Raw genomic sequence first — 42,920 nt, forward strand, 5'->3', positions numbered from 1 at the left:
CCACCCCCCCCACCCCCCACCCCCCCCCCCCCCCCCCCCCGCCCGCCCCGCCGCGCCCCCCCCCCCCCCCCCCCCGCTGGGGGGTGCCTCGCGCCGGGTCTCGGGCGAAGAAGCCCAATCCCCTGAATCGCTTGGCGCCATCTATTCAACGAACACCTTCACGCTTGCCGCGCGTCCTACGGCGTCGATGACGGTGAGCGTCGAATAGCCGGCGCCGTCGGGCAGCCAGGTCGCGGTGCGGCGGCGGTCGATGCCGACGAGCGGCTTGCCATTGGCCAGCCAGCGGAACGGCGCGCGGCCGCCTTGCAGTTTCAGCACCAGCGGCGAGGCCTCGGCGGAATTGGTGGCGAGATCGACGCGGGCGCCGTTGGGCGGGAAAATGATCATTGGCGCCGGTTCCGTCGGGCCTGCCTGCACCAGTCCGTCGGCGCCGGCGCCGAAGCGCGCCAATGTCACCGGCAGGTCTTCGCGCCTGGCCTTGACGACGCCGGCCGGCTGGCTGGGCAACGGGACGGCGGTGAGGCCTGAACGGACGAAGCCCTCGAACAGGATGGGGGCGGCCGAGACATAGCCGGACAGGCCTGGCACCGCACCGGCATCGGCGCGGCCGACCCACACACCCAGCACGTAGCGGCCGTCGAAGCCGACCGACCAGGCGTCGCGGTAGCCGTAGGACGTGCCGGTCTTGTAGGCGATGCCGCGCTGCAAGGCGCCCTCGGGCGGCTTCACGCCCGACAATATGTCGGTGATCTGCCAGTTCGCCTGGGCGTCGAGGATGGTGGCGGTGGTGCGCTCGGCATTGGCCGGCTCGGTGCCGTCATGCAGCGTGTTTGCCTTGCCGCCATTGGCGAGGCCGGTATAGAGCTGGACGAGATCGCGCAGCGTTACGCCGACGCCTCCGAGGCCGATGGCGAGGCCCGGCGCCTCGTTGACCGGTAGCACCGGGCTGACGCCGGCCTGGCGGAAGCGCGCCATCAGCCGTGCCGGGCCGACAGAGTCGAGCACGCGGATTGCCGGCACGTTGAGCGATAGCTGCAGCGCCTGGCGGATCGAGACATCCCCCTGATAGCCCATGTCGAAATTCTTCGGCCGGTAGCCGCCGAAATCGACCGGTCTGTCCTCGATCAGCATTTCCTGCGCCACCAGCCCCTGCTCGAAGGCGAGGCCATAGATGAACGGCTTAAGCGTAGAGCCGGGCGACCGCACGATCCTGGTCATGTCGATCCAGCCGGAACGGCTGGCGTCGAAGAAATCGGCAGAGCCGACTTCGCCGAGGATGTCACCGGTGCGGGCATCGGCCATCACCATGGCGACGGAGAGGCGCGGCCCAAGTTTGATCGCGGCATCGCGCGCCACCTGCTCCAGTCCTTGCTGGACGCTTTTGCGGATCGTCAGCTGCAGCGGCTTGCCGGGGACGGCCTTGGGCAGCATGGCGTAGGCGGCGTGTGGCGCCAGCGCCGGCAATTTGCGGCGCAGGCCCGAGACATCGTCTAGTGCGGCGCGCGCGGCTTCGCGCTCGCCGAGCAGGCCAGCTGATACCATGCGGGTCAGCACGCGGTCGCGGGCGGCATGAGCGATGGTGAGATTGCGGTCGGGACGGCGCTTTTCCGGCAATTGCGGCAAGGCGACGAGCAGGGCTGCTTCCGAGACGGTCAGCCGCTTCGGCTCTTTGCCGAAATAGGCGAGCGAGGCGGCACGCACGCCTTCGAGATTGCCGCCATAGGGCGCCAAGGTCAGGTAGCGTTCGAGGATCTCCTGCTTGGACAGGCGCCGCTCGATCTGGATGGCGCGCAGCATCTGCTTGATCTTCGAGCCGAGGCTGCGGTTTTCGCGTGGCTCGATCAGCCGGGCAAGCTGCATCGACAGGGTCGAGCCGCCGGAGACGATATGGCCGCTGGTGGCGAACTGGCCGGCGGCGCGCGCCAGCGCCAGCACATCGACGCCATCATGGTCCCAAAAGCGCTTGTCTTCATAGGTGACCAGCATGTCGACGAACTGCTTGTCGACCTGGTCGAGATGAGTGTCGAGCCGCCAGTAACCGTCCGGCGTGGCGAAGGCGCGCAACAGCTGGCCGTCGCGGTCCTGGACCTCGGTGGAGACGGTGAGCCTTCCGGGCAGCGGCGGCGGAAAAGCGCGGTCGAGTTCCCAGAGAGAAGCGGCAGCGATCGCCGCAAGGCCGACGAGGGAGGCGGCGGCGATGCCTGTTCGACGGAGAAATTTTCTGGAGAGCATGGTGGTGCCCTTCATCCGCCTGCCGGCTCCTTCTCTCCGCATAGCGGGGAGAAGGAGATGGTCGCGGACATCGGCGTGTTCATCTTCGTCAAGGCGCCTTACGGCGCCTTGATCTCCATCATGCCGGTGGCGGTGCGGGCCGAATATTGCGGCCGGTACATGTCCTCCACCGTGGCCGCCGGATGGGCGTAGGTGCCCGGCGTCACCGCACGCACGACATAGGCCAGCATGATGTTACGGTCGCCATCGCCATCATTGGGATTGAATGCCGCGACGAAACGGTCGTCGCGGAATTCGAGATGGGCGGCGTCGGTTTGCGCCAGCCAGGTGAAGTTCGACAGCTGGGCGCTGGAAACAAGGCCCGGATTGTCGATCTCGAAGCCGGCCGGCAACAGGTCGGTGATCAGCAGGCGCGAAGGCCAGCGGTTCTGCTCGTAAACCTTGAGCACGACCACGTAGCGTTCGTTCTGCGTCGCCTCGGTGACGTTGGCTTCGGTGCCATCGAGCTTGTAGTAGGTGCGGTCGATGGTGAAGCCGTCGCCGCCGGCCGGCAAGGGCTCTACCGGCGAGGCGACCGTGGTGACGACCGCCTGCAGCGGCGTGGCGCCGGTGTTGGCGATGGTCAGCGGGCTGTCGGCAATGTCGGTGCCGCTGAGGTGGTTGGAATATCCACCTGCATGCGGCGCGCCGTTGACCGACAGCGTGATAGAGTCGTTGCCCGACTTCAGCGCGCGGGCCGCCAGAAGCATCCAGGACTCGTCCTGCGTGCTGGTCCAGCGGGCATCGGCGCGTTCCCTTGCCACCAGCCGGATCAGCTCCGGCACGATGGTCGGCACCGGCTTCGATTCGGCGGCGAGCGCCAGGATCGCGGCGCCATCACGCAGCCGCGAGCCATAGTCGGACCGGTAGTAGTCGTATTCGGTGGTCGACTTGGCCAGCTGCAGCGCCGTCTGGAAGGTTGCTTCCGAACGCTGCGCGTCGCCGTAGAGCGCTAGGCTCGCCGCCAACTGGGCGACGGCCATCGGGCTCGAGAAGGCTTCGAGCTTGGTGTCGGCGTAGTAGCGCAGATCGCCGACCGAGGCCTTCTTGTTGCGGGCCAGAACATAGAGCGCGTAGGCGATTTCGCTGCCGCGATCCTGGACGTCCTGGTCGTAACCGACCGAGTTTTGCAGATTGCTCAGCGCCTGGCTCATCGCCAGCGCCGGCACGTCGTAGTTCTGCTCGCGCGCCCGGGTCAGGAAGTCGGTGACGTAAGAGTCAAGCCACAGATCGCCGGAGCCCGGACCCCACAGGCCGAAGCTGCCGGCCGAAGCCTGGTAGCTCAGCACCTTGTAGATGGCGGCCTGCACGCGGCCGTGCAGTTCGGGATCGCTTTGCATGCCAACGCCGGACGCCAGATCGTTGACGTAGAGAAGCGGCATGGCGCGGCTGGTGGTCTGCTCGGCGCAACCATAGGGGTAGCGGTCGAGCGTCATCAGCAGCGACGGCACGTCGAAGGCGGCAGCCTGCGAAACGCCGACACTGATCGAGGCGCCGTCGAGCAGGCTTGCCGCGAGCAGCTCCTTGTCGACGCGCAGCGAGCCGCCATTGCCCTTGAGGTCGACGACCAGACGGGTGGTGACCGGCAATTGCGCCGGACGCACCGGAACATACAGCGTCTGCTCGACGGCGGTGCCGTCGCCATGGGCGAGCTTGATGGTGATCGAGGCATTGCCCGCCGTCTGTGCAATCAGCGGCACGGTCAGCGTCTGGCGCTTGCCCTTGGCCAGCGTCAGCTTTTCGGGCAAGGGCTTGTCGCCGGTCGAGAGGTCGCCGGTCGTGGCGATCGACAGGGCATAGTCGCCCTCCGGACCGTCGGTGTCGGCGACATCGAGCCGCATGATCGCTGCATCTCCAGGCGCCAGGAAGCGGGGCAGGCCGGCGGTGATCACCACCGGATCGCGCACGATGACATCGGTCGTGGCATGGCCGACGGCCTCCTTGGTCCAGGCGACGGCCATGACGCGCACGGTGCCGTTGAACTGCGGGATGTCGAAGTCGATCCTCGCCTTGCCGTCGGCGTCGAGCTGGACCGGGCCGGAGAAGAAGGCGACCAGCTTTTCGGTCGGCGGACTGCCTTGCGGCTGCATCGAGGCGCCGTCGCCGCCGGTCCTGAGCTTGCCGGTGGTGCCGAGCGAGCCGTCGATGAGACGGCCATAGATGTCGCGGACTTCAAGCCCGAGCATGCGCTGGCCGAAATACCAGCCCTCCGGATCCGGCGCCTTGTAGTTGGTGAGGTTCAAAATGCCGACATCCACGGCAGCAACCGTCACATAGGCATTGCTGCCCGGTGCTACGCCGGCGACCGAAACCGGGATCGACAACTGCTGGCGCGGCATCGTCTTGTCCGGCGGCGTCAGGGTGACGGCGAGCTTTTTCGAGCCTGGGTCGACCGTCAGCCATTTTACGCCGATGGCGCGCGCCGGCATGCGGGTTTCCTGCGCATCGCCGGGCCGGAACAGGGTTGCGGTGATGTAGGCGCCGGCGCCCCAGTCGTCACCGACCGGGATATCGACCGTGCTGCCGCCGGCCGGCATGGTTGCCGTGACGGTCTTGAGCAGCTTGTCGGCGCCAATGGTGACCAGCAGTTCGCCGGCAAAATGCGGCGACACTTTCAGCTTGGCCACGTCGCCGACGGCATAGCTGTCCTTGTCGAGAGCGATCTCGAGCCCGTCAGGCGTTTCGGTGGAGGTCGAGGAGACATACCAGCCGGCGTCGAACTCATAGCTGGTCGCCGGGCCCTCGGGATCGGCAGTCTCGATCTCGAGCCGGTACTGGCCCCAGTCGACCGGCATCGTCACGGTCGCCTCGGCATCGGCGCTGAGATCGACCTGGCCGTTGGCGATCGACTTGGTGAAGGTGACCGGTTCGTAGTTCCACGAGTTGTTGTTGCGATACCACTGGTAATTGCGTTCGACCTTGACCAGCGACCACTGCGCGCCCTTCAGCGTCTCGCGCTTGCCGTCGGGATCGACCGCGATGAGGCTGAATTTGGCGGTGCCGCCCTGCGGCACCTCATTGTCGGCGAAATCGGGACGAATGCCGATCATGTGGCCTTGCGGGCGGATGCCGATGTTGAGCGAGCGCTCGATGGCGCGGCCGCCGGTTTCGCGCATGCGAACCGTGACCTTGGCGTCGACCAGCTTGGTGGTCGCGGGCAATTGGTCGACCGTGACCGGGAAGGTCGCCTTGCCGTCGTCGCCGACCACCGGCAGACCGGTGAACGGGGTGACCGAAGGCTCGGCCGACTGCTCGTCGGCAAGGCCGAACGAATAGCCGGCGAAACGGTCCCAGTCGCGCGCCGTCGACAGCGTCAGCTCGCCTTCGAGCGCGAGGCCGGCGGCCGGCGCGCCATAGAGGAAGCGGCCGTCAATGTCGATGGTCGCGGTTTCGCCCTGTGCGATCTCCTGCTTGTCGGACTTCATGTCGAACTCGATGCGATCCGGCACGAAGTCTTCGACCAGGAACATCTGGCTGGAAACGGCCGCCTGCTTGGGATCGGTATAGATCGACACCGTCCAGGTGCCGCGCATGGCGTTGGCTTCCAGCGGCAGGTCGACGGCATAGCCGCCGGCCGAGACGCCATCGGCAACGATGCGGCGGTTCTCGACGCCGTCGGGACGGGTGAAGATGAAGGTCAGCGGCAGGTTTTCCACCGCTTTGGAGGCGCCGTCGCGGGCAAGGGCTGCGACATGCACATCCTCGCCGGCGCGGTAGATGCCGCGTTCGGTCCAGGCATAGACATCGAGCGCGCCCGGTGCGGCGCGTCCGGCGACGCCGCGATCGGACAGATCGAAGCCGGCGCGGCCCATGTCGAGGAAGACGAAATCGTTGTCGCCCTGCTTGGCCATCAGAACGGCCGGCACCATGCCGCCGTCGCCGCGCGTCAGGCCGGGGTTGAAGACAGCATGGCCTTCGGCGTCCGACGTGGCTGTGCCGAGAATTTCATTGTTCCTGGCCAGCAGCGTCAGTTCGGCGCCGGCGATCGGCTTGGCGGTTCCGAGCGAGCGGGCAAAGACATTGAGGCCATCCTGGCCGGTATAGGTCGACAGGCCGATGTCGGAGACGACGAACCACTGCGTGGCAAGCGAATTGTAATTGTCCTCGTCATTTTCATTTACCGCTTGCGCGGTCAGCACGTAGACGCCGGGCTTGCGCTGCGGCAAGGCTTCGTCGACCGGGAACGAAGTCGTGACGTCCTTGTTGAGGTCGTTGGCGATATCGAGCTGCCCCTGCCAGACCGGCTCACCCATCTGGTCGGAAATGCTGGAGATATCATAGCCGTCGAGCTGCTTCAGGAACTGATAGCCGGACAGAAGCTGCGCGAGCGAACGATCGCCGATACGGTAGAGCTTCATCTGCGCGGTGTTCATGTTGACGGTGACGATGGGGATGCCACGGCGGGCGCCGGCGGGCAGCACGAAGCTGTCGCCGGTGAAGCGGGCGGACGGCGCGCGGTCCTGCACATAGATCGACAGTACGACCGGAGCGGCGGTGACCTCGCCAATGGCGGCCGGCAGACCGGCGCGGAAGGTCACTTCGTAATGTTGGCCGTGCTCCAGGCCTTCGACGCAGATCTGCTTGTCCTTGGCCTCGACGCCCTTGGGCGGCTGGTTGTCGACGGTGACGAACTGGGCGTAGTCGACGCCGGTCTTGACCAGCTCCTCGGAAAACTGCGCGCAAATGCGCGGCGCGCTGGTGTCGGCGTCGATCGAGTGATCGATGACGCGGAAGCCCTTGCGGGCCTTGAGATCCTCATATTCGGCCTTGACCGCCGGCGAACTGACCAGCGCGAGGCTGGCTTCATAAGCCTGCAGGGCTGGACGGTAGAGATCGCGGCGGTCGAGGCCGTTGCCGAGCAGCGCCAGCACTTCGGCGCGGGTCTTGGTGGTGCGCAGCAATTTGTAGGCGTTGATGGCGGCGGAGGTGCCTTTGACCGGCAGATTGTAGGATTCGGAGGTGCCGCTGGCCGGCTGTATGGCAAGCGTTTCACGCGCCAGACCGAGCCAAAGCTGGCCGTCGTCAGGCAGGACCGAGACCGCGGCCTCGTATTTGTTCATGGCCTGGCCATGGTCGCCGGTCAGTGCAGCCTGTTCGGCGGCGGCGCGGAGTGATTCCAGCCCGTCGGTCGGCTTGTCATAGGCCGGATCGGTCAGCTTGTTGCGGTATTGCTGGGCCTGGTCGGCCATCCAGTTGGGGAAGAAGGCGAGTTCCGGCGGGGCGCCGATATCGGGGTCGCCATCGACATTGACGACCTTGCCCGCGACCGCGCCGCTGAAGGGTTTCAACTGGTTATAGTCGGACTTTAGGAAGCACCATTTGGCCTTGTTGTTGTAAGTAAAGGCGCGGCAGGCGGGGTCGCCGAGGCATGTCGTCTTGCACTGATCGAGGCTGACATTCTGGTCCGATCTGAGATCGAAGCCGAAATAGTCGGAATTATTTGAGGTCACCACCCGGCGGGCTTCGGCCGCTTGCGCTACAGACCCCCAGGCGAAAATGAGAAGAATCAAGATCGACAGACCACGAGCCGCCGCGCGCATTGCCATAACACCCTCCAGACACTGCTACGTCCGCGGCATGTTCAAGCTTCAGTCAAGCTTGTCAACACGAGGACGGGCAGGTTTCCGCCCGCCAACGGTTCCCAAACCGGCCAATGACCGGTATGCCGATAGTTCATCCAGGGGAAAGGGATCACGCTTTCTTGCGAAAACGCAGAAGGTGTGAATTCCAAGCCCTGCCTATTTCAGACAATTGGATTGTGGCCCCTTTACGAGCGCTTCAAAACTTCATTCCAATTTTAGTTTTGTAACCTAGGTTGTCCTGATGCCGGCGTATGAAGCGCAGATGTCGAAGGTAAGTGCGCCACGGCGCACGCTTTCGCGCGCGCTGATTGTGGCGTTGGCGTGCTCGAGCGTGCTCGTTGCCGAATCGGGGTCGGCGGCCGCCTTCGAGCTGTTCGGCATCAAATTGTGGGGCTCTTCGAATGACGAGGACGCCGATATCGTCGACCCGCTGCGCTATGCGGTGACCATCGAAGCGCCCGATGCCGACAAGGACCTGATCAAGAAGCTCGAAAACGCCTCGTCGCTGAAATCCGACGAGGACCGCCCGGTTTCCGGCTCGCTCGGCCTTTTGGCAAAGGCGCGTAGCGACCGCGAACAGCTGGTCGCCGCGCTTTATGCCGACGCCCGCTATGAAGGCGTCGTCACCATCACCATCCAGGGCAAGGCGCTCGACGATTTGCCGCCCGATGCCGAATTCACTGGTCCGCAGCCGATCCCGGTGGTGGTCGGCATCGCCAGCGGGCCCAAATTCACACTCGGCAATATCAGGCTGGAGGGCGATGCCGCCGGGCTGGCGAGCGCCGATTTCGGCCTGATAGCCGGCGGCGATGCCGGCTCGGGCGCCGTGCTCAAGGCCGAGGCGCTGATCGTGCGGGCGCTGAAGCAGGAGGGCCGGCCGCTGGCCCGGATCACCGACAGGCAGGTCGTGGCCGAGCACACCACCTCGACGCTAGACGTGACGCTGACGGTGGCCGCCGGGCCGGTTGCCGGTTATGGCGACACCACCGTCGATGGCACCGAGAAGGTCGATCGCGAGTTCACCGAATATATGACCGGGCTGAAACGCGGCCGGCAATATTCGCCTGACGAGATCGACGATGCCCGCGACCGGCTGCTGAGGCTCGAAGTGTTCAACAGCGTGACGCTGAAGGAAGCCGACAGTCTTGACGCCGACGGCAACATTCCGATCGGCGTTCAGGTCAGCGAGCGCAAACCACGCTATTTCGGCGTCGGCGGCACTTTCTCCAACACCGAAGGGCTAGGCCTGGAAGGCTATTGGGGCCACCGAAATCTGTTCGGCCGGGCCGAAAAGCTGCGCATCGAGGGCAAGATCAGCGGCATCGGCAGCAACGATCTCAGCGAGCTCAACTACAATGCCGGCATCATGTTCGAGAAGCCGGGGGTGGTCGGGCCGGCCTCGAAATTCATCGCCAGCGTCAAGACCGTACTCGAACATCCCGACGCCTACGACCATTTTTCGGTCAAGGGCAGCACCGGCCTGTCCTATGAGATCGACAAGAAGCAGACGGTTTCGGCTGAAATCGCGCTCGACTACTCCAGGATCACCGACGCTTTCGGCAAGCACAAATACCTGATCGCCAGCATTCCGCTGCAATATGTCTACGACAACAGGGACAACCGGCTCAACCCGACCAGCGGCTTCAGGGTTCTGGCCTATGCCGAACCGAGTTACGACATTCTGAGCGGCGCCGCCTTCCTCAAGCTCAGGGGCGAGGGGTCGGCCTATCAGTCGCTCGACACGGCCTCGAAATTCGTGCTTGCCGAACGCGTCGCGCTGGGTTCGATCGTCGGCACCGGCCTTCAGAACGTTCCAGCCGACAGGCGCTTCTATTCCGGCGGTGGCGGCTCGGTGCGGGGCTATGCCTATCAGGGCATCGGACCGAAGGACATCGACAATCAGCCGATCGGCGGGCTTTCCTTCTTCGAAACATCGGTCGAAATGCGCATTGCGCTGACCGACACGATCGGCATCGTGCCGTTCGTCGACGCCGGCACTGTCTCGACCACAGCGACGCCGGACTTTTCCGACGTGAAGGTCGGCGCGGGCGTTGGCCTGCGCTACATCACGCCGTTCGGGCCGCTGCGCATCGACGCCGCCGTGCCGCTCAACCGCGACCGTGGCGACCCGCGTTTCGGCATCTATGCCGGGATCGGACAGGCGTTCTGACGATGAAGATTTTGAAACGCATCCTTCGCCTGTTTTTCTACACGCTGCTGATCGTGGCGGCGGCGGGCATCGGCGCGTTGATCGTGCTGACCAAGACCGAGCGCGGCCGCGAAAATCTCGCCGGCATCATCTCTGACATGGCCTCGTCAGGGGACAGCAAAGTCACGGTCAGCGGCATTAACGGTATCTGGTCCGGCGCGCTGACCGTCGACCATGTCGTGCTGGAAGACCGCGAGGGCGCCTGGCTGGTGGCCCGCAAGGTGGCCGTCGACTGGTCGCCGCTGGCGCTGTTGTCGAAGAATTTCAGCGCCGACCGCATAGCGGCCGAACGGATAGAACTGGCACGGCTGCCTGTGGCGAGCACCGAGCCGAGCAAGAGCGGGTCGACCGGCCTGCCGGTTTCGCTTGATATCAGAGCGATCGATTTGCCGGAGATCGCGCTCGGCCAGCAACTTGCCGGCAGCGGCATTGCCGAACTTGCGGCCAAGGGATCGGCCAAGGTCGATGCGTCGCCGCTGGCGATCCAGACGGTGCTCAACGTTACCCGCCATGACGGCAAGCAAGGCAATATCGACGCCAACATCCACTTCGCGCCGGATGAAAACAAGCTCGACCTCGATCTCAAGGCTTCCGAGCCGGCCGGCGGCATCATCGCCAACCTGCTCAAGCTACCCGGCGCGCCGCCGGTCAACATCGTCGTCTCGGGCACCGGGCCGCTGGCCAACTGGAGCGGCATCGGCACCTTCATGGTCGACGGTCAGATCGTTACCCAGCTCACCGGCCGGCACCAGCTCACCGACAAGGGCAACCGGATCGAGGCCAAGGGCGACGGTTCGTTCGAAGGCTTCCTGCCGGAACGGTTCAAGTCGCTGTTTGCCGGCAAGACCAGTTTCGACCTCGCCGGCACCGCGACCGCAGCCGGCGGCGTCGACATCGAGCGCGCTGCGATCGAGAGCGACGCAGTTCATGGCACCGCTGCCGGCATGGTCGACCCCAAGGGCGCCAGTGACCTTTCGGTCGAACTCGTGGCCAAAGCCAAGCCGGTCACGGTCAATGTCGGTACCCAGGCGCAGCCGATCATGGTGGCCATCAACAATGTGACCGCGCGCGCCTTCGGTGACGGCAAGGCGCCGATGATCGATGCCGGCGCTTCGCTCGTCTCGGTGGTTGCGGGCGGTTCTCAGGTGAACAATCTCGATGCGCGGATCCATTCCGACGGTTTCGACATCGAGAACCGCAGCGGCCCGGTCAGCGTGTCGCTGGCGGCGGCCGGGCTGAAGACCGACGTGGCGACGCTGGCGCCGCTGATCACCGGCAAGCTGACGGCCTCTCTTGCCGGTTCGATCAGCAGGGACGAGATTTCGCTCGACGAAGGCACGCTGCGCAGCGATGCTCTCAATGCCGGGCTGACGGCTAAGGTGACGCTGGCCGATCTCGCCATGACGCTGAAGATGAATGCGGATGCTGTGTCGACGGCGCTGCCGCCGCAGATCAGTTCGCTGCTTGGCGAACGGGTCAAATTCTCGGCGACCGCGACGCGCGATCCGCAGGGCTCTTTCGCCGCCAACTCGATCGAACTCACTTCCGGTTCGCTGAGCGCCAGCGGCACCGCCAGCGCGCAAGGCAGCGATATCCAGGCCGACATCAAGGGCAAGCTCGGCGACGTCTCGGTGCTGTCTTCGCTGGTCGGCGTGCCGATCGCCGGCGGGGTCGATTTCGCGCTGACGGCAAGCGGCGCGCGCAACGCACCGGATTTCTCGGTTTCGGCCGACAGTGCCAGCCTGACGGCCTCCGGCCGCACCGTCAAGGACATCAAGCTGACCGCATCGGGCAAGGCCGACATTGTGAGCCCGGCCGCAGATGTCTCGCTGACCGGCGCGGTCGACGAACAGCCGCTCGCCATCAAGGCGGCGCTGGTGACGAGCGATGGCAAGCGCTCCATCAAGGGGCTCAGCGTAGCGCTGGGCGACAACAAGGTGTCGGGCGACCTCACGCTCGATGAAAAATTCCTGCCGCTGGGGACGCTGACGATCTCCGCCCCCGATATCGCGCCGCTGGCGTCGCTGGCCGGGCAGACGGCGGCCGGCGATATCGGCGGCACCGTGGTGTTCGCCAAAGACGGCGAGGCTCCCACTGTCACCATCAATGCAGCCAGCGTGTCGATCGCGCGCGGTGATGTGGCAGCCAAGGCAGTCACCGTCAGCGCACTGATCGCCAACTATCTCAACAGCCCTGCGATCTCCGGCACGATCAAGGCCGAGAGCGTGACCTCGGGAACGACCGTCGTCAGTGGCATCGGCGTCGACCTCAAGCGTGACGGCGACTGGACGAATTTCACCGGCGGCGCAACGATATCAGGCATTCCGGCGACAGCTGCCGGGCGGGCGAAGATTGCCGGGGGCGCGACCAGCGTCGAGATCGCGTCCGGCGAGGCGACGGTGCGCGGCATCAAGGTGGCGATCGCCGAGCCGTCGAGCCTGACCATTGCCGATGGCATAACCAACATTCAAAGGCTGGTAGTCGATCTCGGCGGCGGCTCGGTGACGCTGTCGGGCACGGCGGGCCAGACGCTCGATCTGGCGGCGACCTTCTCGGCGCTGCCGGCTGCGCTTGCCAATGGCTTTTCGCCCGGCCTCGATGCCGCGGGCACGCTCGACGGCACGGCGCAAATCACCGGGCCGTCAGCAAATCCCGACATTCGCTTTAATGCAAAACTGGCCGGCGCCGAGACCAGCCAGACCCGTCAGGCCGGGCTCGGACCGCTCGATGTCGATGCGGCCGGCAGCTATTCGACGGCCGGCGGCGTCGTGCTGGATCAGGCGACGCTGTCGGGCCAAAAAATCTCCGGCAAGGCCGCCGGCACCGTCAACCCGAACGGCGCCAGCGATTTCGCGCTCGATCTGACATCGTCCGGTCCGAGCCTGCCGTTGACGCTGGGCAGCGCGGAAAGCCCGATCAAGCTCGAATTGCAGGCGCTGTCGGTGAAGGCGGCCGGGCAGGCTGCGCAAGCCAAGCTCGACATCTCGGCGGTACTGCCTTCGGTGGCGACGGATGACGCCAAGGTCGAGGGCATTGCGCTTGCGCTGCATTCCGATGCATTTGATATGAAAAGCCGAACCGGTCCGATCTCGGGCACGGTGACGGCGGACAAGATCGGTCTAGACAATCCGACCATCGCGCCGCTGATCGTCGGCAAAATCACCGCCAAGGTCGCGGGCAGCCTGGCGGCCGATGCGATTACCATCGACAGCGGCTCGGTGCAGGGCGATGCGCTGGGCAGTGCCTTCAATGGCCGTGTCGGCATTGCCGATGGAGCAATCGACCTCAACCTCAACGCCGACGTGCTGTCGGCGGCATTGCCGGCTGCGGCGCGCAGCGTGCTGGCAGAGCGCACGCAGCTCAGCGCCACGCTGAAGCGGGATGCCAATGGCAATGTCAGCGCCAATCCGGTCACGCTGGCGTCGGGCGCACTGACCGCGGACGGTCAGGCCAGCCTCGCCGACAAAAAGCTTAGCGCACATATCAAGGGTGCACTGGCCGACATCTCGCTGTTGTCGAAAGATGCCAAAGGCGCGATCAGCTTTGCACTCAACGCGCAGGGGCCCAGCCTGGCGCCGGACCTGTCCCTGACGGTCAACAGCGACCGCCTGCTGGTGGCGGAACGCGAAATCACCGGACTTAAGCTGATTGCGACCGGCAAGGCCGATGCCGCGAACCCGGCAGCCAATGTGCAACTGACCGGCAATGTCGCGGGGCAGGCGCTTCAAGGCAGCGCGGTGCTGGCCACGGCCGACGGCAAGAGCGCCATCAACGGCCTGCTGCTGTCACTCGGCAAGAACAGGATTTCCGGCGACCTTGCGCTCGACGAGGCTTTCGTGCCGGTCGGCACCATCGCGCTCGACCTGCCCGATATCGGACCGCTGGCGGCGCTGGCGCTGGAAAAGGCCGAAGGCGATGTGCGCGGCACTATTGCATTCTCCAAGACCGCGGATGGCCCGAACGTCGCCGTCAAGGCTGCGACCGCTTCGATCACGCGCGGCGACCTGCAGGCGAAGACGGTGTCGATCGATGCGCTGGTCGCCAACTATCTCGCCGCGCCGGTCATCTCGGGCAAGATTCGCGCCGACAGCGTCATTTTCGGCGGCACCGCCATCAGCGGCATCGATGTCGATTTGAAGCGCGACGGCGACTGGACCGGGTTTTCCGGCGGCGCCACCGTCAAGGGCATTCCGGCGAGGGCTGCGGGCAGGGTAAAGGTGGCTGGCGGCACCACCACCATCGAACTCGCTTCCGGCCAGGCCACGGTGCAGGGCATCAAGGCGGCCATCGCCCAGGCCTCGACCGTCAGCATCGCCAACGGCACCACGACGCTGGACAAGCTGGTGCTCAATCTCGGTGGCGGCACGGCGACGGTGACCGGCAAGGTCGGGCAGGCACTCGACATCAGTGCCGCGCTGTCGAAGGTGCCGGCTTCGCTGGCCAACAGTTTTTCGCCGGGCCTCCAGGCCGCCGGTTCGATTTCGGGAACAGTCAAGGTAACCGGCGCGCCGGGCAATCCGACTGTCGCTTTCGATATCGATGCTGGTGGGGTGCAGACCTCGCAGACGCGCAGCGCCGGTCTTGGCGGCATGAATATCTCTTCGTCGGGAACATTCGCCGGCAAGAAGCTCACCTTCAACGCCGACATCAGCGACGGCGCCGGGCTTGGCCTCAAGGGCGGTGGTACGGTGACGACGGCCGGCACACCAGCGCTGGTGCTCGACTTCAACGGCAAGGTGCCATTTTCCTTCCTGGCCGCCAAGCTTGCGGCGCAAGGGCTGTCGCTCAGCGGCACCGCCAACGTCAATATCCAGGTGCGCGGCCCGGCGGCGTCGCCGGTGATCGGCGGCACGGTCAGCACGTCGGGCGCCCGCCTGGTCGACGCGCGCTCCGGCCTTGCCGTCAATGACATTGCCGCCGACATTTCGATCGGCAACGGCGTTGCCCGGGTCAACCGGCTAACCGGCACGCTGTCGACACGCGGCAGCCTGTCGGCCTCCGGCACACTCGGCATCAATCCGGCGCAAGGTTTCCCAGCCGATTTGTCTATCAAGCTGGTTGACGGCCGCTATACCGACGGCAGGGTGGTGACAGCCAATCTCGGCGGCGACCTGACCATCAAGGGGCCGCTCACCTCGGCGCCGGTGATTTCGGGCACCGTCAACCTGGCCAAGACCGTCATCACCGTTCCCGATAAGCTGCCGGGCTCGCTGGCAGCGCTCGGTGTCAAGCACAAGAACGCCCCCGCCAGCGTGCGGGCGCAGGACAAGGCCTTGCGACCGGCGGCGGCCAGCGGTGGTGGCGGCAGTGGGCTTGTCCTCGACGTCACGGTCAATGCGCCGAACCAGATCTTCATCCAGGGCAGGGGTGTCGATGCCGAGTTCGGCGGTTCGCTGAGGCTGACCGGCCCGGCGGCTTCGCCGCAGGCGGTCGGCACCTTCACCTTGCAGCGTGGGCGGCTGTCGATCCTCGGCAAGCGGCTGACCTTTACCGAAGGCACGGTCGGCTTTTCGGGGTCGCTGGTACCCTACCTCAACTTGACCGCGACATCGACCACGACCAGCGCCACCGTCACCATCGTCGTCTCGGGCGAAGCGACCAATCCGAAATTCGACTTCTCATCGGTGCCGGCGCTGCCCGAGGACGAGGTGCTGGCGCAGCTGATTTTCGGCCGCTCTATGTCGAACCTGTCGCCGCTGCAGATCGCGCAACTGGCCGAGGCCGCCGGCCAACTGGCCGGCGTCGGCGGCTCGACCTCGCTGCTCGAAAACCTGCGCAGTGCAATCGGCGTCGATGACCTGGATGTGACCACCGATGACCAGGGCGGCACCGCCGTGTCGGCGGGCAAGTACCTCAATGACCGCACCTATGTGACGATCCAGAAAGGCGACAGGCCAGGATCGGGCAAGGCGACGATCGACCTCAATGTCGGACGCGGCGTCAAGCTGCGCGGCGAGGCCAACGATGGCGGTGAGGCCAAGGGCGGCATATTCTACGAAAAGGAATATTGAGTTCCTGGCCCTTACCGCCACCGGAACTGGCGCTGTCTCAACCCGCCCAAATGTATCAATTACTCGCCTAAGCAGATTCCGGTGGAATCTGGGCGCGCTAGCACTTTTGCGCCAAGTCTGTCGTTATCACGCGAACCGCTCCCTTTTCAAAGTTGCACATTCCCTAACAGGTTCCGTAGCCATGCCGTCTTTGACATCACGGCAGGGATGCGGAATGTTAAAAGGCGGAAAGCCAACAATGGGAGTTAAGGTATGACAAATTACAAGAGTAATGGCGATCGCGTTCCCGATCACATCCTGGCCATGGCCGAAGAAGCCAAGGCAGGCAAAGTCGATCGCCGCGAGTTCCTCGCCATGGCGAGCGTGTTCGGCGCGTCGACTGCGATGGCCTACGGCATGCTCGGCGTAGCCGTGCCGACCCAAGCCAGGGCCGAAGAGGTGCAGGGCAAGAAGGGCGGCATCCTTAAAGTCGCGCAATGGGTCAAGGATCCCAAGGATCCGCGCAAGGCCGACTGGTCGGAAATCGCCAATGCCGAGCGCCAGGCGCTTGAGCCGCTGGTCAAGTACACCAGCGAATACACGTTCCGCCCGTACCTTCTGGAGAGCTGGGAGGTCAACGACGACGCCACCGAGTACACGCTGCATGTGCGCAAGGGTGTGACCTGGTCGAATGGCGATGCGTTCACCGCCGATGACGTCATCTTCAATCTCAAGCGCTGGGCCGACAAGAAGGCCGAGGGCAATTCGATGCCTGGCCGTCTCGGCACGCTGGTCAAGGACGACAAGCTCGACGAAAGCGCCGTGACCAAGGTTGACGACCACACCGTCAAGCTGAAGCTCGGCAAGGCCGACATCGCGCTCATTCCGAACATGTGCGACTATCCCGGCCTCATCGTGCACAAGAGCTTCGACGAGAAGGGCGGCGACTTCAAAGCCTGCCCGATCGGTACCGGTCCGTTCGAGCTCGTCTCCTACGATGTCGGCCAGAAGGTGGTCTACAAGCGCCGCGAGGACAACAAGTGGTGGGACGGCGAGGTGTTCCTCGACGGCATCGAATTCGTCGACTACGGCACCGATCCGGCAGCCATGGTCAGTGCCTTCGAGGCCGGCGAAGTCCATACCAATTTCGAGACCTCGGCCGACTATGTGTCGATCCTCGACGGACTGGACCTGGTCAAGTCCGAAATCGTCACCGCGTCGACCATCGTGTGCCGCACCAACATCAACAACAAGCCTTACGGCGACCAGAAGGTACGCAACGCGCTGCAACTCGCGGTCGACAACAATGTCGTCCTGCAGCTTGGCTACGGAAATGCCGGCACGGTGGCTGAAAACCACCATGTCTGCCAAATCCACCCGGAATATTACGAGCTGCCCAAAGTCGCTCGCGATCCGGCCAAGGCCAAGGCGCTGATGGCGGAAGCCGGCCAGGCCGACTTCGAGCATGAGCTGATCACGGTCGACGAAGACTGGCACAAGAATACCGGCGACGCCATCGCCGCGCAGATGCGCGACGCCGGCCTCAAGGTAAAGCGCACGGTGCTGCCGGGCTCGACGTTCTGGAACGACTGGACCAAGTATCCGCTGTCGATGACCAACTGGAACATGCGCCCGCTCGGCGTCCAGGTTCTGGCGATCGGCTACCGCACCGGCGAGGCGTGGAACGAGTCGGCCTATTCCAACCCCGAATGGGATGCCAAGCTCAATGCAGCATTGGCCGTTGCCGATGCGGCCAAGCGCAAGGAGATGATGAAGGACATCGAGCAGATCCTGCAGGATTCCGGCATCATGATCCAGCCATACTGGCGCAAGCTCTACAGCCACTCGGTCAAGGCGGTGCAGAATTACAAGATGCATCCGACCTTCGAGCGCGACTACGGCAAGGTCTGGCTCGACCAGGCGTGATCGGAACGTCAGGGAAGGGGCGCTTCGCTCCTTCCCGTCACGCCTCGCTTGGTCCAGAACCGGAAGCCGCCGCAGCAAAAAGTTGCGGACTCTCCTGAAAGACCGTTCAATAAAACTGGGTTGATTGCATCCGAGTGCCGATTTGACGGCCAACTCTGCCGGCAACGGCAAAGCTGGTTTTCGAACTGGCTCCAACCCCAACCAGACCGGCAGGGGACCGCCATGCTTTCTTTCGTAATCCGGCGTCTCGGCACCATGGCATTGACGATGCTGTGCCTGACGATGATCGTCTTCTTCCTGATCAACCTCGAGCCGAATTTGAAGAAGCTGGCGATCAGCCAGACCGAAATGCACACATCGGCCGAACAGCTCGAAAGCTGGCTGGTCAACCATGGCTACCGGCAGAACTTCTTCGTGCGCTACGGGCAATGGCTGGGCGTCGTCCCGAAGCAACCGGTGACCGATCCGGCGACCGGCAAGCCGACGCAGCGTTTCTCCTTCTGCAACGATCCGCTGGAGCCGAAATTCTCCGGCATCCTGGAAGGTGATTTCGGCTGCTCGACGAAGTTCAAAACCTCCGTTGCGTCAAAGCTCTTCCCCGCACTCGCCGCCACCGGCATTCTGATGCTCTGCGTGCTGTTGGTGATGGTACCGATTTCGCTGCTGATCGGCATCCTGGCCGGCATGCGCGAGGGCTCGCGAACGGACCGAACGCTGTCCGTCGCCTCGATCGCGTCGACGGCGACGCCCGAATATGTGTCCGGCGTCATCTTCACCGTCATCTTCGCCTCCTGGCTCGGCTGGCTGAACGGTTCGGCCGCCTCGGCAAGCCAGGGCATCACCTTCTACAATTTCACCCTGCCGGTGATGACGCTGGCGATCTACGGCATCGGCTACATCGCCCGCATGACACGCGCCTCGATGGTCGAGGTGATGACGCAGCAATATATCCGCACCGCCCGGCTGAAAGGGCTTTCCTTCGGCAGCGTCGTCGTCAAGCACGCGCTGCGCAATGCGCTGATCGCGCCCTTCACCGTCATCATGCTGCAATTTCCTTGGCTGCTTACCGGCGTCGTCATCGTCGAGGTGATGTTCCGCTACCAGGGCTTTGGCTACACGCTGGTCGAGGCCGCCGGCAACAACGACATCGATCTGCTGCTTGGCTGTTCACTGGTCTCGGTGTTCATCGTGCTGATCACGCAGCTCATCTCGGATGTCGGCTACGCCTTCCTCAATCCGCGTATCAGAGTTCAATAGGGGGCTGGGGCAGATGCAGGTCGAATATATCGGTGCCTTCAATGTCGTGCTCGGCGTGATTGGGCGTTTCTGGCCGGTCTGGTTAGGGCTTGCCCTGGTGATGGGGGTGAGCTTCACCTACAAGAAAAGGCTCGGCCTCTACGGCCAGTTGTTCGATAGCGGCGTCGGCATAGTCGGTGTCGGCATCTGCCTGTTCTGGCTGTTCACGGCAATCTTCGCGTCGACCGTCGCGCCCTTCGATCCGCTCGCCCAGGTCCCGATCATGAAGGATGCGCTGCCGGGCGCGCTCGAGCCGGTATCGAAACTCATCTACTATTTCGGCGGCGACAAGCTCGCCCGCGACGTCTTTTCGCGCATGGTCTATGGCAGCCAGATCGTGCTGATCATCGCGCCGGCGGCGACCGGTTTCGCGCTGATGGTCGGCATCACGCTCGGTCTGCCCGCCGGTTACTATGGCGGCCGGATCGACACCGTGCTGTCGTTCCTAGCCAATCTGGTGCTGGCCTTCCCGGTGATCCTGCTGTTTTACCTGCTGGTGACGCCGGGCATCATGGATACGCCGATCCCCTACGCCATGGCCGGGCTGTTCTTCCTGTTCCCGATCATCTTCTTTTCGGTGCTGTTCTGGACCCGCTACAAGAACCGGCCGGACCGCCTCTATATATTGCTCGGGCTGACGCTGATCATCGGCGGCTGGGTCTATGCCGGCCTGGTGTTCGACGCCGATCCGTTCAAGATCATCCACATCGATCCCAACCAGCTCAACATCTTCGTGGCGGTGGTGTTCGCCTCCAGCCCCGGCGTGTTCCGCATCGTGCGCGGCCTGGTGATGGACATCAAGACGCGCGACTATGTGGCGGCGGCGCAGACGCGCGGTGAATCGCCTTGGTACATCATGCTGTGGGAGATCCTGCCCAATGCGCGCGGACCGCTGATCGTCGATGCCTGCCTGCGCATCGGCTACACCACGATCCTGCTCGGCACGCTCGGCTATTTCGGGCTGGGCCTGGCGCCGGAGAGCCCGGATTGGGGCACCGCGATCAAGGACGCCAGCCGCCTGCTGCGCTCGTTCATCCACCCGGCGCTGCCGCCGACAATCGCGCTGATGTCGTTCGTGCTGGGCTTGAACCTGCTTGCCGACTCGCTGCGCGAACAATCGATGAAAGACTGATCTGCGGGTCCCGCGAGCATGAAAATAGGATTGGAGCGACCCATGAATGAGGCAGTTCGAAATCCCGGCAAGCCGACCCTTGGGCCAAGCGCTGCGCCGATCATCGAGATCGAGAACCTGTCGATCTCCTTCTTCACCCGCAAGGGCGAGATCCCCGCCGTCATGGACTTTTCCTGCACGGTGATGCCGGGCGAAGCCATGGGCATCGTCGGCGAGTCCGGCTGCGGCAAGTCGACCGTGTCGCTCGGCATCATGCGCGACCTCTCCAACATCGGAAAGATTGTCGGCGGCAAGATCAAGTTCCAGGGCAAGGACATGGGCGAGCTGTCCGACGAGGAGTTGCGCTCCATCCGCGGCAACAAGATCGCCATGATCTACCAGGAGCCGATGGCGAGCCTCAATCCGGCGATGAAGGTCGGCCAGCAATTGATGGAAGTGCCGCTGATCCACGACAAGGTGTCGAAGGAAGAGGCTTACAAAAGGGCGCTCGAAATGGTGCGCTCGGTGAGATTGCCCGATCCCGAACGCATGATGCGTTCCTATCCGCACCAGCTGTCCGGCGGCCAGCAGCAGCGCATCGTCATTGCCATGGCGCTGCTGTCGAAGCCGGCGCTGCTTCTGCTCGACGAACCGACGACGGCGCTCGACGTGACGGTGGAGGCCGGCATCGTCGAACTGGTCAAGGGGCTGGGCGAGAAGTTCGGCACGTCGATGATCTTCGTGTCGCACAATCTGGGCCTCATCCTCGAGACCTGCGACCGCATCACGGTGATGTATTCGGGCGAAGCGGTCGAGACCGGCAAGATCAAGGACGTGTTCGACCGGATGCGTCACCCCTATACGCAAGGGCTGTTCCGCTCGATTCCGCTGCCGGGCGCCGACAAGAATTCGCGGCCGCTGATCTCTATCCCCGGCCAGTTGCCGCTGCCGCATGAGCGGCCCAAGGGCTGCAATTTCGGGCCGCGCTGCCACCATTTCGTTGAGGGCGTCTGCAATGCCGCCGAAATCCCGATGATCGAGGTCGCCGGTCACGAAGGGCATTTCTCGCGCTGCGTGCGCTTCAACGAGATCGACTGGGAAGCGCTGCCTCCCGGCGCCAAGAAGGTCAATGAGAAGGTCGTGCCCGGCGCGCCGGTGCTCAAGATCGAGGATTTGAGAAAATACTACAAGGTCGGCGGCAGCGAAGTGTTCGGCTCCAGCGAAGGCCGCGTCGTCAAGGCCAATGAGACGATCTCGTTTATGGCCCGCGAATCCGAGACCGTCGCCATCGTCGGCGAGTCCGGCTGCGGAAAGTCGACACTGGCCAAGGTCCTGCTCGGGCTGGAGACGGCAAGTGCCGGCACAGTGACGCTGGGCAACAAGGAGATCCAGTCGACCGGCATCGAGAAGCGCAGCGTCGAAACGGTGTCGTCGATCCAGATGGTGTTCCAGAACCCGTTCGATACGCTCAATCCCAGCCACTCCGTCGGCTCGCAGATCATCCGCACGCTGGAAAAATTCAAAGTCGGCAACAATGTCGCCGAGCGGCGCAAGCGCATGCTGGAGCTGCTCGACCTGGTGAAGCTGCCGCGGGCCTTCGAGACGCGCAAGCCGCGTCAGCTCTCAGGCGGCCAGAAGCAGCGCATCGGCGTGGCGCGCGCCTTTGCCGGCGATGCCAAGGTGGTGGTGGCCGACGAGCCGGTGTCGGCACTCGACGTCTCGGTGCAGGCGGCGGTGACCGAGCTGCTGATGGACATCCAGCGCAAGAACAAGACGACGATGCTGTTCATCAGTCACGATCTGTCCGTCGTGCGCTACATCGCCGACCGGGTCGTCGTCATGTATCTCGGCTACATCGTCGAGCAGGGTACGACCGACCAGATCTTCGCGCCGCCCTACCACCCCTACACAGAGGCGCTTCTGTCGGCGATCCCGATCGCCGACACCAGCGTGGTCAAACGGCACATCGTGCTCGAAGGCGATATCCCGTCGGCGATGAACCCGCCGAGCGGCTGCCCGTTCCAGACGCGCTGCGGCTACAAGAGGCTGGTGCCGGACAATCTGTGCGAGACCAAGGTGCCGCCGGTGAAGCATCTCGGCGATGGCCATATGAGCCTGTGCTGGCTGTCGGACGATGTGCTGGCGACGATGGAGCCGGTGATCAAGTTCGACAGGGAACACGCAGCGCATGAGGGCGTGCCGGAAGACGCACCGGATGGGATCGGCCCCGGTTTCGCCGGCGAACCGCCGAAGCGCCCGCATGGCAAGAAGCCGAGCTGACCAGCCATAGAGGCAATGCCGCTCGTTGGCGCATTGCCGCAGCGTCGCCATAGCTCAAGGAACGACAGCTACGTTCGCTTGAATATTGCTGTCCATTGCTTTATGTGATGCGTGATGTTTGATGCGCGTAGGGAGCATGTTGTGAGAACCACACTTGCAATCGATGACGATGTCCTACTTGCGGCCAAGGCCATGGCGCGACAGCAGGATCGCAGTGTTGGCGACGTCATTTCCGATCTGGCTCGCCGCTCACTGCGCAGGCCCCCGACCGGCGGTGAACGCAACGGCATCCCCTTGCTTGCATCGCGGCCCGACGGCCCGATGGTCGATCTCGAAATGGTCAATGCGCTTCGCGACGAATTGCCGTGACCTTCCTGCTCGACGTCAATGTGTTGATTGCGTTGATCGATCCGGCTCACGTCGCGCATGAAGATGCCCATCGGTCGTTCCAATCCACCGGGCATTTGTCATGGGCAACATGTCCCATTACCGAGAATGGCGTCATCAGGATTGTAAGCAACCCGAAATACCCCAATTCTCCGGGTTCGCCCGCCGTGGTGGCGCAGATTGTCGGCAAGCTGCATGCCCTTTCAGGACATCAGTTCTGGCCTGACGAGATCAGCCTTGTCGGTTCCAACGACATCGATGCAGCCAGGATCCTCACCCCGGCACAGGTAACGGATAGCTATCTGTTGGGACTCGCCAAGGCGCGTGACGGCCAATTGGCGACGTTTGACCGAAAGCTGTCGACGGCAGCGGTAAAGGGAGGAAGGTCGATCCTCCACCTGATCCCAAGCGAATGAATGGCTGAGTTCCGCTTCGATCGCAAACTGCGTGGCTGCAAGACCGCTTGGCAACGTCAGCTGCCGCATTGCTGCAGCTGTTCGGCATAGTCGCGGCCCATCTTTTCGGTCGCCCTGGCATAGCCCTGCACGCCGGCGTCACCACGGTTGCCACGGCCGTAGGCGGTCCAGCCGAGATAGTAGGCGAGATAGAGATTGTAGGTGTCGTTGCGGGCGACGCCGAACGTGTCTGATGTCTTGGAATGGTACCAGCCGACGAAATCGACGGCATCGGCAAATTTGGTCCGCCGCGCCGCCCAGCTGCCGGTTTCGCTTTGGTATTGCGACCAGGTGCCGTCGAGCGCCTGCGAGAAACCGGTGGCCGACGAGACATGCTTCCACGGAATGAAGCCGAGCAGTTTGGTACGCGGCGGCCTGGCATTGCTCTTGAAACCGGATTCCTTGCGCACCGTCGCCATCAGCACGGGGACGGGGACGCCGTATTTCTGCGAGGCGCGCTCGGCGGCCGACTGCCAGTTGTCGAACCAGCCGTCGTTCTGGTCGAAGACGGCGCAGACATTGTTGATATGGTTGGGCGGCGTCGCGCAGGCCGGCAAAGCCAGCAGCACGCCAACCGCTACAATTTTACTCAAATTCGAACTACGCATGGAAGACGGATAGGCTGAAATCATAAAGGGAATCTTGCGGCGTTTCTTAACGGCTTGCCGGCCCGGCTCCGCTGAGTGGGACCTTTATCATTATTCCGACCTTTTGCGTCGCCTCTGTCTCCATACGAATTCAAAAATGCCGCCTTGGCTAAAATCACGCCCGCGAAGGGCGGATTTCTGACAGCGATATCCGGATGCCGGCGCTCTGATGCCAGGCATGAATGAACCAAGACGAAAGCGCGGCGCGGAGCGAACCAGCAACCGGGGGCCCGCCGCCATCCCGCAACTTCCACTGCGGCGGGTGACCAATCCCTATCCGCCGATGGCGATGCTCTCAGTCGACCAGGTCGAAGCGATCCACCAGGCGTCGATGCACATTCTGGAAAATTTCGGCATCGAGGTGATGTCTCAGCGGGCGCTGGCGCTGTTCGAGAAGGCGGGCGCAAAAGTCGACCATGCGACCGCGAATGTCCGCATCGACCGGGGTCTTGTCGCCGAGGCGCTGAAGACCACGCAGTCCAGCTATCGGCTGACGCCGCGCAATCGCGCCAACACCATTCATCTCGGCGGCAACACGATCAATTTCACCCTCGTCGCCGGGCCGCCCAATGTGCACGACATGGAGCGCGGCCGGCGCGCTGGAAACTTGCACGACTATGCCGATCTGACCCGGCTAGCGCAGCATTTCAACTGCATCCACATGCTCGGTAACCAGGTCTGCGCGCCGGTGGAACTGCCGGCCAACACCAGGCACATGGATACCTATTTCACCAATCTGACGCTGACCGACAAATCGTTCCATGTCTCGGCGATCGGACGAGGCCGGGCGCTGGACGGCATCGAGATGATGGCAATCGCGCGCGGGCTGACGCTGGACGAGATGCGCGATGATCCCGGCATTGCCACCATCATCTCGGTCAACTCGCCGCGGCGTTTCGACGAGATGATGGCCGAAGGGCTGATGACCATGGCTGAGTTCGGCCAGTCGGTGGCGGTGACGCCGTTCACGCTGATGGGCGCGATGAGCCCGGTGACGCTCGCCGGCGCCCTGGCGCAGCAGAATGCCGAGGCGCTGTTCGGCGTGGTGCTGACGCAACTGGTGCGCCCCGGCGCGCCGGTGATGTACGGCGCCTTCACCTCCAACGTCGACATGAAGTCGGGCGCGCCGGCCTTCGGAACGCCGGAGAACACCAAGGCCAACATCGCCTCGGGGCAATTGGCGCGGCGCTACAATCTGCCCTACCGCACGACACCGGGGTCGGCATCGAATGCGGCGGACGCGCAAGGCGCCTACGAGACGCTGATGGCGCTGTGGGGCGCTGTGCTCGGCCACGGCAACCTCGTCTATCATGCCGCCGGCTGGCAGGAGGGCGGGCTGACGGCATCGTTCGAAAAGCTCATCATTGATGTCGAGATGATCCAGCACATGATGGAGTTCTTGCGCCCGATCGTCGTCGACGAGGCGGAGCTTGCGGTCGAGGCGCTGGGCGCGGTGCCGACCGGCGGCCATTTCTTCGGCGAACCGCACACGCTGGAACGCTATGCCACCGCCTTCTACCAGCCGATACTGTCCAACTGGCAGAATTACGAGGCATGGCAGGAGGCCGGCGGCCTCGACACGACGGCGCGCGCGACCCGGCTGTGGAAGAAGGCGCTGGAAGACTATGTCGAGCCGGTGATGGATATCGCCGTGCGCGAGGCGCTGGAGGCGTATGTGGCCAGGCGCAAGGAAGCGATCGGGCAGGGCGAGCCGTGACTTTTTCAGCGTCGGCGCGCGGCGCTGCCTTTCTGATTCACCTTATCTCCTCAACTCATTGATAACAGAGCAAAACTCATGAAATCGCATGCAAAGGTCGTGGTCATTGGCGGTGGCGTCGTCGGGTGCTCCGTGCTGTTCCATCTGGCGCGTCATGGCTGGACCGATGTCGTGCTTTTGGAGCGCGACGAGCTGACCTCCGGCTCGACCTGGCATGCGGCCGGCGGCATGCACACGATCAATGGCGACCCCAACGTCGCCAAGCTGCAGAAATACACGATCTCGCTCTACAAGGAGATCGAGGAGCTGTCGGGACAGGCGACCGGCGTACATCTGACCGGCGGCGTGCTTCTGGCGGCAACCGAGGCGCGGCTCGACTGGCTGCGCGGCGTCGTCGCCAAGGGGCGTTACCTCGGCATCGACCTCGAGGAGATATCGGCCAATGAAGCGGCCGAGCTGATGCCGCTGCTCGACCCGAAACAATTCGTCGGCGCCGTCCGCAACAAGGAGGACGGCCATCTCGATCCCTCTGGCGTTACGCATGCCTATGCCAAGGCCGCGCGGAAACTGGGCGCCGAGGTCGAGCGCTTCACCAAGGTCGAGGACATTGTGCGCCGGCCCGACGGCATGTGGCGCGTCATCACCAACAAGGGCGAAGTGGTGGCCGAGCATGTCGTCAATGCCGGCGGGTTATGGGCGCGCGAGGTCGGCCGCATGGTCGGGCTGGAGCTGCCGGTGCTGGCAATGGAGCACATGTACCTGATCACCGAGGATATGCCCGAGGTGGCGGCGTGGAACGCCAAGACCGGGACCGAGATCATCCATGCCGTCGATTTCGATGGTGAGCTGTACCTGCGCCAGGAGCGCGGCGGCATGCTGATGGGCACGTACGAGAAGGCCAACAAGGTCTGGTCCGAATTCCAGACGCCGTGGAATTTCGGTCATGAATTGCTGGAGCCGGACATCGACCGCATCGCGCCGTCGCTCGAAGTGGGCTTCAGGCATTTCCCGGCCTTCGAGAGGACCGGCATCAAGCAGATCATCAACGGGCCCTTCACCTTCGCGCCGGACGGCAATCCGCTGGTCGGGCCGGTGCGTGGCCTTCCCGGCTTCTGGGTCGCCTGCGGCGTCATGGCGGGCTTTTCACAAGGCGGCGGCGTCGGCCTGGCGCTGTCCAACTGGATGATCGAGGGCGATCCAGGCGCCGACATCTGGGCCATGGATGTCGCGCGCTACGGCGACTGGGCGACGATGGCCTACACCAACGCCAAGGTGCGCGAGAATTATTCGCGCCGCTTCTCGATCCGCTTCCCCAATGAGGAACTGCCCGCCGGGCGGCAGCTCAAGACGACGTCGATCTACGATTTGCTGTCGGCCAAAGGCGCGCAATGGGGTGTGTCCTATGGGCTGGAAGTGCCGCTGTGGTATGCGCCCGAGGGTGTCAGGGACGAATTCTCGTGGCGGCGTTCCAGCGATTTTTCCCATGTCGCCAATGAGGTCGCGGCGGTTCGTGAAAGCGTCGGCCTGGCGGAGATTTCGAACTTCGCCAAATACAAGGTGACGGGAGAAGGGGCGGCCGCTTGGCTCGACCGGATCTTTGCCTGCAAGTTGCCCAAGCCAGGCCGCATGACGTTGGCGCCGATGCTGAAGGACGACGGCAAGCTCATCGGCGATTTCACGCTGGCCAATATCGGTGCCCCCAATTCCAACGGGACCGAGTGGTTCATCGCCGGCTCCGGTATCGCCGAGCAGTATCATATGCGCTGGTTCGAGGCGCATTTACCTGCGGATAGCTCAGTGCGCATAGAGGCGCTGGGGCAGAAACTGACCGGTCTGGCGATCGCCGGACCCAAGGCGAGGGAGGTGCTGGCAAAGGCCAGCCGCGCGGATGTCGCCAACATCGCATTCCCGTTCATGGCGGTCGCGAAAATGGACATCGGCACGGCGCCGTGCCTGGTCGGCCGCGTCAGCTACACCGGCGATCTCGGCTACGAGATCTGGGTGGGGCCGGAATATCAGCGCGCTGCCTTCCAGGCGTTGATGGCGGCAGGCGAGGAATTCGGCCTCGGCCTGTTCGGCTCGCGCGCGCTCAATGCGCTGCGGCTGGAGAAAAACTACGGCTCATGGGCGCGCGAATACCGGCCGATCTACGGGCCGCTGGAGGCCGGGCTCGACCGTTTCGTCGCCTATGGCAAGGATGCCGATTTCATCGGTAAAACCGGCGCTCTTGCCGAGCGCAAGCAGGGCGGCAAGCTCAGGCTGCGCACATTTATCCTCGATGCTGACGATGCCGATGTCATCGGCGACGAGCCGATCTGGTACGATGGCGCGGTGCGCGGCTGGGTGACGTCAGGCGGCTATGCGCATCACTCGAAGAAATCCGTCGCCATCGGCTATGTGCCGAAGGAGATCGCCGATGAGAGCGACGGCTTCGAAATCGAACTTTTGGGCAAGCGCCACGCGGCGCGCGTTCAGGCAGCGCCGCTCTTTGACGCGAACTTCGAGCGAATGCGCGCCTGAAGCGCTTCGGCTTTCGCCGAGGCGCTTCAGATTCTTGTTTTGTGCAAGTCGTTATCCCAAAACCGCTGCGCACTTTTGGGCGACATGCATCAGGCGCGTCAGGTGCTGCGGCGGTTGTCGAGCGCGAAAGCGCCGGCGCCGGCAAACACCAGATAGAGGAAGATGAAGCAGAAGGAGATTGCCGCGTCGCCGCTGTTGTTGACCGGGAAGAAGTCGCGCGGGTAGTGCGCCATGAAATAGGCGATGGCCATCTCGCCGGCCAGAAGGAACGCGACCGGGCGGGTCAACAGACCGAGCGCCAGCAGGATGCCACCGGCGAACTCCAGGATGCCTGCAGTCATCGTCAGGCCGGTAAGAGCGTGAGGCTCGGCGCTGACCGGAAAATTGAACAGTTTCTGCGAGCCATGCTCGAGGAACTGCAGGGCTGTGATGATGCGCAGGACGCCGAGCGCCTGCGGCTGAAATCTGGCGAGACCGTCAAAAAGCTTCATCTAAACTCCATTTTTCCAACCATGTGGCCCGGCCATAAATCATCACCCGGCGCTGGACCATTCACTTCCCATGGCCTGTCATCAACAATCGGTGATTGCAATTATTTCCAGTCTGACTTCGAAATTTGCTCTCGTTATGGTTGCATACATCTCGTTAAGGTTGTATATCTGCGAGTAGACACTCCAAACCAGACGGGTTCCTTCGCCATGAAAAAAGTCGCCATCAGCCTGTTCGCAATCCTCGCAAGCACCAGTTTCGCCATGGCCGCTGATGCTGGCTGCGATGCCTTCAAATGGCCGGTGACACGCGAGCAGGAACTGTTTCCGGCAGCGCCCGCCGCGCAGTCCGGTGCCTCTCTTGCTTTCGGCGAAGCCGCGGATATGGCGCTGGAGCCGGTCGATGCGGTCAGCTTCATGGTCTCACCGCAACGCGCGCCGGCAGCCGGCACGTTCGGCGCGACGGCAAACGTGGCCGTGCCAACGGAAGGAGAGCTCCAGATCAGCCTGTCCGATGAGGCCTGGGTCGACGTCATTCAGGATGGCCAGGCCGTGAAATCAGCCGGTTTCAGCGGCGTGAAGACCTGCCTCGGCGTCCGCAAGAGCCTGCGCTTCAAGCTGACGCCTGGCGCAGCCACGATCCAGCTCAGCGGCGCCAGGAAAGAGAACCTCAAAGTTGCGGTGCTGGCGCCGGAGTGACCGCGCCCGGACGCGCCTCTCATCGCACCAGCGGCGCGATGAGAGCAGTTCCGTGCAGGCGAGTACCGGAGGGGATCAGCGGCCCGGCGCGATCAGCGCGAAATAAGCGCCTTGCGGATCGGTGAACTGGGCAATCCATTGGCCGGCCGGCACCGGCATCGGACCCATGACGATGTTGCCGCCATTGTCGGTGACGCGTTTGGCGGCTGCGTCGATGGCATCGACATTGAAGTAGAACAGCCACACCGGCACCGGCAGCTGTTGTGGCTTGTTCATGATGCCGCCGCCGGATTCAGGGCCGGCCGAGAAGGTCTGATAGATGCCCATCTCGCCGATGTCCATGCTACCGGCATCGGTCCAGCCGAACTGGCTGGAGTAGAAATCGAAGGCCTTCTGGCGGTCGGACGCATAAAGCTCGTGCCAGCCGACATGGCCCGGCGTCCTTGCCGGAAGGACGGGCTGGTCGGGACCATTGGGCTGCAGGAACATGAAGGCGGCGCCTTGCGGGTCGGCGACGACGGAGAAGCGGCCGACGCCGGGAATGTCGTCGGGTTCGCGGTGAACAGTCCCGCCGGCGGCTTTCAGTGCCTCGGTCGAGGCATCGGTATCGCTGGTGTGGATATAGCCGAACCAGGCCGGCTTCAGACCCGTCCTGGCTGCTTCCTCGGGCAGGGTCATCAGCCCGCCGACGCCACGCTCGGCGGAGTTCACCACGATATAGCGCGGCATGCCGGGCGCCTTGTCGAAGGGCTCAGCCCGCCAGCCGACCACGGTGGTGTAGAACGCTTGCGCCGCATCGAGGTCGCTGGTCATCAACTCGTACCAGAAGAAGGGCATTGGGGATCTCGGCATTCTCGGTCTCCTACCTATGCATAGATCGTCGTCCGATCCATCAAAGGACGTTTTCAGCGACGCGAATCCGACAGCGAACCGGAGAAAATTCAACGGCTGCGTTGACACATCGTTCCGCACTTCGCCCCACCGACGCCTTGCACGTGCGGCGGTTTTCGACTTTCCTTGGGCAAACGAGGGGTAGTCGTTTCATGCGCCTTATGTCGCTCACGCCTGAGCTTGTGTCACTGTGTCACCGCGAAGAGGTCGATCCCGGACCGGACGGCAGCTGGACGCAGCTGAACGACGAGGATTACCGGACATTAGCCTTGCGGCTGTCTGATGAAGCAGACGAGGGGCCTCTGTGGGTGTTCGCCTATGGCTCGTTGATCTGGAAGCCGGCTTTCGAGTCCGTCGAACGCCAGCGCGCCACTGCGTTTGGCTGGCATCGCTCCTTCTGCCTCGACATGGTGCGCTGGCGCGGCAGCGTAGCGCAGCCGGGGCTGATGATGGCGCTCGAACGCGGCGGCCGATGCGACGGCGTCATCTACCGCCTGCCCGACGGCGACAAGCCGCAGCAGATCGAAAGATTGTTGCGGCGCGAGATCGACGACCATGAGAGTGTCAGCTCGGTCCGGTGGGTTCCCGTGCGCACGGAGCAGGGCCGGATACGGGCGCTCGGCTTCTGGGTCGGGGTGACGGGCAGGGGAACCTCGCTCGGGCAGCCGCTGGATCGGGTGGCGAGGGTGCTTGCCAGAGCCTGCGGCAATGTCGGCTCGGGTGCCGAGTATCTCTACAACACCGTCAGCCACCTTGAGGAATTCGGCATCCGCGACCGCAATCTGTGGCGGCTGCAGCAACTGGTTGCCAACGAGATCAGGTCGATCCATGGCGGCGCTACGAGCACTGGCTTTTCGCCCGTGACATAGGCCATAACATGAGTGGTCCGATCATATTATCAGCTAGGCTTTTCAGTGGCTTGCGGTGAAAATTGACCAATTGATAAAAAAATAAAACGTGCTAGCCTTCCCCAAAACGAAAACATGGGGAACTGACGATGCCAGAAGGCCAGTTCAAGGACGGCATTGCCGGCGGCCGGCTTGCCGCCGACCAGTACGCCGAGAATTTTTCCGACCTGCATCCGCCGCTCGATCACCACGAAGCGCTGGTCGAATCCGACCGCTGCTATTTCTGCTACGATGCGCCGTGCATGAACGCGTGCCCGACCTCGATCGACATTCCGCTGTTCATCCGCCAGATATCGACCGGCAACCCGATCGGTTCGGCCAAGACGATTTTCGACCAGAACATATTGGGTGGCATGTGCGCCCGCGTCTGCCCGACCGAGACGCTTTGCGAAGAGGTCTGCGTGCGCGAGGTGGCGGAAGGCAAGCCGGTGCAGATCGGCCGCCTGCAGCGCTACGCCACCGACGTCGCAATGGCCGAGCACAAGCAGTTTTATCCGCGCGCTGAATCGACCGGCAAGTCGGTCGCCGTCGTGGGCGCCGGACCGGCCGGTCTTGCCGCCGCCCACCGGCTCGCTCGCCACGGCCATGACGTCACCATTCTGGAAGCCCGCCCGAAGGCCGGCGGCCTCAATGAATATGGCATCGCCGCCTACAAGAGCATCGACAATTTCGCCCAGGCCGAGGTCGACTATGTCACTGGGATCGGCGGCATCGATATCCATAACGGCAAGGCGCTCGGTCGCGACTACCAGCTGTCGGACCTGATCCTCAATTATGATGCCGTCTTCCTCGGCATGGGGCTTGGCGGCGTCAATGCGCTGCGCGCCGATGGCGAGGAGGCCGGTGGCGTCGTCAATGCAGTCGAATTCATCGCCGAACTGCGCCAGGCCAGCGATCTCTCGAGCCTGCCAATCGGCCGGCGCGTCGTCGTCATCGGCGGCGGCATGACGGCGATCGACGCCGCCGTGCAGTCGAAGCTGCTCGGCGCCGAGGAGGTGACGATCTGCTACCGGCGCGGCCAGGAACACATGAACGCTTCCGAGTTCGAGCAGGATCTGGCAGCCGCCAACGGCGTCACCATCCGCCACTGGCTGCAGCCGAAGCGGGTCATTGTCGAAGGTGGCAAAGTGTCGGGCATCGAGCTCGAATACACAGCGATGAACGGGGACACGCTTGTCGGCACCGGCGAGCGGCTGACGCTGGCCGCCGACCAGGTGTTCAAGGCGATCGGCCAGAGCTTTGTGCCGGCGGCACTTAACGGCAGCGGTGCTGCGATCGAACTCGAAGCCGGCCGCATCAAGGTCGACGCAGAAGGGCGCACCTCGCTCGCCAATGTCTGGGCCGGCGGCGACTGCATTTTTGGCGGCGACGATTTGACGGTATCGGCCGTCGCGCAAGGCCGCGATGCGGCGGAGAGCATCAACCGGAGTCTGGCACAGGGATAGAGATCATGGCCTCAGTGGAATCAGGCATCGCGCGTCACTACGACGTCTCGGATCTTGAGCAGCACATTCTTGCCGTGCTCGCCGATACCGGCGTGGAAATTGCCCATCTACGCGCTGGCGATCTCGAAGCGGTCGACGAGTTCCACATTGGCGGTATCGCCGCCACCAGGGAACTCATCGGCCAGATGGGTTTGAAGCCGGGGGCCAGGCTGCTCGACATTGGTTCCGGCGTGGGTGGTCCAGCCCGTTTCGCCGCCAACAATGCCGGCGCCGATGTCACCGGCATTGATCTGACGCAAAGCTATGTCGACATCGCGACCAGCCTGTCGAAGCGGGTGGGAATGGCCGACAAAGTCCGGTTCGTGCAGGGCAGCGCGCTGGACATGCCGTTCAGCAACAAAAGCTTTGATACGGCCATGATCCTGCATGTCGGCATGAATCTTCCCGACAAGAAAAAGCTGATGAGCGAGGCGGCGCGTGTGCTCAAGCCGGGCGGCGTCTTTGCCGTCTACGATGTGATGCGGCTCAAGGCAGGTGCGCTGACCTATCCGCTGCCATGGGCATCCGACGAGAGCATGTCCTTCGTTGCCACGCCCGACGACTATCGTTCGGCTGCCGCCGCCGCGGGGTTCTCTGTAACCGCCGAGCGCCCTCGTGGCGCCTTCGCCATCGAATTTTTCGACACGATACGGGCGCGCATGGCTGCGGCGCAGGCGGAAGGAAAAAAGCCGCCGCCTGGCGTTAATCTTATCATGGGCGAGAACGCCGGCACCAAGATCGCCAATCTCACCCCCGCGCTTAAAAGCGGCATTCTCGCACCCGTGGAAATGCTCTTTCGTCTCGGTTGAAAGGGACCTGTCATGGCAGACATCCGCAACAATTTCGTCGGCATCAAATCGCCCAATCCGTTCTGGCTGGCTTCGGCGCCGCCGACCGACAAGGCCTACAACGTCATCCGCGCCTTCAAGGCGGGCTGGGGCGGCGTCGTGTGGAAGACGCTGGGCGAAGAAGGTCCGCCGGTGGTCAACGTCAACGGCCCGCGTTATGGCGCGATCTGGGGGGCGGACCGGCGCCTGCTCGGCCTCAACAATATCGAGCTGATCACCGACCGCGATTTGCAGGTCAATCTGCGCGAGATCAAGCAGGTCAAGAAGGACTGGCCCGACCGCGCCATCGTCGTCTCACTGATGGTGCCATGCGTCGAGGAAAGCTGGAAGGCGATCCTGCCGGTGGTCGAGGAGACCGAAGCCGACGGCATCGAGCTCAATTTCGGCTGCCCGCACGGCATGTCGGAACGCGGCATGGGCGCGGCTGTCGGCCAGGTGCCTGAATACATCGAAATGGTGGTGCGCTGGTGCAAGGCCAACACCCGCATGCCTGTCATCACCAAGCTGACGCCGAATATCACCGATGTGCGCAAGCCGGCGCGCGCCGCACTCTCCGGCGGAACCGACGCGGTGTCGCTGATCAACACCATCAACTCGATCACCGGCGTCGACCTCGACAGTTTCGCGCCGCAGCCGACCATCGACGGCAAGGGCTCGCATGGCGGCTATTGCGGCCCGGCGGTGAAGCCGATCGCCATGAACATGGTGGCCGAGATCGCCCGCGATCCGGAAACGCGCGGCCTGCCGATCTCCGGCATTGGCGGCATCACCACCTGGCGCGATGCGGCTGAATTCATGGCGCTCGGCGCCGGCAATGTGCAGGTGTGCACGGCGGCGATGACATACGGCTTCAAGATCGTGCAGGAGATGATCGCCGGTCTCGAAAACTGGATGGACGAGAAAGGCCACGCCTCGCTCAACGACATTGTCGGCCGCGCCACGCCCAACGTCACCGACTGGCAGTATCTCAACCTCAATTACATCGCCAAGGCGCATATCGACCAGGACGCCTGCATCAAATGCGGCCGCTGCCACATCGCCTGCGAGGACACTTCGCACCAGGCGATCACCAACATGGTCGACGGTGTCAGGCATTTCGAGGTGATCGAGGCCGAATGCGTCGGCTGCAATCTGTGCGTCAATGTCTGCCCGGTCGAGAACTGCATCACCATGGAGCCGCTGGCCGCCGGCGTGATGGACCAGCGCACCGGCAAGCCGGTGTCGCCGGTCTATGCCAATTGGACGACCCACCCGAACAACCCGATGGCCAAGGTGGCTGCGGAGTAGACTTGGGTTCCTCGCCCCGATCGACGTCTACGTTGTGCACTCATCTTCTGTGACTGGTCGGCGTGAGGGCTTGGTTGCCACGTGGTTCCCCCAATCCGTCGCTGCTTCGCAGCGCCACCTTTCCCCCCTTCGGAGGGAAAGGAAGGGAGCTTTACTGACGAACGTTGACGGCAAAAACTTGGCGCCGTTCCTCTCCCCCCGTCGATCGGGGGAAAGGTGGCTCCGGCGAAGCCGAGACGGAGTGGGGGTCGATCAGCGCAATATAAGACAATGCATGCGCCAAGCCGCCATACACGCTATCGCCACAGACCAGCCGCCCAGAAATGTGTGCAGGCCGCAGAGCGGGATGCCCAAGTTCTGTGAAGCCATCGCTATATGTGAATTTCCGAATTTTCCTATTGCAGATAAGTTTTATCCGCGATAAAAGATATCCATGAATAGGAGCGCAACATCATGAAGCTGGGCGAAGGTGTAGAAGCGGCCATCCATTGCGCGGCCACCCTGGCCAGCGTGGAGGGCAACAGCACGATGCCGGGTGCTGCTTTGGCAGAGTCCTTCGGCCTGTCGCCGAGCTATCTGCTGAAACATCTGAACCAGCTGACGGCTACGCGGATCCTGGAATCGGTGCCGGGACCGGCGGGCGGCTACCGGCTGGCGCGTCCGGCCGAGCGCATCACGCTGCTCGATATCGTGCTGGCGATCGAAGGCCGTGAGCCGGCCTTCCGCTGCGGCGAGATCCGCCAGCGCGGCCCGGTCAAGATCGATGCTTCGGCCTATGTGAAGCCGTGCGGCATCAATGCCGCGATGCTGAAAGCCGAGCGCGCCTATCGTGCCGCTCTCGCGGAAACCCGGTTGTCCGACATCGTGGCTGATTACAAGGCCGAAGGCGATCCGCGATCGTTTGCCGCCAGCTGTGCCTTTGTCGAGCGCCATCAGCGGCCGCAGAAACCCGCTGCAGCCAAGCAAATTTAACTCCGCCAGACAGAAAGGAAAGACGATGAAACAGAGACTGCAATTCTTTGCCAAGGCGCCGGAAATCATGAAGGCAGTGTCAGCGCTCAACAAGGCGGTCGACGAATGCGGGCTTGAAGTGAGCCTGCTGCATTTGATCAAGCTCCGCGCCTCGCAGATCAATGGCTGCTCCTACTGCGTCGAGATGCACAGCCGCGAGGCAAGGCGCGACGGCGAAACCGAGACACGGCTCTATCTGGTTTCGGCCTGGAAGGAATCGCCGCTGTTTTCCGAACGTGAACGCGCGGCCCTTGCCTGGACCGAGGCAACGACCCTGATCGCCAACAATGGCGTTTCGGACGAACTCTATGCCCGCACGCTCGAGCACTTCTCGGAAGAGGAACTGGTCAAGCTGTCGGTTGCGATCGGCATGATCAACACCTGGAACCGGCTCTGCATCCCGTTCCACGCCATTCACCCGATGCCGGCTGCCAAAGCAGCCTGACCGTCCGGTTTAGTCATGGGGCGCCGTCGAGAGTGCGGCGCTCCATCTGTTTCATGCCTAAGCTATTCAAGGATGGGGAGGATTTCATGCCTGTCGATTTGCCTTCGACCCTGTTGTTTCTCGGCCGCCTGTTGCTCGGCGGCGCCTTCGTTTTCGCCGGCCTGCGCAATGTTCAGAACGAGACCTTCCTGACAGGGCTGATGACCGCGCGCGGCGTGACGCAAGCCAGGCTGGCGCTGTGGGCCGGCATCGTCCTGCAAACCGTTGCCGGGGCGCTGGTGATGGCCGGCGTCTGGACCGCGATCGCCTGCGCCGTTCTGCTGCTGTTTCTCATTGTCGCGACGCCGATGTTCCACAATTTCTGGGACCATCAGGGCCGGACCGGGCATCGCGCATCAACGGCTTCGTCGGCAATGTCGCGCTCGCCGGCGGATTCCTGACGCTGATCGCGCAGTCGCTCTAGTCGGCAATGGCGCTGCCACCGTGGCGTCGCCATTAATCATTGTCTTCGATACTTAGAGTTAAGACCGTTACGGTATTGATCCTTGATGCGACGTGTGGGGCAATCAATGTACATTCTTAAAGGTAAAAGACGGGTTGCGCTGAGATGGTTGCTTGTGGTGGGGCTCCTGACGGTGGCCTTGGTAGCTGCCCTAAATTATGTCCATGCAATTAGCGCCAGAAATTCGTACGCTCTGCTAAGTATTTATTTCACAGCAAGCATCTTGAGTGTATTGTATTTTCTACACGAATCTGAAGAGAAAAGCGCTCTTTCGTCACTTGGTTTGACAAGATCACCAACTCGATTCACGCTCGTCTGCTATCTCGTATATGCGTCAATCATATTGTACCCCTTTGTGGAAAAGCGGTTTCAGCCTGAATTTATCGGGCATTTCAGTTTTCTAGTGATTTTTCTAGCGGCAATGTCCCCAGATGTCCTCCTTTTTCTGAGGACAAAACTCGGCTCCGGAAATGCCATCTACCAGAGGGCAAATTCAGTTGGCGTTTTGATTTTGGTAATTTTCATCGTTGTGTCCGTTGGTGTCGGCGTGGTGGCGAGCCAGTAGTTTGGTGGCCGCAGTGGCGGCGGGAAGCCATTGCAACACCATTTGCTACGCCGCGAAGCGCAAACCGCCATCGCAGGTCAGCACCTGGCCGGTCATGAAGCCGTTGGAGACGAGAAAGGCGATTGCGCCGGCGACGTCTTCGGCCTGGCCGATCCTGCCCACCGGGGTTTTGCCGGCATATTCGCTGAACACCGCCTGCCGCTGGTCTTCGGCCAGAAAATCCCACCATGGCGTGTCGATGACGCCGGGCGCCACGACGTTGACGCGCAGAGGCTTCAGTTCGACCGCCAGGATCGGCACCACCGTCAACAGCATGCCGTTGACGGCGGCGATGCCGGCCACGCCGGGCACCGACAATTGTGCCGACACCGCCGAGATGAAAGTCACCGATCCCGATCTGTTGAGCGTCGGCAAGGCAGCCTGCAAACAGGACAGCTGCGGCCTGACTTTCTCGTCGACGCCGCCGGCGATGTCTGAGAGGTCGAGGGTTTCGAACGGCCCAAGTCCCTTGCCGCCGCTGGCAGCCAGCACGAGGTGATCGAACGGTCCGAGTTCCCCAAAGAACTGGCGGACTTCGCCCGGCTTCGAAGCATTGAAGGCAGCTTTTTCGGCGGCGCCGCCGAGGCTCTTCCAAGCGCTGGTGAGCTTGTCCTGGTTTCGTCCGGTGATGGTCACCTTCATGCCTGGGCCTAGCAGTTTTCGCGCCGTTGCCAGGCCGATGCCGGATGAGCCGCCGATGACGACCGTGTGTTCGATCCTGCCGGTCATGAATGCTGTTCCTTCGATTGTGGGGAAGCCTGGCCGACGAGGTCGAGGCTCAGGGTTCGCAATTGCTGTCTGGCCTTGGCGTCATAGGCTTGTGCGTCGGCGCGGGCCTCCCTTCGGCCGTCGAAATAGAGGCCGCTGCGGCCCTCCAGCGCGGGCGATGTCGCGAGGTTGAGAATGGCGTCGGCGCCGGTCTCGACCGAGCTCCATGGCGTCACGCCGGCTTGGCGGACCATGGTGGTGTTCATGTAGCTCGCTGGATGCAGAGCGTTGACGGTGACGCCGCTGACTTTCAACTCTCCGGCCAGGTCGATGGTGAACAGGATCTGCGCCAGCTTGCTCTGGCAATAGGCGCGCACGCCGTCATAAGAACGTGTCAGCATGACATCGCCGAAATCGATCGCCTGCTGGCCGGCCGAAGCGACGTTGATGATGCGCGCCGGCGAACTCGCCTTGAGCAGCGGCAGCAGTTCCGAGGTCAGCAGGAAACCGGCGAGATAGTTGACCGCAAAGCGCAGTTCGAAGCCGTCGGCGCTGAGCTGTCGCTTGGCGCCGGCCGTGCCGATGCCGGCATTGTTGATGAGGATGTCGAGCCGGTCGGTTTTTGCGCGTACGGCCTCGGCAAGGCGGCGGACCTCGGCTAGCGAGGCGAGGTCGGCGGCGAGGAACTCGGCTTTGCCGCCGGCGGATTCGATTTCTGCGACGGTTGCCTTGCCGCGAGCCGCGTCACGGCCATGCACCAGCACGCGCGCGCCACCGGCGCCCAGCCTTTGCGCGACGACACGGCCGACGCCGTCGGTCGAACCGGTGATGAGGATTGTCTTGTCTTTCAGATCCATATTCAGAGCCTCCATCTCTCTGGATGGAAGATGGGGCGCCTGACCCAGCCCAAACAGTTCAAACTTTATCCTGGTATCAATACTGCTATAATAGCTCTCATGGATGCCCCCACGCACTCCGCTGAAGACAGCCGCCGGCGCGAGCTTGGCGCCTTCCTGCGCTCGCGCCGCGAAAGATTGACGCCGTCCGCCACCGGCATCGCGACCGGCCTGCGGAGACGCACGCCAGGCTTGCGTCGCGAGGAAGTGGCGATGATCGCCGGCGTCGGCACCACCTGGTACACATGGCTAGAGCAGGGGCGCGAGGTCAGGCCCTCGGTGGAGGTGCTAGCGGCGCTCAGCGAAGCGCTGCGCCTCGACGCCGTTGAAAGGCGGCATCTGTTCATCCTGGCAGGCCGCCAGCAACCGGAGAACCGCGTGGCTGCGCCGGAAAAGGTCGATGGCCCGCTGATGCATATGCTGGAGAGCCTGGTGCTGCAGCCGGCCTATGTCGTCGGGCGGCGCTGGGATGTGCTGGCCTGGAATCCGGCGGCGGTAGCGGTGTTCGGTGATTATGGCCTGCTAGAGGGCGACGCCCGCAACATCGTCCACATGGTGTTCACCAATCCGCATCACCGGCGCCTGCTGGTTGACTGGGAGCAATTGGCGCGCACCGTGCTGGCCTCGTTCCGGGCGGAAAGCGCCCGCTATGTGGGCGATGCGGATTTCGAGCGGCTGATTGTGCTTATGACGCGCTCAAGTCCGGAGTTTCGCGACTGGTGGCCGCAACGCGACGTGGCACGCCGATTGTCGGGGGTGAAACATGTCCGACATCCGAGAGCCGGCGCCATGACGTTCGAGCATATGAGCCTGTCGATCGACGACGGCTCGGACATGAAGCTGATCGTCTACACGCCGCTGGCCGAACAGAATTCGATCGAGAAGCTGCAGAATTTGCTTGAGGCGATGCCGGCGGAGCGCCGCAGCGCCTGACGCCCAAGGTCAGCCCTTCGGCTTCAGCCCATCAATGAACAACTGCTCCAGAAACCGCGCCGCATCCTCGAAGCGGCCGTCGCCGCCGCGATCGGCGCCGAGCACGGCACGGACCTGGACATCGAAATCGGCATAGTGCTGCGTCGTCGCCCAGATCGAAAAGATCAGGTGCCAGGGATCGGTGCGGGCGATTTTTCCCGCGCGCATCCAGCCCTTGATGACGTTGGCCTTCTCGTCGACCAGCGTTTTCAGCTCACCCGCCAGCAGCGGCATGATGCGCGGCGCGCCTTGCAGGATCTCGTTGGCGAACAGCCGGCTTTCCCTGGGAAAATCACGCGCCATTTCGAGCTTGCGCCGGATGTAGCTCCTGAGCTCGGTCAGGGGGTCGCCGATATCGTCGAGTTCACGTAGCGGCGCCAGCCACGTCGCCAGCAGCCGCTCCATCAGCGTTTCGTGGATGTCTTCCTTGCGGCGGAAATAGTAGAGCAGGTTCGGCTTCGACATCCCGGCGGCCTCGGCGATCTGGTCGATGGTCGAACCGCGAAAGCCGTTGGCGGAGAAGACTTCGAGGGCTGCCTCCAGGATCAGTTCGCGCTTTTCCTGCTGGATGCGGGTGCGGCGAGGGGCTGAGCCTTCCATGGCGCCGCTCACCCCTGCAAGCCTTGGCCGCAGGGTTCATCTGGACCAATTCTCTGGACCAGTTTTTCTCTTACCCGTGGAGCGCACTTCGCAGGCCGCATTTCCGCTAGTAATCCCTTGACCGCCGACAGGGCGGTGCTAACGTTTGTCCAATCGGTCAAAAATTTGCGTAGCATGAAAACGCAGCAAAGACCAAGCTTTGGAAAGACCAAGCGTTAGCCGCACCGAAACAGGTTACAAGGGGAAGTCTTGGTCATGTCCAACCGGCTGAAAGTCACGCCGAACGATCTCAGCGCATTCTGGATGCCGTTCACCGCGAACCGGCAGTTCAAACAGGCGCCACGCATGTTCGTGTCCGCCAAGGACATGCACTACACCACCAGCGACGGCCGCAAGGTGCTCGACGGCACCGCCGGCCTGTGGTGCGTCAATGCCGGCCATTGCCGTCCCAAGATCACGGAAGCGATCCAGCATCAGGCGGCCGAACTCGACTATGCGCCGGCCTTCCAGATGGGACACCCGATCGTGTTCGAACTGGCAAACCGCCTGGTCGATCTCGCGCCCAAGGGCATGGACCATGTCTTCTTCACCAATTCCGGTTCGGAATCGGTCGAAACGGCGCTGAAGATGGCGATCGCCTATCACCGTGTGAAGGGCGAGGGCGCGCGCACCCGCCTGATCGGCCGCGAACGCGGCTATCACGGCGTCAATTTCGGCGGCATCTCGGTCGGCGGCATCGTCACCAACCGCAAGATGTTCGGCACGCTGCTCGGCGGCGTCGACCACATGCCGCACACGCATCTGCCGGAAAAGAACGCCTTCTCCAAGGGCGTGCCGGAATATGGCGCGGAACTCGCCAACGAGCTGGAGCGCATCGTTGCCCTGCATGACGCCTCGACCATCGCCGCCGTCATCGTCGAACCGGTCGCCGGCTCCACCGGCGTCATCCTGCCGCCGAAGGGCTATCTGCAGAAACTGCGCGAGATCTGCACCAAGCACGGCATTTTGCTGATCTTCGACGAGGTCATCACCGGTTTCGGCCGTCTCGGCGCGCCGTTCGCAGCGGATTATTTCGGCGTCACGCCCGACATCATGACCACCGCCAAGGGCGTCTCCAACGGCGTCATCCCGATGGGCGCGGTGTTCGTGAAGAAGGAAATCCACGACGCCTTCATGACCGGCCCCGAGCACATGATCGAGTTCTTCCACGGCTACACCTATTCGGGCAATCCGATTGCGTGCGCCGCGGCACTCGGCACGCTCGACACCTACAAGGAAGAGGGCCTGCTGACCCGCGGCGAGGAACTGGCGCCCTACTGGGAAGATGCGCTGCATTCGCTGAAGGACGAGCCGCATGTCATCGACATCAGGAATATCGGCCTGATCGGCGCGATCGAACTGGCGCCGATCGCCGGCAGCCCGACCAAGCGGGCCTTCTCGGCCTTCGTCAAGGCGTTCGAGCGCGGCGCGCTGATCCGCACCACCGGCGACATAATCGCGCTGTCGCCGCCACTGATCATCACCAAGGGCCAGATCAACGAATTGATCGACCATGTCAGAGAAGTGCTGAGGGCGATCGATTGACAAACCGGGCGCGGATAGCCCTCCCCCTCGAGGGGAGGGTGGCCGCGAAGCGGTCGGGTGGGGTCGGTGCGACCGGACGCCGACCTGCTCTTTTGTTCCAAGGCCGCTCCTGATGCCCCGTACCCGCGTGAGCTTCGAAATGCGCCAAAAGGCGCGAGCGCTTCGAGTTCACGCGACCAAGGGAGAATCGCTGCTGTGGTATGAACTGCGGGACCTGAAATCAGCCGGCATCAAGTTTCGCCGTCAGTGCCCGATTGGGCCGTACATCGTGGATTTTGCCTGCTTGGCGGTGAAGCTGATCGTTGAGGTCGATGGCGACATGCACAAACACGACAGGGGTATGCGGCACGATGCCGTTCGCGATGCTTATCTGCGATCGCTCGGATTTAAGGTCTTCCGTGTTGACGAGCCCGATGTCATAAACAGCGCTTGGCACGTCGCGCAGGTGGTCAAAGAGAAGGTCGCGCGCGTCGCGGGCGACCCCACCCGACCGCTTCGCGGCCACCCTCCCCTCGAGGGGGAGGGGGACGCCGCCGCCCCGCAACCGATGAGGTTTTAGAGCATGGCCGCCCCGGGCGAGAATCTGCGAATCAATTCAGACC

The 42,920-nt window shown here is 63.3% G+C and carries 29 protein-coding genes and 1 pseudogene; 22 read left to right on the forward strand and 8 right to left on the reverse strand.

Going from position 1 to position 42,920, the window contains the following annotated elements:
• Nucleotides 1–141: 141 nt before the first annotated feature.
• Nucleotides 142–2,247 (reverse strand): penicillin-binding protein 1C, encoded by a 2,106-nt coding sequence (pbpC, locus tag NKJ78_RS29585; protein WP_031245218.1) that lies wholly within the window; start codon nt 2,245–2,247, stop codon nt 142–144.
• A gap of 83 nt (nt 2,248–2,330) precedes the next feature.
• Nucleotides 2,331–7,817, reverse strand: coding sequence for an alpha-2-macroglobulin family protein (locus NKJ78_RS29590; RefSeq protein WP_352460205.1), 5,487 nt, complete (start codon nt 7,815–7,817; stop codon nt 2,331–2,333).
• Between the two features lie 277 nt (nt 7,818–8,094).
• On the opposite strand from NKJ78_RS29590, the gene NKJ78_RS29595 reads away from it, so the two are divergent.
• The 8 genes from NKJ78_RS29595 to NKJ78_RS29630 all read left to right on the forward strand — a co-directional run bounded on the left by NKJ78_RS29595 (nt 8,095) and on the right by NKJ78_RS29630 (nt 23,468).
• Entirely contained in the window at nt 8,095–10,023 is a 1,929-nt protein-coding gene (locus NKJ78_RS29595) for an autotransporter assembly complex protein TamA (RefSeq protein ID WP_352460206.1), read from the forward strand.
• 2 nt (nt 10,024–10,025) lie between these two features.
• Nucleotides 10,026–16,073, forward strand: a complete 6,048-nt coding sequence (locus NKJ78_RS29600) for a translocation/assembly module TamB domain-containing protein (protein WP_352460207.1) — start codon at nt 10,026–10,028, stop codon at nt 16,071–16,073.
• A 252-nt stretch (nt 16,074–16,325) separates the two neighbouring features.
• On the forward strand, nt 16,326–17,978 hold the full coding sequence (locus tag NKJ78_RS29605; RefSeq protein ID WP_023668187.1) for an ABC transporter substrate-binding protein: 1,653 nt from the start codon (nt 16,326–16,328) through the stop codon (nt 17,976–17,978).
• 222 nt (nt 17,979–18,200) lie between these two features.
• On the forward strand, nt 18,201–19,235 hold the full coding sequence (locus NKJ78_RS29610; RefSeq protein WP_023668188.1) for an ABC transporter permease: 1,035 nt from the start codon (nt 18,201–18,203) through the stop codon (nt 19,233–19,235).
• A gap of 13 nt (nt 19,236–19,248) precedes the next feature.
• Nucleotides 19,249–20,406 (forward strand): ABC transporter permease, encoded by a 1,158-nt coding sequence (locus NKJ78_RS29615; RefSeq protein WP_023690814.1) that lies wholly within the window; start codon nt 19,249–19,251, stop codon nt 20,404–20,406.
• Nucleotides 20,407–20,448: 42 nt separating this feature from the next.
• A complete protein-coding gene (locus NKJ78_RS29620; RefSeq protein WP_023804942.1) occupies nt 20,449–22,665 on the forward strand; it encodes a dipeptide ABC transporter ATP-binding protein in 2,217 nt (738 codons plus the stop codon).
• Nucleotides 22,666–22,806: 141 nt separating this feature from the next.
• Nucleotides 22,807–23,034: a hypothetical protein gene (locus NKJ78_RS29625; RefSeq protein WP_023668191.1), complete on the forward strand. Its 228-nt coding sequence runs from the start codon at nt 22,807–22,809 to the stop codon at nt 23,032–23,034.
• Nucleotides 23,031–23,468 (forward strand): TA system VapC family ribonuclease toxin, encoded by a 438-nt coding sequence (locus NKJ78_RS29630; RefSeq protein ID WP_352460208.1) that lies wholly within the window; start codon nt 23,031–23,033, stop codon nt 23,466–23,468. Before NKJ78_RS29625 ends, NKJ78_RS29630 begins: the two co-directional genes overlap by 4 nt.
• A 56-nt stretch (nt 23,469–23,524) precedes the next feature.
• On the opposite strand, the gene NKJ78_RS29635 is transcribed toward NKJ78_RS29630, so the two are convergent.
• The gene (locus tag NKJ78_RS29635; RefSeq protein WP_023739905.1) at nt 23,525–24,115 is read right to left on the reverse strand and encodes a transglycosylase SLT domain-containing protein; all 591 of its coding nucleotides are present in this window, start codon (nt 24,113–24,115) and stop codon (nt 23,525–23,527) included.
• Between the two features lie 217 nt (nt 24,116–24,332).
• Here NKJ78_RS29635 and NKJ78_RS29640 point away from each other — a divergent pair, with 217 nt between their 5' ends.
• Nucleotides 24,333–25,871: a trimethylamine methyltransferase family protein gene (locus NKJ78_RS29640; protein ID WP_023739904.1), complete on the forward strand. Its 1,539-nt coding sequence runs from the start codon at nt 24,333–24,335 to the stop codon at nt 25,869–25,871.
• A 78-nt stretch (nt 25,872–25,949) separates the two neighbouring features.
• Nucleotides 25,950–28,391 carry a GcvT family protein gene (locus NKJ78_RS29645; protein WP_023739903.1) on the forward strand — a complete coding sequence of 814 codons (2,442 nt, stop codon included), beginning with the start codon at nt 25,950–25,952 and terminating at the stop codon, nt 28,389–28,391.
• Nucleotides 28,392–28,489: 98 nt separating this feature from the next.
• Here the strand turns inward: NKJ78_RS29645 and NKJ78_RS29650 are convergent, their stop codons facing one another.
• Nucleotides 28,490–28,882, reverse strand: coding sequence for a DoxX family protein (locus NKJ78_RS29650; protein ID WP_352460209.1), 393 nt, complete (start codon nt 28,880–28,882; stop codon nt 28,490–28,492).
• Between the two features lie 207 nt (nt 28,883–29,089).
• Here NKJ78_RS29650 and NKJ78_RS29655 point away from each other — a divergent pair, with 207 nt between their 5' ends.
• Nucleotides 29,090–29,578, forward strand: coding sequence for a hypothetical protein (locus NKJ78_RS29655; RefSeq protein ID WP_023739901.1), 489 nt, complete (start codon nt 29,090–29,092; stop codon nt 29,576–29,578).
• A gap of 75 nt (nt 29,579–29,653) precedes the next feature.
• Here NKJ78_RS29655 and NKJ78_RS29660 read toward each other — a convergent pair whose 3' ends face one another.
• On the reverse strand, nt 29,654–30,430 hold the full coding sequence (locus NKJ78_RS29660) for a VOC family protein (RefSeq protein WP_023739900.1): 777 nt from the start codon (nt 30,428–30,430) through the stop codon (nt 29,654–29,656).
• A gap of 191 nt (nt 30,431–30,621) precedes the next feature.
• Here NKJ78_RS29660 and NKJ78_RS29665 point away from each other — a divergent pair, with 191 nt between their 5' ends.
• The 8 genes and pseudogenes from NKJ78_RS29665 (at nt 30,622) to NKJ78_RS29700 (ending at nt 37,519) form a co-directional block, all read left to right on the forward strand.
• A complete protein-coding gene (locus NKJ78_RS29665; protein WP_023739899.1) occupies nt 30,622–31,338 on the forward strand; it encodes a gamma-glutamylcyclotransferase in 717 nt (238 codons plus the stop codon).
• A 128-nt stretch (nt 31,339–31,466) separates the two neighbouring features.
• Complete coding sequence (locus NKJ78_RS29670) at nt 31,467–32,822, forward strand: NAD(P)-dependent oxidoreductase (RefSeq protein ID WP_352460211.1); 1,356 nt, start codon at nt 31,467–31,469, stop codon at nt 32,820–32,822.
• A 5-nt stretch (nt 32,823–32,827) separates the two neighbouring features.
• A complete protein-coding gene (locus NKJ78_RS29675) occupies nt 32,828–33,670 on the forward strand; it encodes a class I SAM-dependent methyltransferase (RefSeq protein ID WP_023739897.1) in 843 nt (280 codons plus the stop codon).
• Between the two features lie 12 nt (nt 33,671–33,682).
• Nucleotides 33,683–34,996 (forward strand): NAD-dependent dihydropyrimidine dehydrogenase subunit PreA, encoded by a 1,314-nt coding sequence (preA, locus tag NKJ78_RS29680; RefSeq protein WP_023699020.1) that lies wholly within the window; start codon nt 33,683–33,685, stop codon nt 34,994–34,996.
• Between the two features lie 453 nt (nt 34,997–35,449).
• Nucleotides 35,450–35,968, forward strand: coding sequence for an RrF2 family transcriptional regulator (locus tag NKJ78_RS29685; RefSeq protein WP_352460212.1), 519 nt, complete (start codon nt 35,450–35,452; stop codon nt 35,966–35,968).
• Between the two features lie 25 nt (nt 35,969–35,993).
• A complete protein-coding gene (locus tag NKJ78_RS29690; RefSeq protein WP_023668206.1) occupies nt 35,994–36,452 on the forward strand; it encodes a carboxymuconolactone decarboxylase family protein in 459 nt (152 codons plus the stop codon).
• 86 nt (nt 36,453–36,538) lie between these two features.
• Nucleotides 36,539–36,915 (forward strand): annotated as a pseudogene (locus NKJ78_RS29695) (DoxX family protein).
• 106 nt (nt 36,916–37,021) lie between these two features.
• Nucleotides 37,022–37,519, forward strand: coding sequence for a hypothetical protein (locus NKJ78_RS29700; protein ID WP_352460213.1), 498 nt, complete (start codon nt 37,022–37,024; stop codon nt 37,517–37,519).
• A 45-nt stretch (nt 37,520–37,564) separates the two neighbouring features.
• Here the strand turns inward: NKJ78_RS29700 and NKJ78_RS29705 are convergent, their stop codons facing one another.
• Together NKJ78_RS29705 and NKJ78_RS29710 are read right to left on the reverse strand one after the other, a co-directional pair.
• Nucleotides 37,565–38,287 carry an SDR family oxidoreductase gene (locus tag NKJ78_RS29705; protein WP_352460214.1) on the reverse strand — a complete coding sequence of 241 codons (723 nt, stop codon included), beginning with the start codon at nt 38,285–38,287 and terminating at the stop codon, nt 37,565–37,567.
• Complete coding sequence (locus NKJ78_RS29710; protein ID WP_352460215.1) at nt 38,284–39,123, reverse strand: SDR family oxidoreductase; 840 nt, start codon at nt 39,121–39,123, stop codon at nt 38,284–38,286. The genes NKJ78_RS29705 and NKJ78_RS29710 overlap by 4 nt, the downstream gene beginning before the upstream one ends.
• Nucleotides 39,124–39,222: 99 nt before the next feature.
• Between NKJ78_RS29710 and NKJ78_RS29715 the strand changes: the two genes are divergently transcribed.
• Nucleotides 39,223–40,095, forward strand: coding sequence for a helix-turn-helix transcriptional regulator (locus NKJ78_RS29715; RefSeq protein ID WP_023729382.1), 873 nt, complete (start codon nt 39,223–39,225; stop codon nt 40,093–40,095).
• A gap of 9 nt (nt 40,096–40,104) precedes the next feature.
• Here the strand turns inward: NKJ78_RS29715 and NKJ78_RS29720 are convergent, their stop codons facing one another.
• Nucleotides 40,105–40,734 carry a TetR family transcriptional regulator C-terminal domain-containing protein gene (locus tag NKJ78_RS29720; protein ID WP_023697053.1) on the reverse strand — a complete coding sequence of 210 codons (630 nt, stop codon included), beginning with the start codon at nt 40,732–40,734 and terminating at the stop codon, nt 40,105–40,107.
• 255 nt (nt 40,735–40,989) lie between these two features.
• Between NKJ78_RS29720 and aptA the strand changes: the two genes are divergently transcribed.
• Both aptA and NKJ78_RS29730 read left to right on the forward strand, forming a co-directional pair.
• Nucleotides 40,990–42,318 carry an omega-aminotransferase AptA gene (aptA, locus tag NKJ78_RS29725; protein WP_023705584.1) on the forward strand — a complete coding sequence of 443 codons (1,329 nt, stop codon included), beginning with the start codon at nt 40,990–40,992 and terminating at the stop codon, nt 42,316–42,318.
• Nucleotides 42,319–42,457: 139 nt separating this feature from the next.
• Nucleotides 42,458–42,877: an endonuclease domain-containing protein gene (locus tag NKJ78_RS29730; protein ID WP_352562769.1), complete on the forward strand. Its 420-nt coding sequence runs from the start codon at nt 42,458–42,460 to the stop codon at nt 42,875–42,877.
• Nucleotides 42,878–42,920 lie beyond the last annotated feature (43 nt).

This window comes from Mesorhizobium sp. M0037 (assembly GCF_040323635.1).
GTDB lineage: Bacteria > Pseudomonadota > Alphaproteobacteria > Rhizobiales > Rhizobiaceae > Mesorhizobium.

What these genes read in the sequence shown, in the direction of transcription:
- NKJ78_RS29710 (WP_352460215.1), bottom strand. Translation starts at nt 39,123, where the DNA reads ATGGATCTGAAAGACAAGACAATCCTCATCACCGGTTCGACCGACGGC.
- NKJ78_RS29720 (WP_023697053.1), bottom strand. Translation starts at nt 40,734, where the DNA reads ATGGAAGGCTCAGCCCCTCGCCGCACCCGCATCCAGCAGGAAAAGCGC.
- NKJ78_RS29610 (WP_023668188.1), top strand. Translation starts at nt 18,201, where the DNA reads ATGCTTTCTTTCGTAATCCGGCGTCTCGGCACCATGGCATTGACGATG.
- NKJ78_RS29700 (WP_352460213.1), top strand. Translation starts at nt 37,022, where the DNA reads ATGTACATTCTTAAAGGTAAAAGACGGGTTGCGCTGAGATGGTTGCTT.
- NKJ78_RS29595 (WP_352460206.1), top strand. Translation starts at nt 8,095, where the DNA reads ATGCCGGCGTATGAAGCGCAGATGTCGAAGGTAAGTGCGCCACGGCGC.
- NKJ78_RS29590 (WP_352460205.1), bottom strand. Translation starts at nt 7,817, where the DNA reads ATGGCAATGCGCGCGGCGGCTCGTGGTCTGTCGATCTTGATTCTTCTC.
- NKJ78_RS29690 (WP_023668206.1), top strand. Translation starts at nt 35,994, where the DNA reads ATGAAACAGAGACTGCAATTCTTTGCCAAGGCGCCGGAAATCATGAAG.
- NKJ78_RS29600 (WP_352460207.1), top strand. Translation starts at nt 10,026, where the DNA reads ATGAAGATTTTGAAACGCATCCTTCGCCTGTTTTTCTACACGCTGCTG.
- NKJ78_RS29645 (WP_023739903.1), top strand. Translation starts at nt 25,950, where the DNA reads ATGAAATCGCATGCAAAGGTCGTGGTCATTGGCGGTGGCGTCGTCGGG.
- preA (WP_023699020.1), top strand. Translation starts at nt 33,683, where the DNA reads ATGGCAGACATCCGCAACAATTTCGTCGGCATCAAATCGCCCAATCCG.
- NKJ78_RS29670 (WP_352460211.1), top strand. Translation starts at nt 31,467, where the DNA reads ATGCCAGAAGGCCAGTTCAAGGACGGCATTGCCGGCGGCCGGCTTGCC.
- NKJ78_RS29620 (WP_023804942.1), top strand. Translation starts at nt 20,449, where the DNA reads ATGAATGAGGCAGTTCGAAATCCCGGCAAGCCGACCCTTGGGCCAAGC.
- NKJ78_RS29605 (WP_023668187.1), top strand. Translation starts at nt 16,326, where the DNA reads ATGACAAATTACAAGAGTAATGGCGATCGCGTTCCCGATCACATCCTG.
- NKJ78_RS29660 (WP_023739900.1), bottom strand. Translation starts at nt 30,430, where the DNA reads ATGCCGAGATCCCCAATGCCCTTCTTCTGGTACGAGTTGATGACCAGC.
- NKJ78_RS29685 (WP_352460212.1), top strand. Translation starts at nt 35,450, where the DNA reads ATGAAGCTGGGCGAAGGTGTAGAAGCGGCCATCCATTGCGCGGCCACC.
- NKJ78_RS29715 (WP_023729382.1), top strand. Translation starts at nt 39,223, where the DNA reads ATGGATGCCCCCACGCACTCCGCTGAAGACAGCCGCCGGCGCGAGCTT.
- NKJ78_RS29705 (WP_352460214.1), bottom strand. Translation starts at nt 38,287, where the DNA reads ATGACCGGCAGGATCGAACACACGGTCGTCATCGGCGGCTCATCCGGC.
- NKJ78_RS29655 (WP_023739901.1), top strand. Translation starts at nt 29,090, where the DNA reads ATGAAAAAAGTCGCCATCAGCCTGTTCGCAATCCTCGCAAGCACCAGT.
- NKJ78_RS29730 (WP_352562769.1), top strand. Translation starts at nt 42,458, where the DNA reads ATGCGCCAAAAGGCGCGAGCGCTTCGAGTTCACGCGACCAAGGGAGAA.
- aptA (WP_023705584.1), top strand. Translation starts at nt 40,990, where the DNA reads ATGTCCAACCGGCTGAAAGTCACGCCGAACGATCTCAGCGCATTCTGG.
- NKJ78_RS29640 (WP_023739904.1), top strand. Translation starts at nt 24,333, where the DNA reads ATGAATGAACCAAGACGAAAGCGCGGCGCGGAGCGAACCAGCAACCGG.
- NKJ78_RS29635 (WP_023739905.1), bottom strand. Translation starts at nt 24,115, where the DNA reads ATGCGTAGTTCGAATTTGAGTAAAATTGTAGCGGTTGGCGTGCTGCTG.
- NKJ78_RS29675 (WP_023739897.1), top strand. Translation starts at nt 32,828, where the DNA reads ATGGCCTCAGTGGAATCAGGCATCGCGCGTCACTACGACGTCTCGGAT.
- NKJ78_RS29615 (WP_023690814.1), top strand. Translation starts at nt 19,249, where the DNA reads ATGCAGGTCGAATATATCGGTGCCTTCAATGTCGTGCTCGGCGTGATT.
- NKJ78_RS29665 (WP_023739899.1), top strand. Translation starts at nt 30,622, where the DNA reads ATGCGCCTTATGTCGCTCACGCCTGAGCTTGTGTCACTGTGTCACCGC.
- NKJ78_RS29650 (WP_352460209.1), bottom strand. Translation starts at nt 28,882, where the DNA reads ATGAAGCTTTTTGACGGTCTCGCCAGATTTCAGCCGCAGGCGCTCGGC.
- pbpC (WP_031245218.1), bottom strand. Translation starts at nt 2,247, where the DNA reads ATGAAGGGCACCACCATGCTCTCCAGAAAATTTCTCCGTCGAACAGGC.